Raw genomic sequence first — 57,671 nt, 5'->3', positions numbered from 1 at the left:
TCGACGCCCACGCTCAAAGCCTGCCGGTAGTCCACGAAGCCACGCCGAAGCTCCTGGGGTCCGGTCACGAGCACGGAGACCAGCGCCCAGGCGCTCGCGTAGTGCGCCGCGGTCTGGTCGGGGTCGTCCGCCACCCAGATTCCATCGGGAAGCAGTGCGCGCAGCGCGTCCAGACTCAACAGCCTGCCGCGGGGCACATAGCGCGTGAGAACGTCCCCAACGCGGCCCACTCTCCCGCCGAGGTCGTCGAAGAAGTAGGGCGGGACGCCGAGGCGAAGCTCCTGGTCGGCGACCTCGGCCGTGGAGAGCAGCTCGGCGAGCCCCTCGTGCAACCATGCCGGTGCTTGCGGCATGCAGCGCGCAATCAGACGATGCGTGAGCTCGTGGCGAAAGACCGAGCGCGTGGCGGCGGGGCTGTATTGCCACCGCAAGGCGAGCGTGGGCGGGCGGGGCACCACCCGCTGGGCATGAGCCATGTGCACGCCCCCGACACCCGAAAAGTCGTCCGGGACGAAGCGCTGAAACGAGCGGGGTTCGACCAGCGCGACCACATCGATGGGCCCCTCCTGCTGACGCTCCGCGCACGGGAAGAACGTCTCGACGAGGGCACGCCGGTCCGTCTCCATGGCGCGCAGCATGCGGTAGGCGTCGGGGCCCGCGCTGTCGGTGGTCAAGTGGATGGTGTCCGTGCGCGCGATGCGCAGGCTCACCGGCGCGCAGCCACCGAGGGCCAGCACGAGCACGAGCGCGCCTGGCAGGAGGCGTGGCGTAAGGGGCGTGTCGAAGCGCATGACTCCCAAAAGACTCGCGATTGGTGCCGGATCGCGCGTGTAGCGTCAAACGACATCTCGCCAGCCCATCTCCAATTCACCAGATGGTGACAAGCGTGGTAGCCTCCCCAGGCATGTACCCTAGGACACAGCAAAGGACACCATGTCTGGACCACTGAGCGGCCTCCGCATCCTCGAGCTGGCGGGCATCGGCCCGGGCCCCTTCTGCGGCATGATGCTGGCCGACATGGGCGCGGAGGTCATCCGCATCGACCGCCCCGGCGGCAACCCGTCGGCCTACGTGGGGCACAACGTGCTGTTCCGAAACCGCCGCAGCATCGCGCTGGACCTCAAGACGGAGGCGGGCGCGGCTGCGTTGCTGCAGCTGTGCGAGCACGCCGACGGGCTCATCGAGGGCTTCCGGCCCGGCGTCACGGAGCGCCTGGGCGTGGGCCCCGACGACTGCCTCGCGCGCAACCCGCGCCTGGTCTACGGCCGCATGACTGGCTGGGGGCAAGACGGGCCGCTCGCGCAGGTGGCCGGCCACGACATCAACTACATCGCGCTCTCGGGCGCGCTGCACGCCATGGGGCGCCGCGACGAGCAGCCCATGCCGCCCTTGAACCTGGTGGGCGACTTCGGCGGCGGCGGCATGATGCTGGCGTTCGGCATGGTGTGCGGCCTGCTCGAGGCGCAGCGCAGCGGCCAGGGCCAGGTGGTGGACACGTCCATGGTGGAGGGCTCGGCGGCCCTCATGGCCATGTTCTACGGCCTGCGCGCGCAGGGGATGTTCACGGACCAGCGCGGCACGCACATGCTCGACACGGGCGCGCACTTCTACGACACCTACGAGACGTCGGACGGCAAGCACGTGGCCATCGGCAGCATCGAAACCAAGTTCTACCAGCTGCTCATGGAGAAGGCCGAGCTCGACCCGGCCGTGTTCGGCAAGCAGCTGGACACACGCCGCTGGCCCGACCAGAAGGCGCGCCTCGCCGAGGTGATGCGCGGCAAGACACGCGACGAGTGGTGCGCGCTCATGGAGGGCACCGACGTGTGCTTCGCGCCCGTGCTGTCGATCGCAGAGGCGCCGCAGCACCCGCACAACGTGGCGCGTGAGAGCTTCGTGACCGTGGAGGGCGCGGTGCAACCCCGGCCCACGCCGCGCTTCAGCCGCACCGCGTCGGGCACACCCACGCCGGCGCGCATGCCCGGCACCGACACCCTCGCGGTTCTGCGAGAGTGCGGCTTCGATCAGAACCAGCTCGACGCGCTGCTCGCGAGCGGCGCGATTGCACAACTGTGAGCCGCACGGCGCGGAAGAGGTAGACGCACATGGACCAAGGGAACCCCACCAGCTGGCGTGAGCCCGAGACGGCCGAGGCGCGCTGGGCGCGCATGCCCACCATCACCAACGGCGCGGAGTACATCGAGAGCCTGCGCGGGCGCGGCACCAAGCTCTACCTGTTCGGCAAGCTGGTGGACGAGCCGGTGGACCACCCCATCATCCGGCCTTCCATCAACGCGCTGCGCGCGAGCTATGACCTCGCCGAGGCGGAGCCCGAGCTGGCCACGGCGCACTCGCCCATCGTGGGCAAGAAGGTCAACCGCTTCCTGCACATCGTGGAGTCGCCGGACGACCTGGTGGCCAAGAACAAGATGCAGCGGCGCATGGGGCAGCTCACGGGCACGTGCTTCCAGCGCTGCACGGGGCTCGACACCATCTCGGTGCTGCACTCGATCACGTTCGAGATCGACGCGGCCAAGGGCAGCGCGTACCACCAGCGCTTCCTGGTGTGGCTCGAGCAGCTGCAGCGCAAGAACTTGCTGGTGGCCGCCGGCATGACCGACCCGAAGGGCGACCGCAGCAAGCGACCGCACGAGCAGCTCGACCCGGACATGTTCCTGCACGTGACCAAGCGCACGCCCGAGGGTGTGTACATCACCGGTGCGAAGGCCCACATGACCGGCGGCTGGAACCAGCACTGGATCTGCGTGATGCCCACCATGAACATGACGGCGGCCGACCGCGACTACGCGGTGGTGGCGGCGGTCCCGGGTGACGTGGACGGCATCACCTACGTGTACGGCCGGCAGTCGTGCGACAGCCGCGCCATGGAGGGGGGCAGCATCGACGTGGGCAACGCCGAGTTCGGCGGCCAAGAGGTGCTGGTGCACTTCGACAACGTGTTCGTCCCCAACGAGCACGTGTTCATGGACGGTGAGTACGAGTACGCGCAGGAGATGGTGGCGCGCTTCACCGCCTATCACCGCGCCAGCTACGTGTGCAAGACCGGCCTCGGCGACGTGCTGATCGGCGCCGCGGCCGCGGTCGCGGAGTGCAACGGCGTCGAGAACGTGTCGCACATCAAGGACAAGCTGGTGGAGATGATCCACCTGAACGAGACCATCTACTCGTGCGGCATCGCGTCGTCGCACCAGGCGAAGCAGCTCCCGAGCGGCATCTTCATGAACGACGCCACGCTGTCGAACGTGTGCAAGCACAACGTCACGCGCTTCCCCTACGAGATCGCGCGGCTGGCGCAGGACCTGGCCGGCGGCCTGATGGTGACCATGCCGTCCGAGGCCGACTTCCGCAGCGAAGAGGTGGGCCCGCTCATCGAGAAGTACCTGCGCGGGCGCGGCGACATCCCCACCGAGGAGCGCATGCGCATCATGCGGCTGATCGAGAACATGACCCTGGGCCGCAACGCGGTGGGCTACCTGACCGAGTCCATGCACGGCGCAGGCAGCCCGCAGGCGCAGCGCATCCACATCCTGCGGGGCACCGACATGGCGGCCAAGAAGCAGCTCGCGCGCGATCTGGCGGGTGTTGCTCCGCGCGAGGAGGCAGAGTAGCTCCCGAGCGATGCTCGAGGAGACAGCCCCATGACCCAGAAGACGCGCCCCGAGCTGAGCGCGCTGTACGAGCGCCTGGCCCGCACCGAAGACGAGGCGCGCAGCGAGGCGGCGCGCAAGCGGCACGAGAAGGGCTTCCGCACCGCCCGCGAGAACCTGCACGACCTCGTGGATGACGGGTCCTTCCTGGAATACGGACAGCTGGCTGTCGCGGCGCAGCGCAGCCGGCGGTCCTACGAAGACCTGCAGCTCGAGACGGCGGCCGACGGACTCATCACGGGCATCGGGTCGGTCAACGCTTCGCTCGTGGGCGAGGAAGCCGCGCAGACCGTGGTCATCATCGGCGACTTCTCGGTGCTGGCCGGGACGCAGGGCTTCTACCACCACAAGAAGCTGGACCGCATGTGCGAGCTGGCCGAGCAGCTGGGGCTGCCCGTGGTCATGTACACGGAGGGCGGCGGCGGGCGGCCGGGCGACACCGACATCGCCACCGGCGTCTCGGGCCTCGACGTCGGCTCGTTCCTGAGCTGGGGGCGCCTCAGCGGGCAGGTGCCGCGTATCGCCGTGAACAACGGCTTCTGCTTTGCCGGTAACGCCGCGCTCTTCGGTTGCGCCGACATCACCATCGCCACCAAGACGTCGTACATCGGCATGGCTGGCCCGGCGATGATCGAGTACGGCGGCCTCGGGAAGCACGCCCCCACGGAGATTGGCCCCACCGAGGTGCAGGAGGCCAACGGCGTCATCGACATCGTGGCCGCCGACGAGGCCGCCGCCACCGCCGCCGCGAAGAAGGTGCTGAGCTACTTCCAGGGGCGCGTGGCCACCTGGACGGCGCACGACCAGAGCGCGCTGCGCGACGCCCTGCCGGACGACAGGCGCTTTGGGTACAACGTGCGGCGGGTCATCGAGACGCTGGCCGACGAGGGCAGCTTCATGGAGCTGCGCCGCCCCTATGGCCGCAACGTGATCACGGGCTTCATGCGCCTCGAGGGCATCCCCATGGGGTTGGTGACGAGCGACTGCCAGCACCTCGCGGGCGCCGTGGACGTGGTGGCCTCCGAGAAGACCACGCGCTTCGTGCAGCTGTGCGACGCCTTCGGGCTGCCGTTGGTGGTGCTCACCGACACCCCCGGCTTCATGGTGGGCATCGACAGCGAGCGACTGGGTGCGGTGCGCCGCATGTCCCAACTCATGGTGGCAGGCGCGGGCGTGAAGGTGCCCATCGTGAACATCATCCTGCGCAAGGCCTATGGCCTCGGCGCCATGGCGCTGGCCGGCGGGAGCCTGGGCAAGCCGGTGTACACGGCGGCGTGGCCCACCGGGGAGTTCGGCGCCATGGGGCTCGAAGGCGCCGTGCAGCTGGGCTACCGCAAGGAGCTCGAAGCCGTGGCGGACCCGCGCGAGCGCGAGGCGCTGTTCCAAGAGCTGCTTCGCAAGATGTACGCGCAGGGCAAGGCCACCGAGTCCGCGAGCTTCTTGGAGATCGACGCGGTCATCGACCCGGCGGACACGCGCAAGACCATCCTGCGGGCCCTGCTGGCGGCGCGGCGTGGCCGCGCCCGGGGTCAGCACCACCACGCCTAGGACGCGTCTGCGTCGGACTCACTGGGCGCGAACGCGGCCCACGCCGCTTGCCGAGAGGCTGCCGAAGTAGAGCGCCCCGCCGTGGTCGATGGCCGTGGTAGCAGGGCCGTAGGAGCCATCGTGCGTGGCGTGGCCCACCTGCAGCACTCGCCCGGTTCCGTCGATGCGAATGAACGAGGTGTACTCCTTCGGTGCGGGCTGCACCGCCTCGGGGAGCCGCAGGATCACACGGCGCAGGCTCGGCAGCGAGGCCGTGGCGTCCAGCACGGCGTCCCGTGGGGAAGGCAGCGCCACGAAGAAGCTCTGGCCGTCTTCGCTCCGCCGAATGTTGTCGCAGAAACCGGGCAGGTTCTCGATGACCGGAGCGTGCTCGCCGGCGCGCGGCCCCGTGAGCTCGATGCGCTGCACGCGGTACGCGCCCGTCTCGCACACCAACGCGAACGAACCGTCGGCCGACGCCGCCACACCGTTCGCAAAGAACAGCCCGCTGGTGAGCAGCGTGTTGGTCTGCGTGGCCGGGTCGTACACGAAGACGCGCCCGCGCGGGCGATGCTCGATGAGGTCGAGCTTCCACTCGTCGAGACCGAACCGGTCCGACGCATCCGTGAACACCAGACGCCCGTCCGGCAGGCGGTCCACGTCGTCCACGAACGCCATGTTGCGGCCTTCGTGGCTGCGGACCAGCACCCGGATCTCGTTGGTGGGCGAGACCGAGAGCAACCCACGGAGCGCATCGGCCACGTACAGCGTGCCATCGGGTGCGTAGACCATACCGAGCGGGCGGCCCTCGGTGTTCACGATGGTGGTCACCTGTCCGCCCTCCTCCAGCCGGATGATGCGGCCATCGAGCAGGCCCGTGACCAACCGCCCCTGCGCGTCGAAGGTGAGGGCCTCGGCGCCGGTCAGCTCGGGCACGAGACGGTCCTGCCGCGAGAGGTCCACGCTGGGCGCGAACGGGCCTTCGAAGCCCGGCGCAGGCGGCGCCGACCAGGCGACCGGGTCCGCGGGCACGGGGTAGAACGCGAGATAGGCGACCAGCGCCACCAGCACGAGCAGCGCGAGGTGCTTCAACGAAACGGACTTGCGGGGCTTGTCGCTCACGAGGAGGTTCTCCGAGGCGTAGGATGCGGCACGGAACGCCGGGCGTGGGGTAGGATCGACGCATGTCCCCCTCGACGCTAGTCCCCGATTCCGTCCGCGTTCCATGACCACGTCTGCGCTCGCCTTCGAGTTCGAGCTCCAGTCCGACGTGGAGTCCCTGGGTCCCGGCTCGCCGGTCATGGGCAAGCTCCACGTGCGCGTGTCGCGCGACGTGGTCCCCGAGTCGCTGGCGCTCCGGCTCGTGACGGTCACGGGGTCGCCGCAGGCGTCCAGCACGCACAGCCACGCGGCGACCTCACTTCCGGTGGGGTCGTGGCGCACAGGCGAGACGCGCACCTTCGACTTCTCGTTCGCCATCCCGGCGCAGCCTGCGTACTCACACGAAGGTGAGGTGGTGAGCGTGGCCTGGCACCTCGAGGCCGAGGCGCAGGTGCTCTGGGACGTGAACACGGTGTGGCGTCATGCGCTGCGCGTGGTCCCGCACGAAGGGTGGGGCCTGGACGTCCAGGTGGCCCCCACCAGCCTGCCCAAGCTGCGCATCGAGGAGCTGCTGGCCGGTGCGCTCACCACCTTCGTGGGGCTGGTCGCTGTGTTCTTCCTGGCGCCGCCCGCCGTGGTGGGAGGGTCCTTGTGCTTGATGCCGCTCTTGGGCTTCGCCGCACCGGTGGTGCTCAACCGGGCCCTCTTTCAGCGCGCGGGCCGGCCCCGCGTCACGGTGAAGGTGGAGTCCAGCATCGAGGGATACCGCGTGAGCGAGACGCGCGACCACTTGGCCTGCGCGCTCGTCGTGCCGAGCCGCGTGGGAGTTCGGCGCGCGAAGGCCACGCTCCTAGTGCGCGAGGGCGACGTGTTCGCGACGAGTGACTTCCCGCGGGGCGAGCGCTACCGCGCCGAGGTCAGCCTCGAGCGCGTGGGCGATCAGTGGCAAGGCCGCATGCCGCTCCCGCCGCGCGGCTCGCCCTTCTTCACCTTTCGTGGCGGCGAGTTCGGCCTGTTCTGGGAGCTCACGTGCAACCTCGAGGTGCCTCACGGACCGGATCTGGTCTTCGTGGAAGAACTCTTCGCGCGCCCGGTCTGACGCCAGCGGCGCCGCGGACGCAAAGCGGCGAAGGAGCGGCGCCCCCCGGCACCACGAGCGTGGCGTGCAGGAGCGCGCCGCGGCCCCGCGCGAACGGCCGGGCCCAGCGAGCAGAGGAGAGAGGCCCCGCCCCGAAGCCGAACCAGCCCACAGCATCGCCGCCGGGCGGCCCACGAGCAGAGCAGGCGGCGGCCGCAGCACCACGAGAGCCAGCGGCCCCGCGGCCCGTGCCGAGCGACACCCCCGACACCACGAGCACCCCCGGGCCGCCACGGCCCGCCCGCGGGCCCCGCCGTCTCCGCCCGTGGCCGGACCGTGCCCGACGCCACCGGCCTGCCACCACGGCATCCGGCGCCGGACCGACGCCGGCCAGAACACCCGGAAGCCCCAGCGCCCGCGAGCCCGGCGGGGGAGCTCACGCGAGCGGGCGGTCAGAGGGCGCACCGAGTCCGCAGCGACGCGCAGCGTGGCGAGACGCCCCGGCCCCCCCCGGCGCAAACCCAACGCGAGCCCGCCCCGCCGCCGGCGCCCACGGCCAACCCACGCCGCCCCGGACCCCGGCCAGGATCCGAAGACCCGCCCGGCCCGGCCCGCCCGGCCACCGTGCCCTTGCCTGCGCGCCACGGCCACCGCGGACGCCAGCACCGCCCCAGCCAGCGCCCCACCGAACCGGCGCAGAGCGCCACGCCCCGGGACCGGAGCGAGCCGCAGCCCCGCGCAGAGAGGCCGCCGCCGTGAACAGCGACAGACACCGCGCCCCGGGGCCCAACCACGGCTGCGCGCGGCACGTGAGGCCAGAGCCCGCCCGAGCGGCCCAGCACGGCACCCCGCGAGGCCGACCCGGAGGCCACAGCAGCAGCACCCGGGACCCGGCGGCCCGCCGCTGGACGCCGGGCCGCAGGCCGCGCCCCGGCCCCAGCGCACCGCCACCAGCCCCCCGCCCCCGCCGCCCCCCCCACGTCGCCCCACGGGGACCACGCCCCCACCCTGCGCCGCACCACGCCCTCGGCCCCGCAGCCGCCCGCTCCACCCCCCCCCGCGCAGCCCCCGGCGCGCCCGCGAGGAGCACGCGCCGGAGGCACGCCGCCCCGGCGGCGCGACCGCCGCCCCACCCGCGCGCGCGCCCCCGCCGCCCGACCCCCCGCGGCCACCCACGCCCCTCCGCACGCGCGCGCCCCGGGCCCGCCCCCACGCCACGGCGCGACCCCCCGGCGCCCTACTCGTCGTCGTCTTCAGGGGTTGGCCCAATGGGCTCGGCCTCCTCGGGATTGAGGATCTCGAGGTCGTTGCGCAGGTGCGCGTGGAACTCGAAGAGGTCCAGGCGCCGGTCCAAGCGCGGGCGCACGCTGCCGCTCGAGCGCGAGCGGTAGAGGTCGTGGATGTCCAGGTCGGCCACCAGCATGGTCTCCACGTTGCTGTCCGCCTCGGCGTGGATCCCGTCGCGCGAGAACTCGAAGTCGCTGGGCGTGAAGATGGCCGCCTGACCGTAGTGGATGTCCATGGCCGGCACGCTGGGCAGGTTGCCCACCATGCCCGCCGTCACCACGTAGATCTGGTTCTCGATGGCGCGCGCGTGCGAGCAGTACCGCACCCGCGCGTGGCCTTGCCGGTCGTCGGTGCAGTAGGGCACGAAGAGGATCTCCACGCCGGCGTCCGCCAGGTAGCGCGCCGCCTCGGGGAACTCGGAGTCGTAGCAGATCAGCACCCCGATCTTGGCCTTGGGGGTGGAGATCACGCGCAGCTCACTGCCTCCGTCGATTCCCCAGAAGCGCCTCTCGGCCGGGGTGATGTGCAGCTTCGGCTGGAACACCACGTAGCCGTCGGGGAACACGATGGGCGCCACGTTGTAGATGGTGCCCTCGCGCCGCACGGGGTGCGTGCCCGCGATGATGTGCAGCCCGAAGCGCTTTGCCAGCCCCTTGAACAGCCCCATGACCTCCTCTTCGAGGTCGCACAGGCGCGCGATGCCATCCTGCGCGGGCAGGTTCTTGAGCGAGGCCATCGACAGCAGCTGCATGCTGGTGAACTCGGGGAACACTACGAAGTCGGCGCGGTACTCCGCGGCAGTGGTCACGAAGTAGGTGATCTGCTCCGCGAACTCCTCGAACGACGCAACCTTGCGGACCTGGTACTGGACCGCAGCCACCCGCACCTTGCGAAGCTTGCTCTCGTCCTGCGCCTCGTAGTCCGGGTTGGTCCACTCGATGAACGTCGCGTGGTTCTTGCTGTTGGGGTCGATGATGTAGTTGCGCAGCAGCCCGCGCACGATGAACCCCTCGCGCAGCTGGAAGCTCAGCACCAGGTCTCGGATCTCCCCGGTCTCCACCGCTCGGATGTACTGGGCCGGCGTCATCTCCGCCGCGTGCTCCAGGTAGCCGTGGAGGCGTCCACCCGCGACGATGCGCCGCAGGTTGCGCTGGCGGCAGAGACGCCGACGCGCCTCGTAGAGCTGATGCCCAGCGCCCGTGCCGCGCGCGTCCGGGTCCACGTACACGTCCGCGCCGTACAGCGTGTCGCCCTCCGGGTCGTGGCTGTGGAAGTACCCGCCGTCCGTGATGCCGGAATAGGTGTGCGGACGGTAGTCGTCCGTGCCCATGCGCACGATCAGACTCGCGCACGCCCCGAGGAGCACCCCATCGCGCTCCACCACGATCTGCCCCTCGGGGAAGAGGCGGATGTGATTGGTCAGCTGCCCCTTGTTCCAGACCACGTTGTGTTCGGCCATGGAAGGGAAGCAGCGCTTGTTGAGCGCGATGAGGGTGGGGACGTCCTCCACGCGGGCGAGTCGGAGGGTGGCGGGACCAGCGGGGGTGTCGAACGTCCAGAGATTCATGGAGGCAGTGTGGAGGAACCCCATGCTGCTTCAAGGTCCGGCGTTCGCGCCCGTGACTTCTGCGCCGTGCCGGTCAGCGCGCCTTGGCCGGGAAGCGCGCGCCGAAGCGCTCGGCCAGCGCGGCGATGGTGAGGCTGGGGTTCACGCCCAGGTTCGCCGGGATGGCGGCCGCGTCCATGACGTAGAGCCCGGGGTAGCCGAACACCTCGTGGTTCACGTCGATGACGCCGTGCTCCGGCCCAGCCGCCATCACCGCACCACCCAGGATGTGAGCGGTGACCGAGAGGTTGCCCACGCTCTCCATGAGCGTGTTCAGCGGCGTTCCGTCGCTGGCCTCGGCGAAAGCGCGCGCGGCGGCGTTGGCCTGCGGAAGGAACGAGGGCGAGCGCTGGCCCTTGCTGATGCGCGAGACCAACCCATGGCGGAACCCTCGGAGCGCGGTGCGGCCGTAGGAGAAGCTGATCTCGTTGTCGGCGTGCTGCATGACGGTCAGCACGGAGATGCGCTTGTGCCAGTCGCGCCCACGGAACGAGCGCGTGCTCGTGAGCGGGTGCGTGACCAGCTGACGGAGGGTGCGCAGCGCCCGCGGGAGCGGCCTCTCGCCATCCACCAGCGGGCCCATGTACCAGCGCATGAAGCCGTAGCTCTCGGGGAAGCGGTTCTGTGTGACGTGCGTGTGCGCATCCGGGTAGAAGTGGCTCGAGATGGTGGCCCCCTTCGTGACGTCCACGCGCTCGTCGTTCGCGAGGATGCCCACGATGGCCTCGCTGTTGGTGCGCACGTGCTGCCCGAGCGAGCGCGGGAGCCGGGGCAGCGAGCCGTAGCGCTCTCGCGACGCGAACAGGATCTCCTGCGTGCCGAGGCTCCCCGCCGCGAGCACCACCTTGCGTGCGCGCAACGGTGCATAGCGCCGGCCGCGCTCCCACGGGTGGCGCTGATGGACGAGGTAGCCACCGCCCCGGAGCGGCTCCACGTGGGTCACCTGCCGCTCGGGGAGCACCTCTGCCCCGAGCCTACGCGCGAAGAAGAGATAGTTGCGGTCGAGCGTGTTCTTGGCGCCGTACGCGCAGCCGGTGATGCAGCGACCGCACTGACTGCAGCCGGTGCGCGCGGGACCCTCCCCGTCGAAGAATGGGTCCGGCGTGCTGCGCGTGGGGTCACCGAAGAAGATGCCCTGCGGGACGGTGTCGAACGTGTCTGCCACGCCCATGCGCTCGGCCGCGCCGCGCAGCCAGTCGTCCTGCACCCCGTGATAGGGGTTGGGCACCACGCCCAGCATGCGCCTCGCGGCGGCGTAGTGCGGCCGGAGTTCCTGCTCCCAGTCGGCGGACAGGTCGCGCCAGGCCGGGTCCTCGTAGAACGCGCGCTTGGGCTCGAGCAGCACGGCCGCGTACACCAGCGAGCCACCGCCCACGCCCACCCCGCGCACGATGCCCACGTGCTCGAACACGTCCTGCGCGAAGAAGCCCTTGAGGCCGAGCGCAGGGGCCCAGGCCAGCTTCTTGGGGTCGGCGCCCGCCGCGGCGATGTCCTCGTCGCGGAGCTCCCGCCCCTGCTCGAGCACGGCCACGCTCCAGCCCTTCTCGGCGAGCCGGAGCGCGCTCACGCTGCCACCGAAGCCAGAGCCGATGATGGCGATGTCGACGTCGAAGTGTTCCATGTGGCTAGAGCGCCTTGCGTGGCGGCAGGATGAGGTTGGCGAGCAGCAGCCCCGCCACCAGCGACACCGCCACCAGGCCCACGGCGAACGCGGTGTCCACGGCGGCGATCACGTCGCGGCGCAGGAACGACGCCACGCTGCGGAAGCCCATGCTGCCCGGGACCAACAGCAGGATGCCCGGGACCATGACCAGCGCGGCGGGGCGGTCGGTGATGCGCGCGAACGCGTTGCTGCCGAGGCCCAACACCAACGCGGCGACGGTGGCCGCCAGCGGAGGGCCGAGCGCGCCTCCGAACAGGGGGGCGGCCAGCTGTCCGGCCGAGAACGCCGAGGTGGCGACGAGGAGGGTGGGCAGGGCATCACGCACCTGCGAACGCAGCAGCACCATGACGGCGGGCAGCGCCACCAACAGGCCCACGAAGGGCCAGAAGGCCGCGCGCACGGGCGTGGCCAGCGGCGGAGGGGCCTCGGGGTACAGGCTGGCGATGAGCGCGCCGCCGAGCGCCACGCCCACGGCGATGGACAGGAACGACACCAGCGCGCCGGCAAAGCGCGCGGTGCCGGACACCAGGTGGCCCGTGGCGATCTCGTTCATGGCCGTGGTCAGCGAGAGTCCCGGCACCAGCATGTAGATGCCCGCCACGGTGGCCAGCTGCACGGCGAGCTCGGGCAAGAAGACACCCGCCGCCGCCGCGGTCACGGAGGCCACCACGCTGCCCAACAGCAGGAACAGCCGCGCCACGGGCTCCGCCCGCTCGGCCACGCGCTCGAGCATGCCCACCAGGAAGCCGATGCCCCCCGCCACCACGGCCTCGAGCGGACCGCCACCGAGCAACAGCGCCGCGGGCGCCGCCACCAGTGGGTGCACGGCCAGCCGCAACAGCGGGTGCACGCGCGGCTTGCGACCCACGATGGCGCGCAGCCGCTCGGAGCCCGCGTGGGCGTCCAGCTCGCCCCGCGCCACGGCGTTCACCAGCGCGTCCAGGTCTGCCAGCTTGGACAGGTCCTGCTCGCCGGCCTCGCTGCGCACCAGGAACGTGCGCTGCGCTGGCGGCGTTCCGAAGGCGATGAACACCGCCGTGGGCGTGCAGAAGTACTGCCCCTGCGTGCCAAGGCGCGCGCTCAGCGCCGCCAGCAGCGCCTCCACGCGGTGCGCGGGCTGGCCATAGACGTGCAGCGCCCGCGCGACGTCGATCACGAACGCTTCGTTCTCAGCCAACGTGCTCATCCGGGGGCGAGTGTACTCCGCGCGTGTCAGCACGGCCCGTGCACCGCTCGACAGCGTGCGCCGGCCAGCGCATGCCAGCGCCATGAGCGCCCCGCCGCCGCCCGCGCCCCGCCCCGAGATCGCCATCCTCTTCCAGGACGAAGACGTGGTGGTGGTCAACAAGCCGGCGGGGCTGATCGTGCACCGCGGTTGGGCACAGGACCGCGTGGTCATGATGTCGCTGGTGCGCAACCAGCTGGACCGGGAGGTGTTCCCCGCGCACCGCCTGGACCGCGGCACCAGCGGAGCGCTGCTCTTCGCGCTGCATCCCGAGGCCCTGCGCACGCTCAACAGCGCGTTCGAAGCGGGCAGCGTGGACAAGCGCTACCTGGCGCTGGTGCGCGGCCGGCCGGAGCCCGCCGAGGGGTTGATCGACTACGCCATTCCGCGCGGCGAAGAGGGCGAGCGCGTGCCGGCGCAGACCGAGTACCGCGTGGTGCACCAGCTGGCTCACTACGCACTCGTGGAGGTGCGCCCGCTGACCGGCCGGCTACACCAGATTCGGCGGCACTGGAAGCACCTGCGGCACCCCATCGTGTACGACATGCAGTACGGCCGCGGACGCTTCAACGCGCGCTGCCACGAGGACTGCGGCATCGAACGCATGGCCCTGCACGCGGCCTGGCTGACGTTCCCGCACCCACGCTCCGGGGAGATGACCCGGGTCACCGCGCCGCTGCCCGAAGACCTGGCTGTGCCCTTCGCGAGGTTGGCCATTCCAACGTCACTGCTGCCCCTCGACAAATGACCCCGATGTGGGGGAAGGTGGCGGTTCGTTTTGGCGTACGAGAGCGCTGACGCCCTCCCGCATCCAGGAGCCCGTATGAACACCTATCGCTTTGCCTTTCAGTCCACCACCACCATCCTGATGGCGCTGGCGTTCCTCACCACGGGTGGCTGCTACGTTCGCACCACCGCGCGCACCACCGGCCCCGGGGTCACCGTGCAGACCCAGCAGACCCAGACCCAGACGCCCAGCGGCGTCGTCGTGCTGGAGTCCAGCTGCGTGCAGGGCGCCCAGGAGATCTGCAACGGCCTCGACGACAACTGCAATGGTCAGATCGACGAGGGCTGCGGCTACTCCTCGGGCGACGTGCAGATCACGTTGGCCTGGAACACGGGCGCGGACCTCGACCTCTACGTGTACGACCCACAGGGCTCTCGCATCTTCTACAGCCAGCCGCAGGCCCCGAGCGGCGGCGTGCTGGACCAGGATGCGCGTGGCAACTGCAACACCTCGCAGGCCAACAACCGCATCGAGAACGTGTACTGGGGCGGCGTGCAGCCCCCGAGCGGGCGCTACACGGTGGAGGTCCACTACTGGGCCGGCGACCAGTGCAGCTCCAACGCGGGTCCCACCACTGGCGTGGTCAGCATCTCGGTGGGCGGCAGCATCCTCGGCACCTACCAGCTCATGCTGGCGGCCGATCAGCGCGCCACCTTCGCCACCTTCGACATTCCCTGAGGTCTCCCATGCGCGCTCCTGAAAAGGGTTGTTCCACGAAGCTCTCGACGCGGGGCGGTGGGGCCGCCCTCTTCCTGGCGGCGCTGTCGCTCGGCTGTGGGGGGTCCACGCCGGTGGTGACCACGCCGGTGGAGTTGCCGCCGGCGGCGCGCAACCTGCTGAACACGGACGACCTCGCGCCGCCCATCGTGCGCGAGGGCGGTCCGCTGTCGCCCGTGCGGCCCGTAGCGCGCACGGCCATCCGCCGGCAGCTGGTGAGCGCCGTCTTCTCGCCGGATAGCAAGCGGCTGTTCGCCATCAGCACGCACGGCGAGCTGGTGGCCTACGACGTGGAGAGTGGCGCGCTGCGTGGCTATGCGCGTCCTTGGTACGACGGAACGTATCCGCAGCTCCAAGTGGACCGCAGTGGCTCGCGCGTGATGACCGTGAGCCCCGACCGCGCGCCCGTGCTGTGGGACCTGCACTCCGACACGCTGCGCACGGTGCCGGCCCTCGAGGGCTGGCAGGTCTACACGCTGGTGGCGCTCCACCCGAGTGGAGACCAGGTGGCGCGCGCCATGCCGAGCGCGGACGGTCTCGCGGTGGTGACCACCCGTCTCGATGATGGTCGAGAGCTGCGGGCCACCCTCCCCACCCACCTGGACGAGCCGGACGCCACCGTCACGAGCTACTCGCCCAGCGGCGCACGCCTCGCGCTGATCACGGACCTCGGCACCACGTTCACGTACCTGAACGCTGCCGATCTGAGCGTGGTGCGCCATGAGAGCCTCCTCGAGGAGAGGGCCAGGTTCCCAGCGGCGACGCGGACAACGACGGGTACCGGGTGGCCTTCCGCCCTCACGGCGGTCAGCTCGCGCTGGGTCGTCCCGGCCGCGTGGAGCTGCTGGACTCGCTGACGGCACGCGTGCGCGCCGATGCCCCGCTGAGCGGCGCCCGCGTCCGCCTCGACTACAGCGCCGACGGTCGTTGGCTGGTGGCCAGCAGCAGCGACGAGATCGTGGTGCTGGAGTCGGAGTCCGGGCGGGTCAACGCACGGGTGCTGCTGTCGGACGCTGGCCTCGGCCCAGACGACTACGCCTCCGTCAGCGCCGTGCTGCCCGGGGACGGCGGCTTCTTCGTCCTCACGCAGAACGGCGACGCCCTGTTCTTCGACGCTGCCGGCGCGTCGCAGCCGCTGCCCGACACGGCGCCGCGCGACTATGGCGTGACCGCCCTGCTCCACTCGCCCAACGGCACTTGGCAGTTCCACGTGAGCGACGTGCCCAGCATCACGCGCGTGGGTGAGACGGAACCTCACACCCGGTTCGTGCAAGATGGCTCGCAGGTCAGCATCTGGGGGGCGGACTTCAGCGTGGATGGCCGCACGCTGTTCACGCGGTCGCGCAACGGCGTGTCGCGCTTCGGGGCCGACGGCATGCGCACGCTGGGCTGCGGCAACGAGAACCCACCGCAGCGCGCGGGAGACGGCCAGATCGTTCAGCTCAGCAACTATGGAGGCTGTCTCTTCGACCGCGACGTGACCGTGCGCGAAGGCCACCTGTCCACGCGGGATGGGCGCGTGACCGCCAGCCGCGAGGACGGACACGTGAGCGTGCTGCGCGAGGGCAATGACCGTGCGGTTCGCATCGCCTTCGCCCGTACGTCGCGCGTGAGCTGCGGGGGCGAGGACGGATGCCTGCAGGCCGGGCAACTGGCGTCCGACGGCGCGGCGCTCGGGTTTCTGGACGCCACGCGCGACGGCTCGCAGCGCGAGACCTGGTGGGAAGTCTACGACACTCGCACCGGGCGCCTGCGCGCGCAGGGCACCCGCCCCGACGGCTACTTCGGGCTGCGCATGTTCGCGGCGGGGGCGTTCGGGATCAGCGGCGAGAACACGCTGACGCTCTACGACGCGCGTGGGCGCCAGCGTCTGGTGTTCGAGAGCGTGTCCAGCTCGGCCACCTCGAACGACGACCGGTTGCTGGTGGTGCAGACCACGGACCGCGTGGTGCACGTGGTCGACACGGTGGCGCTGCGCGAGCGCGAGACCTGGACCGCCCCCGGCATGCTGGCGCTCGTGCGCGTGACGCCCGACGGGCTGCGCATCGTGGCGCGCGAGGATGCCACCGCCGTGGTCACGTCGCTGGATGGCGCTGTGCAGCACCGCATGCCGGTGTGGCAGGACGACGTGAGCACCAACTTCGCGGGCACCTACGTGCTCACGTGCGAGGGCGCGCGCGCGGTGCGCGTAGACGCCCGCACCGGAGAGCAGGTGGACTTCGCGCCCTGTGAGGGCCGCCCAGACGCCATCTCCGAAGACGGCACGCTGGCCGTCATGACGGTGGGCTCGTCCACGCGCGTGCATCGCCTCTCGGACGGACGCGTGCTCACCCTCGAGACGCTGGTGGGGCCCGTGCCTGCCGTGCTGGTGGCCTACGACGACACGGGTCGCTGGGACCTCAGCCACCTGGACGCCGAGAGCGTCCGCATCCGCGCCGCTGGCCCGGGTGAGACGGCGCCGCTCGACGCCCCCGACGCGGCCACTCGCACGGACGGTCTCATCGGCCTGTTCCTGAGCGGTCAGTAGCGCTGGCGGTTCCATGCGGCGCCCACCTCGGGGGCCTGCTTGACCGAGAGGCAAGGCAGACCCACCTTGGGCGTCCCTCGGGGCTCGACCGCCCCGCGGTGGACACCATGCACTACGACGACGACATGCCGGACGATCCCGTCGCAGACCAGCTGGATGCAGGCTGGGAGCGAGTGGCGGAGGGTGACCTCGAGGGGGCGCTGGCCGCTGCGCTGGCTTGCCTCGAGGTGGCCGAGGTGCCCGAGGCCCACAACCTGCTGGGCTACGTGCGCGCCGCCCAGGGCGACGTGGAAGCGGCCCTGCGGCACTACAAGAAGGCCATCGCGCTGGACGAGTTCTTCACCGAGGCGCTGCTCAACGCCGCGGAGCTGCTCATGCACCCGCTCCACCAGATCGACGAGGCCTGCCGGTTGATCGACCTGGCCATCGAGCACGCCGAGTCCCCCGACGCGGCGGCCGACGCGGTGCTGCTCAAGGTGGAGGCGCTGCTGCAGGGCGGCGACCACGAGCGCGCCATCAAGGCGCTGAAGAAGCTGCCCGAAGGGCCCTTCGAGAACCCCGAGCTCGAGTTCCTGATCGGCCGCGCGTACTTCGAGGTGGGTGACCTGGACGCCGCTGGAGGGCGCATCCAGGCCGCCGCGCGCGACAACCAGATCAACCCCGAGGTGTTCTACTACCTGGGCCTGTGGCTGGACGCGAAGGAAGACCGCGCGGGCGCCACGGTGGCGTTCCTGCAGTCGCGTGACCTGGACGGGTCCACGCCGCCGCCGCCGTGGAGCACCACGCGGCCCATCTTCGAGCGCCGCCTGCGGGGCGCCATGAAGAAGCTCACCGAGCGGGTGTCGGCCGCTCTGGAGGGCGCCCTCGTGGTGGTGGCCAACCTACCCGGCCGCGAGGTCATCGCCGAGGGCGTGGACCCACGCCTGTGCGCGCTGGCCGACGACGTACACGACGGCAAGGTGGGGCGCCTGTTCGTGTATCAGCGCAACTGCGAGCGCATGGGCAGCTCGGCCGAGTCCATCGAAGACATCTGCGCCGAGGCCATCGAGCGCGAGGTCAACGCGGCGCTCGACGCCACCTGAGGCAGCTCACGGCCGCTCAGGGGAGCGCTGTGCCACCAAGGCCTCGATACGCGCTCAGCCAGTCGGCCGGCGGGTCTAGCGTGAGCTCGATCTCGCCGGTGCCGCTCGCCACGTTGGGCAGGCGCAGCGCGGCGCAGTGCAGCATGGTGCGCCGGGCCGTGACGACACGACCATCGGGCGCCGTGGCGCGCGTGGGGCCGCCGTAGACCTTGTCGCCGAAGAGCGGCGCCCCGGCGGCGAGCGCGTGCACCCGCAGCTGGTGCGTGCGGCCCGTCTCGGGGAACAGGTGCAGGAGCGCGCCGAGGGGCATGCGCTCTGCCACCAGGAAGCGCGAGCGGGCGGCCTTCTCCTGCTCACCTTGCCCAGCCACGCGCTTGCGGCGGTCGCGCGGGTCGATGGAGATGGCGCTGTCCCAGGCGCCCTCGCTGGCCTTGGGTGGCGTGAGCGTGAGCGCGATGTAGCGACGCCCATAGCGCCCGTCGGCACGTGCCTGGCGCAGCGCCTCGGCCGCCGCCGGCGTGCGCGCGAACGTGACCAGCCCGCTGACCTCGGCGTCCAGCCGAGAGGTGGCGTGCAGTCGCTGTGCCTCCGGGTCCAGCAGCTGTGCGCGCTTCACCAGGCAGTCCGCGTCGTCGGGTGTAGTGGTGGGCAGGCCGCTGGGCTTCGCCAGGATGAGCAGCGCGGCGTCGCGATGCACCACGCCCACGCCGTTCACCCACTGCGAGACGGCGCTCATGTCAGCCGCGCGGCACCCGCGAGAGGATGTGCACGCGCCCTGCCCCACCCTCCACGCGCACCTTGTCACCCGTGCGCAGCAGGCGAGTACCGCTCTTGACGTTCACCACCGAGGGCACGCCGTACTCGCGCAGCACGATGGCCGCGTGCGAGAGCGGCCCGCCCAGGTCCGTGACGACCGCCGAGGCCACCAGGAACAACGGCGACCAGCCCACGTCGGCGCACGCGCTCACCAGGATCTCGCCCGCCTGGAAGTGGGCGGCGTCCGCCGGGGACTCGAGCACGCGCACCGTGCCCGTGACGTCGCCCGCGCAGGCTGACAGCCCCACCAGCGTGTCCGTGTCCGGCGCCTCGATGCTGACGGGCGGGGGGTAGCCCACGAACGTGTCGGGTGGGTCGGGCAGCGCGCGGTCACGCTCCACGCGCCTGCGACGGCGCTGCACGCGCACGGCCAGGCTCTCGCTGCCGTCGCGCAGGAAGGCGTCGATCTCGTCGAGGGTGAGATAGAACGCCGCGTCGGTGCCGGCCGCAGGCTCCACACCCTCGATGCGCCGCGAGGTGTCCAGCGCCACACGCCGAAAGAGCCCCAACACCGCCGTGACGTGGCTGCGCAGGCGCTCCCGAAGCCGCATGAAGCGCTGCACCAGGGCCAGCAAGTGCCGCACCGCCGTGCGCGCGGGCAAGGGCAAGCGCTCCGACACGAGCGCGAGCGCCGTCTCACGCGCCACGCGCTGGCGCTCGGCCATCTGCACGGGGCTCTGATGGCGGGGCGCTCCGCTCGCCGCCTGGCGAAGGTGGATCTGCAGCGTGGCGAACAGCAGCGTGGGGTCCTCGGCCCAGCGCGCCACGGCCACCTCGGCCTCGCGCGTGCCACGGTGCCCATAAGCTTCGAGGAAGCGCTGCAGGCTGCGCCGCGTGGGGCCATCGGGCAGCGAGGCCACGCGCAGCTCTCCGGCAGGCTGGCCCAGGATGACGTCGCGCACGGCGGGCTCGCGCGCGATGCTCTCGGCGATGTGATAGAGGGTCACGCCGGGCGCCGCGCTGTCCACGTCGGCCAGGCCCCCCAAGAGGTCACGCTGCACCGTGTCGGCCTGCTCGCTGACCACCAGCGCCAGAACGCCCTGCAGCAGCACCACGCTGGCCAGCAGGTTGCCGTAGACCGTGAGCATGACGGCGCCGGCCTCGTCCAGGAGGTGCTCCACGTCGCGCAGCAGCGCGGCCATGGAGGCGGGCGAGAGCAGCGCCGGGTCCACGCTCTCGATGCGCCGCCGCTCCGACTCGTAGAAGCTCTCGAACGCGCGCACGCGCTCTGTGATGTTGTAGTTCTCGCGGGCATAGCGCGCCGCGGTCACTGGCAGGCGCGCGAAGAAGGCGGCCCGCGAGCGGGGCACGATGTCCGTCTCGAGGCGGTCGCCCATGCCGCCACCGCCCAGCGCCAGCAGCGTCTTGGGACGCAGACCCGGCACCTGCGAGAGGATGCTCATGAACTCGGTGAGGTTCAGATAGATGCGGCCGCGAAACTCGCCCACCAGCTCGGCGTCGCGCGGGACGCTGCAGCCCAGGGACCCGAACGCGCGCCGGAAGCCCAGCTCGCTGAAGCTGCTGAGGATGCTCCAGGTGAGCGGCGTGGCCACGCCCGGCAGGGCCTCGCCCACGTTCACGTTGGACCACACGATGCGGGCGCGGTCGATGCGCGCGACGTCACCGCGCTTGCGCCAGCTCTCGATGTCCACCGGGGTGGTGATGGGCCGGGCCTGCAGCATGAAGAGCTGCGCGCCGGCGAAGGCCCACTCGATGTCCTGCGGCTGCCCGAAGCTCTCCTCCACGCGCAGCGAGAGCGTGGTGAGCGTGTCCACCTGCGCCGCATCGAGGCACAGCTCGGAGCGGAGCGCGACGGGCACCTCTTCTTCGACGGTGCGGGCGGCCAGGTCATCCTCGGTGCCAGGCTCTCCCTGCATTGGTTCGCCCTCGGCCACTGGCCTGAGCACCACTCGCGTGAGCTTGTCGCCGATGACGCGGTCGCGCGGCCCGCGCGTGGCCTTGTCGATGCGGATGGTGTCGGGCGACACGCGCCCGTCCGCCACGGAGGTGCCGAGCCCGTAGGCCGCGGTGATTACGATCTCGCCGCCGTCTCCCGTGAGCGGGTTGGCGGTGAAGGCCACGCCCGCCACGTCGGCGTTCACCATCGCTTGCACCACCACGCCCATGCCCGCTTCGCTGGCGCCGTGACGCCGCAAATAGGTGAGCGCGCGCTCGGTGAAGAGGCTGGCCCAGCAGTCCCGCACCGCCGCGAAGACCTCGGCGTCGGTCTGCCGGTGCAGGTGCGTCTGGTGCAAGCCCGCCGCCGACGCATCGGCGCCGTCTTCGCGGGTGGACGACGAGCGCACCGCGAAGCTCACGTTGCCCTCACGGCGCAGGGCGTCGAGGGCCTCCCGCAGCTCCCGCTCGAGCGCGGCGCCGAGGTCGATGGCCCGCACGCGCGCGCGGATGGACGCAAGCCTCGCCTCCGGGACCACCTCGCGTGCCAGCAGCGCTGCCGGGCGATCTTCCACGCCGAGCCGCTCCGCGAACAGCGCCTCGGCCACGGCGGCAGGGATGGCGAAGGCGGCCGGCACTGGAAAGCCCGCGCGCGCCAGCTTGGCCAGGTGGCAGGCCTTGCCGCCGTAGTCGGCGGCCCGCTTGGGGACCAGGGTCTCGATGCGTCGGATGGCGGGCGGCATGGGACAGTCGGTGAAAGTGGTGCGCGGGAATGCGCGGCGAGTCAACAGCCGGGTGCCCGCTCACCGGGCCCTCGCGACGGTAGGTACGCCTGCGACGACCTGCTACCTTCCCGTCCGTGAGCGTCTCCCAGATTCCACGCTGCCCCACCCACGGCACGGTGCTCAACCCCAAAGGCGAGTGCACTCTCTGCACACGACGCAGCGTGGTCCCCGCGCCGAGCGGCCCGCCCGTCTGGCTCAAGGCGCTGGGCGCCGCCACGGCGGTGGTGGCCCTCATCGGCGTGGTCTCACTGGTCTACAGCTACTTCTTCCGCGAGTCGCCGGACGCCGCCACCGGGGGCATCGGCCCGGAGGTGCCTTCGGATGGGCGCTATCGCTTGTACGCGGCGCTGCCCCAACAGCTGGGCCGCCGCGCCCACATCGAAGCCACCTACACGCGGCGCGTGACGTCGGTGCAGCGGGCTGGCGGGCGCGCCATGGGCGCCACCCCGAGCGCGGCGTACTTCCGCCTGGACGCCATCCAGCAGATCGCCGCGGTGGACCCCACCGACGGCATCACCACCTTCGAGTACCAAGTCAGCTCGCTGCGCATCGGGACCACCTCGGGCGACGCGCGTGACGTGCTGCAGAACGTGCTGGTGCGCGTGCAGCCGCGCCCCTCGGGCGAGGCCATCATCACCGTGGCGGGCGAGCGCATCGAGCCGGCCGTGGGCGGCACCTACGAGGCCTTCCGCACCATGACCCCCGTCTACCTCGCCATGAACGAGGACGAGCGCTACGACGTGACCACGCGCCGCGCCGTCGGAGAGACCTGGTTGCTCACGCTCGACAACGCCGCGCTGCGTCGCTCCCTGGGCCTGCACCTGCACATGGACAGCGCTTCCCGTCGCCGGCCGCGTGCGGCTGCGCGAGCTCGCCATGGGCCTCGGCGAGCTCGAGGTGAACATGGACGTCACCGGCGCCCGGCCGCGCCACATCGGCATGGACGGCGAGGTGGAGACCTACACGCTCTCCACGCGCGAGCAGATCTCGGTCCCCGTGGCCCCGGAGGGGCGGCGCAGCTTCGACAGCACCACCACGTCCAGCCTGCGGGTGCGGGTGCCCGGCGACGACGGGCTGTCGCGCCTGTTCGACTTCGAGATCATCGAGCTGCGCCACCAGACGAACACGCCGCTCGACTGATGCGGTGCGCTCAGGCGCGCGACTCCGAAAAGATGGTCGCCACCATGGCGGTACTGGATCACCCCCTGTCGGCGATCGCAACGGATCTGGGGCGTGGCGCTACGCGACCGCGCGGCCGAGGGCGCGCTCCACGCGGGCGGCACGGCGGCTCAACTCGGAGACGTCTTCGTCGGGAAAGGCGGCCCGGGCAGCCCTCACGACGGCGCAGGCATGCTTGTGCAGCCGCGCCCGTCCGGCGGGGTGCTCGATGCCCTCGGCGACGTCGCCGATCGCGCGCAGGAGCCGCAGGCAGATCGCCATGTCGTTCTTGCCATATTGGCGCATCTGATCGAACGCGAGGTCGACGAGGTCGCTGTACAGCGGACCGGGCACGACGGCCTCGCCGCTGCCCGACGGAAACCGTGACGACGGTGCTGCCCGGTTGCCCGCGCGGATCAGGAGCCGCGAGAGGTGGTCGATACACAGGCACCCGGTGCTCGGGTCGTTCACCGCTGGAGAGATCGCCTTCAGGCCGATGTCGACGATCTGGCGGAGGCCCCACTCGGCGTCCTCTTGCGCGGTGCGGATGGGGCCGAGATCGACGGCGGCCCGCAGCGCCTCCTCGACGGCGGGAGTGCAAGCAGCCGCCGGGGCGACGGCCCACAACGAAGCTCCTTCCGGCACGAACGAGCCCATCGGGCGGAGCAGGTGCACCTGGAGCCCGGCGGCGGCCACGCCCCGCACGGACGGGATCGACACGAGCTGCACGTACCCGGAGACGGTCGCGCGGACGATCCTGGCGTTCTCAGGCGGCTCCGGGCGTTCGGCGTCGCACGGCGCGGCGTCGCCGCGGGGAGGGAAGACGTCGTCGACGACGTGCTCGGACTCCCGCGCGATGCGATCCACGATGTGGTTCGCCTGCAAGTTGCGGATCACCCGGGCGATGAAGAGCACGAGCGCGGCCAGGGACACCACGACGAGGCCGACCGCGATCGTGACCGTCAGCGGCGGAACCCACGGAGGGTCGAGGTGGATCGACCGCAACGCGACGAGCTGCCACGCGAACGTGCCGAGGAAGATGCCGAGCACCCCTTGGCTCACGCGGTCGCGGATCATGCCGGCGAGGATGCGCGTGGAGAACTGGGTCGAGGCCAGCGACAGCGCGACCAGGAGCACCGAGTAGACCACCGAGATCACCGTCATCATCGAGCCGGCGAGCGTGGCGATGGTGGTCTGCGTGGCGCCCGGCTCGAGCGTCAACAGCGGCAGGTCGAGCGCGTGGGGCTGCTCGACGGCTTGCAGGGCGAGCGCCGTGAGGCCGAGAGCGCCGGTGAGAAGCGCCGGAATCACGAGCATGCTGGCGCCGACGTCGTAGGCGAGCTGGAGGAAACGGAAGCGGTATCGTTCCATCCGCAGAGCCTATCGCAGGACATCAAGGAACGAATCGTTCGCAGCGTGATGGATGATGGCTCGAGCGAGGCGGAGACGGCGGGTGTCCTGCGCGTAGGTCGGGCTTCGGAGGTTTCTCGGCCACCTATCGACGGATCAACGGGTCCATCCACGACGTCGGAACCACACCAAGACGCCCGCCTTCCAGCAAGCTGGCCTCGAAGTCGTGGACCTCGAGCTCGGCCTGCTCGAGGGGCTCGTGCAGGGTCTCCACGCCCCCGAGGAGGATCTCGAGCATCAGCACCTGCAGGTATACGAGATCTTCTGCGCGAGCTCGGGCCTTGATCGCGTCCAAGAATGGCAGACGTGGACGATGGATGGTCACGAGGAATCGGTCCCCGAGAAAGACGCTGAGCTTGCGCGCCATCTCGAGGAAGGCGTCAGCATCAGGTCGCGACTCCTCGTCGATCCACAGCGGCGCGCTGGCACCACGGGACGGGAGGATGGTCTCGATCGTGTCGCGGTCCGTAGTCTCGCGCGTCGCCCGCCGCACGGTGCGGGGCGCCTTGCCGACGTCCGCTCGCGTGGAGTAGGTTGCGAGTGTGATCCGGGCCGTTCTCGTTGGCATGCTGGGCTGGGCTGCGCTGGGCGCCTTCGGGTTGCCCAGCGGGGTCGCCTCGCACGCGTTCGCCCCGGACACCCAGCGCGCAGGCCTCGTCTCCGCCCCGGATGCCCCCGACGACACCTACGTGGTGGAAGGCAGGCCGCTCGCGTGGGGCGCCGCGGCCGAGCGCAGCGCGCCCAGCGTGGAGCGCCGGGCGGGCCGCTGTGTGGCGCTGGTGGGCAGCTGGGCACATGTCGCGGGCCGGGTCGCCCCGGTGGGCTGCCCGCACGACACCCGCAGCGCGTCGCGCATGAGCCGCAGCGCGGAGCGGACGGTGGACGTTCGCCGCGAGATCTTCCGCACACTGCCAGGCCGGCGGGCGGGCGGCGTCGAGGCTGCGTCAGCGCCCCAGCCCTGCTGACCCGAGGCTCTCGAGCCCGGCTTGCCGCGAGCCGCTGATCGCGAGCGCGCGCCCGTGGTGGGCTGCGCGCAGCACTGATGTTCCGTCTTCGCGCGCAGCCGTCGCGCTGCGCTGCACGAGGTTGTCATGTCCAAGTCCAATGCCTCCGCGTCCCGTCCGTCCACCGAGGCCGCTCCCAGCCCAGAGCCCGCCCCGAGCGATGCGCTTCCACAGCGGCCGGTCGACCCGTATGCGGCCCCGCTCCCGGACGCCAACTCGGGGAACCAGATGAGCCCGGCCGTGCCGCTGATCGGCATCCTGGTGTTCACCGTCGCGGTCATCGTCTGGGGAGCCCTGAACTAGCTCGGGCGCCCGAACACGTGCGCCTGCTCGGCCGTAGCAGCAGGCGCGCGCCGTTCTCTCCCACGTGGACCCACGTGCAGCGTCAACCGCCGAGCACGCGCTCGACCACCCAGAAGCTGGCCATCGCGGCTATCGCGAGCGACCCACCCCGCACCAGCCAGCGCTCGTAGGCCACCGGCTGCTTGGCCGCGGCCAACAGGGGCCCGATGGCCAGCGCCACGAAGGCCAGCTGAGCCAGCTCGATGCCCACGTTGAACGAGACGAGCGCCAGCACGGTGTCCTCGGCGGGCAGGCCCAGCTCGCGCAGCACGGAGCTGAAGCCGAAGCCGTGGATGAGCCCGAAAACGCCAGCCACATAGGGCAGCACGCGCCGACCGCGCGGCACGAAGCACGTGTGCAGCGCCACGGCCACGATGGACGCGGCGATGGCGATCTCCACCGGTTGCGAGGGCAGCACCACGATCTCGAGCGCGGCCAGCGCCAGGGTCACGCTGTGGCCCAGCGTGAACGCCGTGACCAACCAGGCGAGGTCGCGCAGAACGTTGCGGAACGGCGGCCGCGCGCCCACGCCCAGCCCCACGCCGAGCAGCAGCGACAGCAGGAACAGCACGTGGTCGTAGCCCAGGGCGAAGTGCAGCATGCCCTCCCACACGAACGTGAGCGCCAGGTCGCTGGGCGTGCGTGGCGGCCCTCCGAGCGCCAGCTCGCGCTGCCCGGTGCGCAGCACGGCGGCCCCCTCGGCGCGGCCCTCCAGGTACACCAACGCCTCGTGCTGGCGATCGTCCGGGAAGACCGTGTCGTCGCGCAGCGTGAGCGGCTCTCCCGCGGCGCCCTCGCACTCGAAGCGCAGCTGCACCCGGATGAAGGAGCGGGCGTCGCGCAGCTCCTCTTGCGGGGCCTCGGCGCGGCCCACGCAGGGCGCTGCCCCCCGCACGGTGATGCCGGCCACGAGCCAGGCCTGCAGGTCGCTCGCGCGGGCCAGCACGGCTGCGGCCGGAGCCTCCTCGCCGAGGCCCAGCTGCATGGCGGCGTCCACCGTCTCGAGGGACACACGCACAGCTACGGAGCGCCCATCGGCAGCGGGCTCCACATGTAGGTATTTGGTGCTGCCCAAATGAGCGCGCGCGGGCGAGGCGAAGATCCCCAGCAGAATCAAGGCAGCGGGCGCAAAGGCGAGGGGCCGGCGAGACACGCTTCCGGGCATACCATGGACTTGAGGCCCCAGCGGCGTTATGAAGCGCGCGTGGCGCACGAAGACGACGACGATCATTTCCATGACCAATGTGGCGTTTTCGGCGTTTTCGGCGCGGAAGAGGCGGCGAACCTGACCTACCTGGGTCTGCACTCGCTGCAGCACCGCGGGCAAGAGGCGGCGGGCATCGTCACCAGCAACGGGGCGCAGCTCTTCGCGCACCGCGGCATGGGCCTAGTGCAGGACGTCTTCACCAACCCGGTCATCGAGCGGCTGCCCGGCAACCGCGGCATCGGCCATGTGCGCTACAGCACGGCCGGCGGCAGCCACATCAAGAACGCGCAGCCCATCGCGGTGGACTGCGCGCACGGCTCCATCGCCGTGGCCCACAACGGCAACCTCACCAACGGGCTCGAGCTGCGCGCCGAGCTCGAGGCCGAGGGCAGCATCTTCTCGTCCGACAGCGACACCGAGGTGCTGGTGCACCTCATCGCCCGCTCGCGCGCGGCCGAGACCGAAGACCGCGTGGCCGAGGCCCTGCAGCGCGTGCAGGGCGCCTACTCGCTGGTGTTCCTCTCGCCCGAAGAGCTGGTGGCCGTGCGTGACCCCAACGGCTTCCGCCCGCTGTGCCTCGGCCAGCTGGGTGACGCCGTGGTCGTGGCCTCGGAGCCGCCCGCCTTTCAGCTCATCGGCGCCACCTACGTGCGCGACATCGAGCCCGGCGAGATGATCGTGGTGGACAAGTTCGGCCTGCGCACGCTGCGCCCCTTCAAGGGCAAGCCGCGCGAGCACCGCATGTGCGTGTTCGAGTACGTGTACTTCGCGCGCCCGGACGCCGAGCTCAACGGCGTGAGCGTGTACGCGGCGCGCAAGCGCATGGGTCACGCGCTGGCCAAGGACCAGCCTGCTGACGTGGACGTGGTGGTGCCCGTGCCCGATAGCGGTGTCGCCGCAGCGCTCGGGTACGCAGAGGCCATCGGCAAGCCCTTCGAGCTGGGCCTCATTCGCAGCCACTACGTGGGCCGCACCTTCATCGAGCCGCAGCAGTCCATCCGCCACTTCGGCGTGCGCCTCAAGCTGCACCCAGTCAGCGAGATCCTGAAGGGCAAGCGCGTGGCCGTCATCGACGACAGCATCGTGCGCGGCACCACCTCTCGGAAGATCGTGCGCATGATCCGCGACGCGGGCGCGGCCGAGGTGCACCTGCGCATCAGCTCGCCCCCCACGGCGTGGCCGTGCTTCTACGGCATCGACACGCCCACGCGCGGCGAGCTCATCGCCAGCAAGCACAGCCCACAGGACATCGCGGGCTTCGTGGGCGCGGACTCGGTGGGCTACCTGAGCGTCACCGGCCTGCACCGCGCCGTCAGCGGCGACCCTTCCGGCAAGGGATACTGCGACGCGTGCTTCACGGGCAACTACCCGATCAGCATCCCATCGCCGAGCGCGCGCCGGCAGCTGCCGCTGGTCACCGCCTGAGCCAGCTCGGCTAGCTGAACAGCGCCGTTCGTGCTGGCTTCACGAAGCACACCACGTACGTGACGTTCGTGCCCGGGCTGACCCGCATGTCGGCCGTGACGCGCCCCCGGCCGCCCGCAGGAATCTGGAGCACCACCACGCTGCGCGTGGACTCGCGCCCCATCTTCTTGAACGCATAGGACATGCCCGTGCTGGGCTGGAACGCCCAGTCTGCCGGCTGCTGGGCATGCAGGGTGAGCCCCCGCGCATAGCGCACCGCCATGACGCTGCCCACGTCACCGGGACCTGCGCGCTCGACCTGCAGCAAGGCCGTCAGGCCCTCCTGCTGGCCGCGGGACTTCTCGGTGGTGAAGCGCAACATGAGGTCGAGCGCGCCGCCCTCCGGAAACTCGAACGTGCAGGGGGTGCCCGGGGTCAGCGTGTCGCTGCCGAGCGCGCCCGCCTCGAGGTAGTGCGCCGTGAAGCGCCGCAGCAGGAAGGCCGCCGTACCACCGACCACCACGATGGACAGGCAGAGCACGGAGAGGCCGAGGTCTATGGGGTCCACGCGACAAGGCTATCGCTTCACGAGACAACGTGCAGCAGGCGGCTAACGAACGGCGCCGCGGGGCGTAGGCTGTGGTCATGGACAGACGAAGCTTCCTGCTGACCGGCCTGGTGCTCCCCTTCGGTGTGGCCTGCGGGCGTGACGGCGCGTCGGCCGCGCCCGCTCCCACGGTGGGCGGTGAGTGGCCCGGCCCCAGGTCGCCGGTCTCGCGGATGACGGCCACGGCCCCGCCGGTGGGCGAGCGCCTCGAGCTGTCGGACACCGAGTGGCAGACGCGCCTGACCCGCGAGCAGTTCGAGGTGCTGCGGCGGCAGGGGACGGAGCGCCCGTTCACGCACCCGCTCAACACGGAGCACCGCGTGGGCGTCTTCGGCTGCGCCGGCTGCGGCGCGCCGCTGTTCGCGTCCACCGACAAGTTCGACTCCGGCACCGGCTGGCCCTCGTTCGCGCGCCCCATCGCCGACGGACGCATCGCCGAGCACCGCGACGTGTCCTTCGGCACCGTGCGAACCGAGGTGCACTGCGCGCGCTGCGATGGGCACATGGGCCACGTGTTCCCGGACGGGCCCGCTCCGACCGGCCTGCGCTACTGCATCAATGGGGTGTCCCTGGAGTTCGTGCCCCAGCCGTGAAACCCGACTGATTCAAGGAGATCACGGACAGGCGCTGATGGACTCGATCCACTCGGCCATGAGCGCCGTCGCTTCGCCGTGCACCACGTCCGTGCCGAGCGGCGGCATGCGGAAGATGCCCAGCGTGTTCATGCGCAGATACAAGATGGAGTGGCTGGGCTCGCCGGGAACGATGATCCGCTGCTCGTCCCACACGCCCACGTCCCAGATGCGGCCCTCGTTGGGCTCGGTGTTGCACAGGCGCGTGGCCGCGAAGGGCGTCTCGGCGCGCAGGTCGATGTCACCGCGCCCCGGCCCACCCGGGCGATGACAGCCCGCGCAATTGGCGTGCAGGTAGCTGCGCGCGCGGTCGGCCGGCGCCGCCGTGCCGAAGGGCGCCACCAGAGGCGCGCGCGCCGTGCCACGCAGCTCGGCCACCGTGCCGATGCGCTGGTCGAAGTAGCCGAGGTCCAGCAGCGCGCCGAGCGCGGCGTCACTCAACTGCGCGGCTTCGAGGCCGAGAGTGATGCCAGCCGCGTCCGAGTGGCACTCGAAGCAGTCGCTGCGGCTCGGGTACTGCCACCGCACGCCGCTCGGCAGCTGCTCGGCCACGGCGGTGGGCAGCAGCTCGGCGTCGGTCTGCGCGTCGTTCCAGCGGTAGGAGTAGCCCGTCCAGCCGTCCGCAGTGCGCATCATGAGGCGTGTCTCGTGAAGACGGTCATCGAAGCCGAAGTGCTTCAGCAGCACGCTGCCCACCGGCAGCAGGAAATCTCCGTCGGCGTCCACCGCGATGGCGGTTCCGTCGGGGATGGCGAACGCGCGCAGCTTGTCGGCGCCCTCGGACCAGAGCTCCGCCGTGGGCGTGAAGCGCGCCATGCCCGTCACGGGTTCGCGCGGGTCGGCGGGGTCCACACAGCCCGTCGCCGACAGCAGCATGGGGAAGCTCGACGGCTCGGGCACGTTGGGCACCAAGCGGTAGAGCCCCCCATCGCCGCCGCTCGAGTCGTAGCGCGTGAAGTACGGCCGGTGCTGGTCATCCACGGCGATGGAGGAGATGGGGAAGCGCCCTTCCACCTCGAGGCGCGCCTCGCCGGTGTCGTCCGCAGACCACACGTTGCCGCTCACGTAGTCCGCAAAGACGATGCTGCCCTCGAGGCCGGGGACATCCGTGCGGCGGTAGCGATAGCCCGCCACCACGGCGCGCGCCTCCGCGTGCGTGAGCTCCACCAGCGGGTCGGTGAAGTCGGGGTCCACGCAGGGGTCCGTGCGGAAGCAGAGCGTGCCCTCGCGCGCAGGCCAGCCGTAGTTGCCGCCCGCCACGATGCGGTCGATCTCCTCGCGGCGATCCTGCCCCACGTCACCGAGCAGGATCTCTCCGTCCACGGGGTCGATGGTGAAGCGCCACGGGTTGCGCAGCCCCAGCGCGAAGATCTCGCCCTCGCCTTCCCCCACGAACGGGTTGTCGGAGGGGATGCGGTAGCGCTCACTGAGCTGCGCCGCAGACACGTCGAGGCGCAGCACCTTGCCCGGCAGCGTGTTCGGGTTCTGCGCGTGGGTGTCCGTCCGGCGCTGATCGCCGAGCGACACATAGAGCATGTCGTCGGGACCGAAAGCCACGTGGTTCACGCTGTGAGTCACGTCCGCCTGCGGGACCTCGAGGATGATCAGCTCGCTCGCGTCATCGAACACGCTGCCGGTCCAGTGGAAGCGCGCCACGCGCGCCACATAGCGCCCCGTGCCGGCGGGCGGCGCCGTGTACACGAAGTAGGCGAAGCCGTTGGTGGCGAAGCTGGGGTCGAGCGCCATGCTCACCAGGCCATTCTCGCTGGACGAGAGGTCGAGCTGGCTCGCGATGTCGAGCACCACCGTGCCCGCGGCGTCATCGGCTGCCGTGAACGACATCACGCGCCCCGACTGACGCGTGACGAAACCCGGGTGATCCGCGCCGGGCAGGATGACGTGGGTCAGCTTCTGTGCCGCGTTGCCCGAGAGGGACGTGGCGTACACGCGCTCGAGACGCACCCGCCCCGCATCCGGCGGTGGCGGCAGCGCGAGGCACGTCTCGTTGCGAGGCCGCCCCGCGTCCGGCGGTGGCAGGACGGGGCCGTCCGAGCCGCAGCCCCAGACGACCACGGGGCACAGAGCCAGAGCCAGAGCCACACAGGGCAAGTGCGGAGCGCGCATCGCGTACAAGGTAGCCGACCTCTAGCGAAGTGTCTGATTCAGCAGCCGCGCGAACCACGCGATGAACTCGTTGGTCGCCGCGGGCCCTTCGCCCAGTCCCGCGTTGGGGAGCACGTCGTCGCCGATGATCTCGAGCGCGAAGATGGCCAGAAACGCGAGCACCAACGCGTGGCGGGTCTCCCGCTCGTCACCCGCTGCGGCCTTGCCCACCCGTCGCACACGCGCCGCGTGCGCGGCCTTCACGAAGGGCTCCCAGGGTGGCTTGGGGGTTCCACGGAGCCGCCCCGTGAGCGCCAGCCACGCGGTGGCCCGACTGCGCCCCACGTCGCGAAACGCTTCGAGGCTCTCGCGCACAAAGCCTTCGAGGCCGGCCTCGCTGCCGGCGCGCTGCATGGCCTCGAGCGTGCGGACCGCCGTCCGCTGCATGAGGTGCGCCGTGGCGTCCTGCACCAGCTGCTCGCGCGAGCCCACATGGTGCAGGAGCGTGGGGTGGCTCATCCCCACGTCCGCGGCGACGTCGGCGATGCGCAGTGCGTCGGGACCATCGTCCAAGAGGCGCTTCGCCGCAGCGCTCAGGATCTCGTCGCGCGCCTCTTCCTTCGTCCTGCGGCGTCTCGTCGTCGTCATGGCTTGACCTTTGGCGCGCCTGTCGCTATCTACAGCATTGTAGACAATGGCCGCGGCGTCCATGCCGCGCTCCGCAGGAGGTATCGCATGCACGCCCAGACATCCCAAGCTCGCCCGCCCATGCCTGCTCCCGTGGCCGCACCTCGGCCGCCACGAGCCGAGCCCAACGCGCTGCCCTCGGGCCGCTTCGAGTTCGGGCGCGCGGCGAAGGCCATTCGGGCGCTGCTGGCGGATCCCAACGCCACCGATCAGGTGTTCATCATCCTCGAGGCGCTGGGCGGTCGCATCCTGGAGCGTGCCGCGCGCGACATGCGCAAGGACCCCGTTGGGCGGCGCTTGCTGGCGAGTCCGCCGGACCTCGTGGGGCGGCTGCTGAACCGCGACGCGCTGCGCACGTTCGGAGCCAACACCCTCGCGCACCGCTACCTGCGCTTCGTCGAGGCCGAGGGCATCACCGCCGATGGGCTCATGGCGGCGGACGTCCGCAAGCGGCTCAGCGGCTCCGACGAGGCCTTCGTGCAGGGCTGGCTGCGCGACACGCACGACCTCAAGCACGCGCTCACGGGCTACCACGGCGATCTCATCGGTGAGGCGGCGCTGCTGGCCTTCGATCTCGCGCAGCACCCCTCCCCCGGACTCGCGCTGATCGTGCTGGCAGGCTACGCGCGCTTCGGCACCATCACCGCCACGCTCGAGCCCAACGCGCGTCGCATCGTCCGCGAGGGCTTCCTGCGGGGGCTGCGCGCGCACACCCTGATTCACGTAGACTACACCGAGGCCCTCGGGCGCGACCTGGACGAGCTGCGTGCCGAGCTGCGTTTGGGCCCCGAGCCCCGCTACCGCCCCGTGCGTGCGCACGAGGTACGGCTGGCCCCGCCGCCCTGAGCGGTGGCAGGCCTCCCTGTTCCGAGGCACACTCCGCCCGAGCCGAAGATCCCCCCTTCGTGTTCCTTGCCTCCTGCGGGAAAGCAGAGCGAATCGGCCCGTGACCCTGTACCTCGATAGACACCCGTTGGCGCGCGCCTCGCTGGTGGTGATCGGCTACGTGGCGGGTGGCCTCGGGGGGCTGCAGCTGGCTTCCATCGCAGGGGCCGTGTCGCTCATCTGGCCGCCCACGGGCATCGCGCTCGCCGCCTTGGTGCTGGGTGGGCGTCGCATGGCCGCGCCCGTGTGGGTGGGCGCGCTGATCGTGAATCTGTTGATCGGCGGCAGTCCCCTGACGGCCGCGCTGATCGCCTGCGGCAACACCCTCGAGGCCTTGGTGGCCGCAGAGCTGCTGGCCCGCGCCGGCTTCCGCGGCAGCTTCGAGTCGCGTCGCGAGGTGCGTGACTTCGCCCTCATCGCAGGCCTCTTGGCGCCGCTCTGCGCGGCCCTGGGCGGGGCCACCTCGCTGCTGGTGACGGGCACCATCGAGGCGAAGGGCTGGCTGCCCACCGCCGCGCTGTGGTGGGCGGGCGACGCCACGGGCGCGCTGGTGGTCGGCCCGCTGGTGCTGACCTGGCTGCGCCCCGCGCGCTCCGTTCCGCTGCGCCGCTGGGTGGGCACACTGCTGGTGACCATCGCAGCCTCTTCGTTGGCGTTCGCGGCGCCGCGCATGGGTGTGGAGCTGCGCAGCGCCCTGTTGGTGGTGCCCATCAGCTCCGTGGTGTGGGCCGCCCTCCGGCTCGGGCCACGTGGCGCTGCCACGGCGTGCGCGCTGCTGTGCCTGGTGGCCGTGGTCGGGACCGCGCTGACCGGCGGCCCGCTGGCTGGCCTCGAGGGCTCGCTCGCGCCGGTGCCGCTCTGGCTCTTCATCACGGCCGCCGCCATGCTGTCCCTGCTGCTGACGGCGCTCAACGCCGAGCGGGGCAGCGCCGAGGTGGCCACGCGCGTCAGCAACGAGCGCTTCGCGAACGCGTTCGAGCACGCCCCCATCGGCATGGCGATGGTCACGGACGACGGCCTGGTGCTGGACGCCAATCCGCGGATCGCGCGCATGCTGATCTCGGACCCCGAGCGCCTGCGTGGGCAGCCCATCTCCACCTGGCTGGCCGAGCCGCTCGAGGGCGTGGTGCGGGCCGCGCTGGCCGTGCGCGCGGAGGACCCGCCCAGCCTGGTGCAGGTCACGGACGAAGCGGGCGAGCGCCGCGAGTGGAACGTGCGTGTCAGCCGCATCCCCCTGTCCGAGCGGAAGCGAGCGTTCCTGCTGCAGGCCGAAGACGTCACCGAGTCACGCGTGAACGCCGCAGCGCTCGAGGTGCTCAACGACCAGCTGGTACACGCGCAGCGCATGGACAGCGTGGGCAACCTGGCCGGCGGCATCGCGCACGACTTCAACAACTTGCTGCAGGCCATCGGCGCCAACCTGGAGCTGGCGCAGCACCCCAGCTGCAGCCAAGCGACCCGCGCGAAGGTGCTGGACAACGCCAGTGACGCGGTGCGACGCGCGGCCGCGCTGACCAGTCGCCTGCTGGCGTTCAGCCACCGCTCGCCCGTGCAGCGGGTCCCCGTGGACCTGAACCAGACGCTGCAGCGCGCTCGCGAGATGCTGGTGCGCCTGCTGCCCGAGAACGTCTCGCTCGATGTCTCGGTGGGAACACAGCCCGCGATGGCGCTCGTGGACGAGACCCAGCTGGACCAAGTGCTCATGAACCTCTGCGTGAACGCGCGCGATGCCATGCCGCAAGGTGGCCGCATCGACCTGCGCATCGAGGTGGACGACCAGTGGATCGTCCTCTCCAGCACCGACCAGGGCACCGGCGTGCCGCCCGAGCTGCGCCAGCGCATCTTCGAGCCGTTCTTCACCACCAAGGCGCGCGGCCAGGGGACGGGCTTCGGCCTGTCCGTGGTGTTCGGCATCGTTCGCGCACACGACGGCGAGATCCACGTGGAGGACGGGCCCGAGGGGGGAGCCCGCTTCGTGGTGCGGCTGCCGCGCACGGCCGAGCGCCCGGTCGCGATGGCGCGCGTGGACAGCACGGACTCGGCGGCGCCGCTCACCGTGCTGCTGGCCGAGGACGACCCCGCGGTGCGACAGGTGCTCACCGAGATGCTGCGCGCAGACGGTCACGAGGTGCTCGCCGCCGTGGATGGCGCGCAGGCCCTCGAGCGCTACCAGGCCGACGGCGAGCGTGTGGACTTGCTGCTGTTCGACGTGCGCATGCCCCGCATGACGGGCCCCGCCGCCATGCGGCAGATCTTGGGTCAGCGCCGTGGCCTGCCCGCCATCTTGATGAGCGGATACTCGGGGGATGCGCTCACCGGCAACGACACCGATCTGGCCGACGTGGAGCTCTTGGCAAAGCCCTTCGAGCAGGCCGACCTGACGCAGGCGCTGCATCGGGCCACGCGGGCGAAGGCCAACAGCCTGGTAGGAACGCGCTCCTCGCCCGCGGCGTGAAGTGGTAGTACGCGCCATGGACAAGAGTCCGGAGAGCGATCCGTCGCCCCGCCGCGGCAACCTGACGCTGGTCGCGTGCGTCCTGATCGGGCTCGCGGCGTTCGTGGGGACCGACGCGCTCTGCACGCACTCTTCGGCCTTCTGGGAACTCGCCGAGGAGGGCACGAGCGGCAGCGAGGACGCCGCCCTGGTGCTGGAGGCGCACGCGCACCGGATGGCTGCGAGGCCGAGGCTCGCGGCGCTGGTGATGGGGAGCAGCGTGGCCGACTCGAACTACGCCCTGCGCACCATGGGGGACGTTCTCGGGGAGCCCCGCGAGCGCGTCGACAAGCTGTGGATGCCTGCCATGTCGGGGCTGGAGCTGGCCATGCTGGCGCCCACCATCCGGCAGCTGCGGCCGGAGCGCGTGCACGTTCCGGCGCTGCCCCTGCTGATGCTGGACGAGGTGCGCTGGGACCGCACGCGCACGTACTCCCCACGCATGGCCGCGCGCCTCTTTCCGCTGAGTGACCTGTTCGCCGACCGCAGCGAGCACGGCTCACGCACGCTTTCCGCCAGCCACATCGTGGTGCGGCGCAGGAGCGAGCTGCGCCGCGCGTTGCTGGGCTCGTATCGAGACATCACCGCGCTGCCCACGGAGCCGCCGCCCAGCATTGGGGAACAGCTGGACACCCTGCGCCGCGCGCGCGACGCCGACTTCCGCTGCGACGCCATCCACCTGCGGGCGCTCCGGCTCTTCGCCGAAGAGGTGCGTGACGCGGGAGGCACGCTCGTGCTGGCCATCGCGCCGCTGGCTCCCGGTACGGAGGCGAGCCGTGACATGGTGGCCGACAGGCTGGAGCACTGCTTGCGCGAGCTGGACCTGCCAGCCACCGAGCTCCTCACGCGTGAGACCCGCCCCGAGTTCACGCGGCACGACTTTCGCGACCTCATTCACCTGAACCGACGCGCCGCAGAGCGCTTCACGCGCTGGACCCTGGGCGAGCCCGACCATGCGCTTTGACTCCGTCGAGTTCTGGGCGTTCTTCGCGGTGGTGCTGGTGCTCCACCGGCTGCTGCCCTTCCGACGCGGCCTCTTGGTGTTGGCCAGCTACGCGTTCTATGCGTCGTGGAACCCCCCGTTCCTCTTGCTGCTGCTCTACTCGAGCGTGCTCGACTACGCGGTGGCGCTGCGCCTCGGGGCGCTGCCCGTGCCGGGTGTGACCGGGAGCGACGGGGACACGGTGGAGAGCGCGAAGGCGGTGGCTGCATTGCGGCGCAAACGCCGCGCCCTGCTCGCCGTGAGCCTGGTGGGCAACCTGGGCGTGCTCGTCTACTTCAAGTACGTGGGGTTCTTGCTGGACAACCTGGTCGCGCTGGGCGCGCTCGGTGTCGCCACGGCAGATGGCCTGCGCATCGACGTCACGCTGCCGCTCGGCATCTCGTTCTATACGTTCCAGACGCTGAGCTACACCATCGACGTGTACCGCGGCGACACCAAGCCGGTGCGCAGCTTCGGAGACTTCCTGCTCTTCGTGGCCTTCTTCCCGCAGCTCATCGCGGGGCCCATCCTGCGAGCCGCCGACTTCATCCCGCAGATCGCGCGCGCACGCCTCCCCGACCAGCGCGCCGTGCTCGAGGGCGTCGAGCTGTGCCTGGTGGGGCTGTTCCAGAAGGTGGTCATCGCCGACGGCTTCGCCAACGTCGTGGACCGCGTGTTCGCGGAGCCCGAGCACTTCTCGGGGTCGGCGCTGCTGGTCGCCTCGTTCTGCTTCAACTGCCAGATCTACTGCGACTTCGCGGGCTACTCCACCATGGCGGTCGGCCTCGCGCGCCTGCTGGGCTACGAGGTCCCCAAGAACTTCGACTTCCCGCTGCTGGCCACCAACCCCATCGAGTACCGCCGGGGCTGGCACATCACCATGGGGACGTGGTTCCGCGACTACTTCTACCAGCCGCTGGGCGGCGACCGGCGAGGCGAGTGGCGCACCGCGTTCAACTCCATGCTCACCTGGATGGCGTTCGGCCTGTGGCACGGGGCCAGCTGGACGTTCGTGCTGTGGGGCGCGCTCAACGGCCTCTTGCTGGTGGCCTACCGCTTCCTGAAACACCGTGGCTGGCTGTTCCCGAGGGGGCGCGTCTCCACCGTGTTCGGGCTGGCCAGCATGGCGCTCTTCCTCAGCCTCTCCACCATCGCGTTCCGCGCGCCGAGCGTGGACAGCGCGTTCGCCATGTACCGGCGCATCGCCACGTGGCAGGACGGCCCACTGGCCATCAGCCCGCTCTGGTTCCTCACCCTGGCGGTGCTCTATGCCGTGCACTGGCTCAACCGGCGCTTCCAGACCGAGGGCGCCCTGGCACGCGTGGGCTGGCCCGCCCGCGTGGCCTTCATCACGCTCATGGTGACGGCGCTGTCGCTGGGCGCTGGCTCCGGTGAGCCGTTCTACTACTTCCAGTTCTGAGGCCAGAAAGCGAAGAGGCCCCGAGAGGGGGCCCCTTTTCCAGGTGATGGCGCTCGGTGAGAGCGCCCGTCTACACGGTCGACGTCAGGTCGGCCCGACGCACGTGCTGCCCGAGTCGATGCGCACGCTCCCCTGAGTCCCAGCGGTCTGGGCCGTGGGCCCCGCACCGGCGGTCACCGTGACCGTGCCCGTGACCGTGGAGGTGCCCGCCGAGAGGATGGCGATGTCCTCGGTGTCGCCGCCCGTGGTGGAGCCCATCCCGCCTGCCGCCGTGAAGGCCGCCGAGACCGTGGCAGGAACGCCGAACACGATGGACCCGGGGAAGTAGCCACCGTCCCCCATCGCGCCCACGCCGCCCCGCGCGGAGATGGTGCCCGAGACGGTCGCCGTGCCGCGCGCCGTGATCAAGTACAGCCCGCCCGCGGTGCCGCCGCCGCTCTGGCTCGCGTCCCCGCCGTCCAGGGTGAAGGTGCCGGCAACCTCGATACCGGTGACAGCCGGGTCGGGGCTGCACCCCGAGTTCGCGACGATGGAGCCACCGCTGCCGGCCTGCGCGCCATCGCCACCGCTCAGGTTGATGGTGCCTTCGACGACGAAGTTCTGGAGGGGCGCGCCGCTCACGCCCACCTCATTGAAGATGTCCGGCCCGAACTCGATCCGACCACCGTTGCCGCCGCGGCCCGTGCCGCCCGTGCCGCCCGCTGCCGAGACGTTGGTGTGCACGAAGAACCCGAGGCCACCATCCGTCTCGCTCGCCTCTGGACTGAGCACGATGGAGCCCGCGTCGCCGCCCGCGTCGGTCCCATCGCCGCCGTCCATCAGCGCCGATGCATAGCCGAGGAAGCGCGTCGCGGAGCCAATGGCCCCGTGATTGGCCGTGTACACGTCTCCGCCATGTCCGCCCCCCGTGGCGCCGTCGCCGCCGAACGTGGTGACGGCACCGGTGATCTCGTAGCGCGCCACGCCCCGAGTATCTTCGAACGTGAAGCCCTGACGGAAGTTGAGGACGCCGCCTGCTCCACCCTGACCGTTGGCGGAGTTGCCGCCGCGGGTGTCGTGCGAGCCGCTGCTGGAGATTCCGCCCGAGAGAGCCGCGACGAAGTCGATTCGGCCGCCCTCGCCGCCGCTGCAGGTGGCGTCACAAGTGCCGGCCTCGCTGCCGCCGCGCGTACGCAGGTCGCCGCTGTTGCGGATCTCGAGAGGGATGCCGTAGAGGCAGTCCTCTCCGAAGTGGATGTCGCCCCCGTCGCCAGCGTCGCCATCGGCGGCGCCGCCATCGGCCGTGATGTCGGCCGAGTTGCAGATGATGCGGGTCTCGCCCTCCAGAGAGACGTTCCCGCCGTCGCCACCCGTGCCGCCCGTCGCTGCGCCGCCGCTGGTGTTGATGGTGCCGCCTGCGTACACCGCGCCATCGGCCGCGAGCCGCACGGAGCCGCCTGAGCGGCCCGAAGCGCCGGCGCTGCCGACGGTGGAGATGGCACCGAGGGCGATCAGGTCTTGGCCGGCGCTCACGGAGACGTAGCCGCTGTTCTGGTCTGCCGCCCCGCCGGTCTGCAGCGTGGACGCCGCGCCCAGGCGCACCTGGCGGCCGCCGATCTCGAGGTGCCCACGCGTGCTCGCGCTCGCCGTGGTGGTCAGCGTGCCGGCGATGTCGACATCGCGGTCGAAGAAGAGCCCCACGCCCTCCGGCGTGTACGCATTGTTGATCGGGAGCGTGACGGTCGCCCCAGCCGCGACGCTGAGGCCCGTGGCGCGGTTCGCGACCATGTCGGTGGCGTCCCAGACATAGAGCCCGGTGTCGCCCGTGCGCCCGAACACCGTGCCGTCCGGCAACGCGGCCTCGTCTGCGGCGGCCACGATGGCCACGGTGGTGGTGGCCGCGAACGCAGCCGGGACGTCGCCGAGATCGAGCGTCACGGTGGGCACCGTGCAAGTGGCGTCCACGGTGCCCGTGCTCGCGAGCATGAGGTAGCTGTTCACGAACTCGGTGTCGGCATCGTCACGCAGGCTGCCCGCGGCGCCGCCGGTGCCGCCTGTTGCGGAGCCGCCATGGGTGTCGAACACGAACGTGCCGGCGTTGCCCGTGGGAGGCGTGACCACCACCATCATGGTCCCGTTGCAGTCGAGGAAGCTGGTGTCGACCTCCTCGTCCTCCAGCACGTCATTGCCCTGAATGCCCGTGCCATCGCCGTTGTCGAGGCCGATGTCGAGGCGGCGGCCACCGGCCACGCACTCGATGCCCGGGTCGAGGTTCACGGTGCGTACCAGGACGTCGTCCTCGCCGCCCACCATGTCGGTGCCGTTGCAGACGTAGGACGTCTGCTCGACTTCGTCGTCGTCCAGATCACCGTCCAAGTTGGTGTCCGCGCCTACCTGCACACGCACGCCGCCCGTCGGACAGGTCGGGTCACCCACGCTGACGTTCGAGACGCTGGGGAGGATGGGCGGCTGTTCCACCACGTTGTCGGCGCCGTCCCCGCAGCCAACCGCAGCGAGGCAGAGCCCGAGGAGGGACGCACGGAACGTGCGCGTGGAGAACGGAACGTGATGAAAGAGAGAAAAGTGGGGGTGGCGCATGGTCGACTCCTGACCGGACAGACTAGAGGATTCCAGCGGCGCTGTCTCCCCCTTCGCCACGTTGGCGGTATATAGAGCGCCGTGAGCGTCGCCGAACCCGAGAACACCCCAACAGGGGGGGCCACCCGCGCAGACTGGCTGCTGCTGGCCGTGCTCGGTGTCGTCGTGCTGCTCACCCCCGATGTCGGGTTGGGCCCCTACCAGGCGATCAACCCGCAGAGCATCGCGCGCATCGTGCTGGTGGTGCTCGGCATCGGGGCAGCGGGGTACTACGCCCAGCGCGCGCTCGGACAGCGCCACGGGCTGCTCGTGGCGGGCTTCGTGGCGGGCTTCGTCTCGAGCTCGGCCACGATCGCTTCCATGGGGCTGCGCGCGAAGGCCGACCCCAGCGCACGCAACGCAGCCGTCGCGGGGGGGCTCGCATCCAGTGTCGCCACGGTGGTGTTCTACTCCGTCATCATCGCGGCCGTGGACAAGGCGCTCGTGGTGCGGCTGGCGCTGCCGCTCGGGCTGGCGTCACTGACCGCCCTCGCCACCACGTTCACGTTCGCCCGCGCGCGCGCCGCCGTGCAGCTGGACGTCCCCAAGGGGCGTGCCTTCCAGTGGCTCCCTGCCCTGCTGATCGGCTTGGCCAGCATGGCGCTGGCGGTGGTCGGCGCGGCGCTCAGCGAGAAGCTCGGCGGAGCCAGCATGGTAGTGGTCTCGGCCGTGGCAGGGCTGGTGGACGCGCACGCCACGTCGGCGTCGGTGGCCACGCTGCACCACAACGGGCGACTCGACTCCGAGAGCGCGATGTTGGCCGTGGTGGTCGCCCTCTCGGTCAACACCGTGACCAAGATCGTGATGGCCTCGCTCTCGCGTGATCGCGGCTACGCGCTGCGGCTCTCGGCGGGTGTCATCGCCATCGCGCTCGCGGCCTGGCTGGGCCTCGGCATCGCCATCTGGTGGTGAGCGCGCGCGGCCTAGGCGCCGCGGGAAGAGAGGGGGTAACGCGCAAAGAAGTCGAGCACGCGCGTGGCCACGCGCACGGGCTGCTCCAGCTGCAGGAAGTGGCCCGCCGACGCGATCACGTCGTCCTCGAAGTCGCCCGCGAAGTAGCGCCGCTGCCCCTGCGTGACCGACACGCCGATGCAGCCGTCGTCCTCGCCGTGAAGGTAGAGCGTGGGCACCAACAGCGGGCGCGTGAGCAGCCCCAGCACCGTGGGCAGGTCACGGAGGCGCGCACCCATGGCGCCCGACTGCGGCCGGTACCACGCGAGCGGCGCCGGCATGGACGCGTCGAAGCACGCGCGCAGCTCGGCGAAGTGCGCCTCGGGAAGCGAGTACCCCGGTGACCAGTCGCGCCACAGCTTGCGGATGAAGGCGTAGTCGTCGCGCGGGACCAGCGCGTCGGCCACGGGGACCAGCTGGAAGAACGCCATGTAGCGGCTGCGCCACAGCTGCTTCGGGTTGCCGAGACCGTTGCGCACGAACGCCTGGATGTGCGGCACGGCCATGGTGCCCGCCGCGCGGAAGCGCTCGGGGGCGCGGGCCAAGAGCACGTAGCTGACCGCGGCGCCCCAGTCGTGGCCCACCAGGTACACCGGACGCGTGGGCGAGAGCGCGTCCACCAGCGCGAGGATGCGGTCGCTCACCTCGAGGAAGTCGCCACGCTCCGGTGGCGCCGACGGGTGGTAGCCCGGCATGTAGGGCGCGACCACGCGGTAGCCCTGCTCGGCCAGGCGCAGCGCCACCGGCTCCCAGCTGTGCGGGATGTCCGGGAAGCCGTGCAGCAAGACGGCCAGCGGTGCCTCGGGGCGAGTGGTGCCCCACGTCAGGGCGTGCAGGCGCGCGGCAGGGATCTCGAGGGTGGACATGGGTTGTGCAGTGTAGCGAGAAGCGGCTCAGGGCTCGAAGAAGATGGGGTTGGTCACGCCGAAGGGCATACGCCCGGGGTGCACGGGGGTGAGGTCCGTGTCGCCCGCGGCCACGAACACCACCCACGCGGCCATGTCGCCGGTGGGGACGCTCACGTCGGCGTCGAAGCGGCTCACGGGGTTCAGTGGGTCGGCCGTGGTGGTGTCGAGCGCGATGGTCTCCACCAACACGCCGTTCACGTAGACGCGCAGGCTGTCCACGTCCACCCACTGCGGCGCCTGGACCACCACGCGCACCAGCTCGCCGGTGGCGGCGTTGGTGACCACCTCGCCGGGTCGCGCGCCGCTCGCATGCAGCGCGCTCAAGTGGACGCCTCCGTTGATGACGCTGTGCCCGCCTGCCATGGCGTCCCGCAGCGGCGCGGGCCCCATGCCGCGCAGGGTGGCGGTGTCATCGGTGCCAAGGCGCGCGCAGGTGCGCGGGTAGCCCAGCGGGATGTCGTAGACCTGGTGCGTATCCGAGGACCCCACCGCGAAGATGCGGCGGCCGCGGTTGAGGAACCCGAACCAGTCCGTCACCAGCTGCGAGTTCTCGTCGAAGCTCGAGTCGTTGAAGACCTCGATGAGGTCGAAGTCGTCGCTCCAGAACTGCGGCATGCCGGGCTGTCCGGTGGCGGAGTCGAACGCCGCCGAAGTGAAGAAGCCGAGCAGGCCGGGGACCGCGCGGGGATGGTTGGCCACCACCAACGGCGCCGCCCCCTCCACCACACGCCCGTGGATGTCGTCGAACACCTCCTGCGGCGAGCGCCCCACCCAGTCCACCGCGCCGTCGTTGTGCGCATCCTCGTCGATGGCGAGGGGGAAGACCCCGAAGTGGCCGTAGTCGAAGGTGGTCATCTCGAGCGAGACCACGCCGAAGAGGAAGTCCCCGAGGCCCATGGCCGCGATGATCGGCTCGAAGTCGGCCACCCACTCGTGGTCGGAGCGCAGCGGGATCTCCAGCCCCTCGGCGGCGGCGGCGCGCACCATGCCCTCGGCCTCGTCCTCGGCGTCGAACGACCGGTTGGTGTGGATGTGGAAGTCCCCGCAGAGCTGGCCTGCGGTGTCCACCACGTGCTCGAGGTCCGCTGTGACGACGGCGGTCGCGCCTGCGGTGACCTGCACCTCTTCGGTGTGCAGCTCGTACTCGTAGCCACGCGAGACGGTCACGCGGTAGTCGCCTGGCGGAAGCGTGTAAGTGCCGTCCGTGAGCGTCTGGAACTCCAGCACGGTGAGGCCGTGCGGCGGGAGGGACTCACCCCAGCTGGCGGGTGTCACGGGCGCGAGGGCGTCGATGGGCTCGATGGCCACACGGGCCGGCAACACGTCCGCTTCACCCGCGACGCGGGCCGCGACCGTGAGCGCGCCCATGGCCGGGAAAGTCAGCGTCACGCTGGTGGCGTCGGCGGGGAGAGCCACCGCGCCCGAGCGCCCGGGCCCGCTCACGAAAGCCTCCACCGCGTGCGCACCGGCGGGCAGGTGCACCACGGTGTTCCCGCTCGCGTCGGTGATGCCGCGCGTCACGTACTCGTCGGCGTCGTTGCTCACGTGCACGCGGGCACCCTCGAGTGGCGCGTCCGACGCGGAGCGCACCGACACGGTCACCGCGCGCAGGGTCTCGCCGCTGGTGCGAGCCATGGACTCGCGCAGCCCGTCCCAGCCGCGCTCGCCCACGTGCACGCGCGCGATCACCTCGGAGTGCACCGCGCACGCCGGCAGCTCGTAGCCGGGGGCGCGGTAGAACTGCAGGTTGCTCACCGACAGCAGCGTGTCGATGGGCCCAGCCGGCGACTCCCACGCGTAGCTGGTACCCTGGTCGTCCACGAAGCCCAGGAAGGGGAACGTGCCCGACGGAGTGTTGGCGCCCACGCCCGGCGCGTAGAGCGGCATGCGGTTGGCCTGCACGGCGAAGAGCGCGTTGCTCAACACGCTCTCGGCCTCGGTGCTCGCGTTGGCGGCGTGCACGGTGATCTCGGCCACCTCGGCGCCCGGCGCGAGCGAGTAGTCCATGGCCACCTGCCAGTCGGTGTGGTCGCCGCGCAGGAACAGCTCGAACAGTTCGGGCAGCGCCCCGAACGCGCGCATGGTGCCCACCACGCGCACCACGGCGGTCTGCCCGCGGCCGCCGCGGCGCAGCACGGTCACGCTCTCTGGGTCGAGCACGAACATGCCCATGCTGGGCACCAGCTCACCAAAGTCGGCCACGTCCACCAGCGCGCCATCGCGCATGCGCCCGAGCCCCACCAGCATGCCGCCCGTCTCGACGAAGTGGTCCGACGGCCGCGCGTCCTCGATGATGAGCCCCACGTGCTCGTTGGCCAGCACGAAGTCACCCGCCTGATAGGTGTTCAGCCCACGCGGGTCGGGCGGAACGGCGTCGGCGGGCAGGCGCCCTGCGCGGGCCTCGTTGGGGCGGGAGCCCAGCGGCTCGGTGTGACCCTCGTCGCCCACCGCGAAGGTGACCGGCCCCTCGCACGGGTTGCCTTCGGCGATGGGCAGCGGGCCCGGGCCGTCACCGCCGCAACCTGCAAATGATGTGGCTGCCAACGTGGCGAGCGAGAGCAAGACGAGGCCGCGCGTCCCGCGAGCCCAGGCGGAGAAGAGGTGCACCATGCGCGGGATGCTATCAGCTTCTCGTGCCCCGACAGGGGCCTCGCGCCCTAGCGCTCAGTTCGGGAGCAACCACGGCTCGATGAGCACGCCCTCGGGCGGCGCGACCATCGCCGCGGCCGGGCTGCCCGGGCCCTCGCCCGCCGCGATGAAGCCGGCTGGGATGTTGCCGAACACGCGGCGTGGTGGCTGGTGCGGCTGGCGGCGGCGGTCGTTCTCGAGGGTGACGGTGCCCCGGAACGCGAGCGCGCCCAGCCCCATGGGGCCGATGCCCGCGTCGCTGTGACAGCTCAGGCAGAACGCGTTGGCCGACGAGTCGGGGCGCGGGACGCCAGCGCGCAGCGGCCCCTCGGGGAAGAGGATGGTCTGCCGCACCGAGGTGGTCCCCGCCGGGATGTTGGCCAGCGTGGCGGTGTTGTCCGCGCGGTAGTCGTGGAAGCAGGCGTAGCGCGTACCCGCTGCACCACCCGCCACGGCGGCCACCTCGGCGTGCGCCCACTCGGGGTAGAGCGCGGCCTGGCTCCCCAGCGCATCACCGTTCAGCGCCACCAGCGAGCCGCCCGCGTGGTTGCACGCCACCTCCGGATCCACGGCGTGAGCGAGGACCTTCAGGTCGTCGACCCAGCCGCGCACACCCGCGTCGCGAAGCCCGCGCCGACGGTCGGGACCGCGCCCCACGATGAGCTCGCCCGCCACCACGTCGAAGAAGCGCTGCGTGGCCTCGTAGCGGTCGAGCGGGAAGCCATTCACCAGGAGCGTCAGCTCGCGATGCTCACGCCGCACGTGCCAGCCGAGGTGCACCCAGCCCGACTCGCTCGGCGGCAGCGCCACCTCGTGCAACACGCGCTCGTTGAGCACGTACTGGACCATCTGCCGGTCCACCAGGCGCACCGCGGTGCCATCGGGGAAGGTGATGAGCGCGCGCGTCGCGCCCTCGGTGGTGCGCGGGTCGATGAAGAGGCCCACGTACCAGTCGCCCTCGATGGGCGTCTCTTGGGCCGGCGCGGTGTAGACGATGCGGTTGTCGCCATCGAGCCAGAAGCCACGCCCGTAGAACCCACCCAGGGCCACCGGCTCGGTTCGTCCGGTGCCCGCCTCGACCAGGCCGAAGCTCGGCACGGCGAACCCCAGGCTGGTGGCCGCATTCTGGATGTGCACGTCCTCGTCCACCGTGTGGTCCAACCGGTACTGCCGCTGGTTGCTCACGCCCAGGTTGATGCCGATGGTGCGGTGCTGGCCGTTCCAGTGCACGGGCACGCCCGTGGAGCGCCCCTGGTAGTCCAGCAGCTGCGTGACCGACGCCTGCATACTGGACACGATGTAGGCGCGCGGGTCGAGGAAGTCGTCGAACACCACCTCGTCCGTGGCCACGCCCGTGTTCATGATCCACACCACGTCGCGCGGCGTGATGGGGCGCAGCGCCGGCACGTGGTTCAGTAGGTGCTGCAGCGAGTCGAGGATGTTCTCGTTGGCCGGGTGCCCAGGCGCGCCGGAGCCATAGCCACGCCCGGAGCCGAAGCGCACGGAGACGGGGTCGCCCGAGGGATCACGGTAGAGGTCCACCAGGTAGTGGGTGTCGGGGCGCATCCCCACGGACCAGTCCACGTTGTTGATGCGCGAGTCGAGGTGCACGAGCTTGCCGTGCGTCCACAAGCCCGCCACCAAGAAGCCGCGGTCGAAGTCCATCGCGTAGTCGTACTGCTCGCAACCGTCCACCACACAGCGGCGCGGATAGTCTTCGTGCGACTGCTCTGTGATGAAGCCGGGCACGCCCGTCATGAACACGTTCGAGCCCTCGCGGTCCACCCACGGGTAGCTGCCGCCCATGTCCTCGCCGTCGCCCACCAGCCGCCCCTCGCTGTCACGGAACGGGTAGGCCGCGAGCCCGTAGACCCTCATGTTCGGGTCGAAGGGCGCGTGGCTGATAGGGTGGAAGTTCGTCCACGCCGTGATGTCACACGGCTCCGCCTCATCTGGGAGCACCGAGTACATCAGATCGTAGGAGCGCACGATCTCCTCGCCCGTGTTCGGGTTGGTCCAGTAGCGCGCAGCGCCGCCCAGGCGGCCGGTCAGCAGGCGGCCATCGATGGTGACGGCCACCTCGGCCAGCTCGGGCGAGAGCGGGATTTCGGCCCCGGGCACCGACGTGCCCAGCTCCACGCGCACGATGTTGGCGTCCACGGTCTTGGGCGAGGCCACCTCCACCGTGACGGGCGTTCCCCACATCTGCACCGCGCGGAACGACTCGGAGATGGAGCTGATGACCGTGATGTCGTAGCAGTCGTTGGCCAGGTTGGTGCCGCACGCGTACGGGTTGGGGCGCTCACCCTCGACGGCGAACTCCTGCGTGGGGTCGCAGATGGTGTGGTGGCCCACGCGCAGCAGGTTGGGCTCGGCCGCGGGCGGCAGCACCACCTGGAAAGGTGTGACGTCCGCCAAGAGCTGGGCGCCCGCTGGGCCGGTGAGGATGGGCTCCGCCACGCCCTCGGGCACGAACAACGAGAACGACAGCGTGGACGGCCCGCCTTGCACGCGCAGCGCCACGCGCCCGTCCATGGTGGTGCGCAGCCCCGGGACGAACGGAGCGTTCCACTCGTTGTCGTCGTTGACCATGGCCACGTCGCGCAGGATGGCGGGCGGCTCCGGCGCGCGGTCGTAGGCCCGTGGTGCGGGGCCGCCGAGCGGCTGGCCCGGTGAGGAGGAGCAGCTCGACACCGCCATGAGTGACGACAGCGAGAGCACGAGAGGGAGCTTGCGGAACGGGGTCATGAGCGCTGTCGAGGAGACAGGGGGACCTTCAGGATACACCCTGAACGGGCCCATGACCGCTTGCGCGGGGCTCGAGCGGCCTCGTCAGCCACCGCGCTGCGTGCACACCAGGCGCGCGTCTTCGAGAGCCGCCGTGCGGTGCACGGACTGCGCCTGGTAGTCCGGCGCCATCACCATCTGCAGGAACGCACCCACGCTCGGGTACGCCACGAGGAGGATCTCGTCCCACTGCTCGTCGGGAGGCGCGATGGGGTGCGCAAGCGCGCTTCCGTGGAAGACCACCTCAGCCCCGGCTGCGGCCACCGCTCCGAGGGCGTGGGCCGTGTAGCGCGCATAGGCTTCGCGACCGGTGCACGGCGCGTGGGGGCTGCCCGGCGGGTACGCTGCCTCCGGGCGGAAGCGCAGCAGGTTGAGCATGACGATGGGCACGCCGGCTGGCACGGTGCGGCTGAGCGCCCGGAAGCTCTCGGGGGTGGGGTCGATGACGCGGGTCATGGCCCAACGATACACCGCTCACAACGCGTAGGTGCGGTCCAGGTACTCGAGGATGGCACGCGACTCGTAGAGCGCGGCGCCGGTGTTGGGGTCGAGCAGGTACGGCACCTGGATCTGCCCGCCGCGCGCCATGAGCTGCTCACGCTTGCCACCGGGCACGGGCGCGTAGGGCTTGCCGAACGTGAGCGTCTTGCCCGCGGGCCCGATGTCGGCGCGCTGCTCCTTGCCCAGGTTCCGCAGGGAGTAGGCGAGCTCGAGCTCGGTGAGGCGCTCGCGCACCAGCCGGCTGAAGGGGCTGGACTCGAAGCTGTAGAGCTCGAGGTCTTGCTCTGCCGCACGCGACGGCGTGGCCCGCAAGCCGCGCCCCCTCCGGATGCGCGTGGCCAGCTTGGACGTGGTGGACCCGAGCCGGTAGCGCAGCGGGACGCCCGGCTCCACAGGCCGGTAGGTGGCGAAGAGGTGCCGCAGGATGCCGTCCTTGCCGGCCACCACCACGGAGGCGGCCCGGTCTTCCAGCAGCGGCACGCGCGCGCCGTTGCCACCCAGCGCGGTGAGCGCCGCGCGATGGCGCGCCCCGCCCTCGGGCACGGGCACGATGCGCAGATCCACGTCCAGTTCGGTGAGCGCTTCACGCACCAACCGGCACTCGGGGTCACCCTCGGCGTCGAACAGCGTGAGCGCGCCGGGCGGCACACGCAGGCGCCCCAGCACCATGGACCCGTACCACTGCCTCACGCTGGAGGCGGCGATGGAGAGCTTCACGGCGTCGGCATGTCGTCCCATGCGCGCTGGGATACCACGAGCCGGAGCGCGCCACGCTGCTATTCTCCCGGCCGTGAGCACCCCGCCGCCACCCACGCCTGCGCCTCCCGCACCCCCCACGAGCCCCTCGCCCAAGGGCGTCGTGTGGCTCGCCGCCGGTGCCATCCTGCTGGTGCTCCTGGTGCTGGCCTGGCGCATCCGCACCGAAGAGGGCGAAGCCGTGGCGCAGGGCCACGTGGTCCATGTTTCGCCGCCGGAAGAGGTCACCACCCCGCCCACGCCGCGCGACAGCACCATCCCGGCCCCGGAGCAGCTGCGCGTGCGCGTGTTGCGAAGGCTCCCCCATGACCCCGAGGCGTTCACCCAGGGCCTCGAGGTGCACCCTGACGGCCGCGTGTTCGAGAGCACCGGGCTCAACGGCCGCTCGTCGCTGCGCGAGGTGGTGCTGGACAGTGGCGTGGTCACGCGCCGGCGCGAGGTGGACGCGCAGTACTTCGCCGAGGGCCTCACCATCGTGGACGACCGGCTCATCCAGCTCACCTGGCAGGACGGCGTGGCCTTCGAGTACGACCTCGCCACGTTCGAGCCGCGCCGCCAGCTGGCGTACACGGGCGAGGGCTGGGGCCTGTGCCTCGACACCCAGGACAACCGCCTGATCATGAGCGACGGCTCGGCCACGCTGACCTTCCGCGACCCCGAGAGCTTCGCGCCCACCGGCAGCGTGCGCGTCACGCGTGAGGGCCGGGCCCAACGCATGCTCAACGAGCTCGAGTGCGTGGATGGCGTGGTCTACGCCAACGTCTGGCAGACCGACGAGCTGGTGCGCATCGACCCGGAGACGGGCCACGTCACCGCGGTGGTCAACGCGCGCGGCCTGCTGACGCGGGAGGACTCGCTCGGCGCCGACGTGCTGAACGGCATCGCGTACTTGCCCGAGACGCAGCACTTCCTCATCACGGGCAAGCAGTGGCCGGCCATGTTCGAGGTGGTCTTCGAGCCGGCCTCCGGGAACTGAGGGAATACGCGCGGCGCGGTTTCCGTACTCCGATCCGTGCGTGGGCACCTCATCTTGCTGTGCGTCTGTGCGGCGCTCACCTGGCTCGGCAGCCCGGAGGGCCGGGGGGCGGCGTCCCTCGAGCAGGACTTCGCCCCGTTCGAGCGCTGGCGCACGGGGCGTCCCGAGCTGCGTGTCGCCCCCTTCGCCGAGTGGTTCGGGCGGCCGTCGGCGCCGCTGACCCTCCACACGGGCTGCGCCGAGAGCGTGGCCCAGCGCGCGGACTTCGTGCGCCACATCCGGCACGCCCCCACGCCTGCACCGCAGCTGGTGGAGCTCCGGCCGCTCTACGGCCGCGTGCGCTTCGACAAGACCAGCGAGGACGCGCCGTTCATCGTGGCCTGCGCGCTGGCGGAGCGGCTGCCTGCCATCGCCGCCGTGTTCGAGCGCCACGGGGTGACCGAGGTGGTGGTGAACAGCGCCTACCGGAAGGACCCGGACGTGAGCTATCACGCCATGGGGCTGGCGCTCGACATCCAGCGCCTGCACTTCGCGGACGGGCGCGTGCTGCCCATCCTCGGCAACTTCCCGGTGCAAGCGGGACGCGAGACGTGCGGGGCGCTCCCGCCGCTGGCGCAGGACTCGGCACGGCGCCGCGATCAGGTCGCGCTCCTGTCCATCGCCTGCGATCTCGCGCGGGACGTGGACGCCGGCCTCTCCACCCTGCTCACCCCCAACTACCCCGGGCACGCGGACCACTTCCACGTGGACGTGCGTCCCGGCGAGCGCCGGGTGTACCTGCGCTAGCGCCCGACGAAATGGGGCTGCAACGCCGCGCGAATTCGTGCGACGAAGGACTCCCGATGCCCGAATCGTCCGAAGCGCTCGAGGATGGACCCCTGCCGCCGAGGCGCACGCTCACGGTCGTGCGCACCAGCCTCGTCCTGCTCGCCGCCGTGGGCATCGCCGTAGCCTACCGCGCAGGCGTGTTCGCCGAGCTCTCGAACCCCGCCGAGCTGGCGCGCGACATCGCCACCATGGGGGTGGCCGGCTACGTGGTGTTCGTGGTCGCCTTCGCGCTGCTGCAGCCCTTCGGCGCGCCCGGGACGGTGTTCGTCATCGCGGCACCGCTGATCTGGCCTTGGAAGACCGCCTTCGCGCTGTCCATGACCGGCACCATGGCGGCCAGCGTGATCGGCTTCTCCTTCGCGCGCTTCGTCGCGCGAGACTGGGTCTCGGCCCGCATCCCCGCGAACCTGCGCAAGTACGACGAGGCGCTCGCCCGAAACGCGTTCCGCACGGTGTTCTTCCTGCGCATGGTGCTGTGGATGCCACAGGCGCTGCACGCGTTCCTGGGCATCTCCAAGGTGCGCTTCAGCACGCACTTCTGGGGCTCGCTGCTGGGCTACGCGCCGCCGCTGTTCCTCATGAGCTACATGGGCTCCGAGATGTTCGACCTGAACGGCGGCATCCGCCCGGGCGCGTGGCCGGTGCTGGGCGCCATGCTGGCGGTGTCGGTGGTGCTGGTGCTCGGGCTGCGCTGGCACCAGCGGCGAACGGGCGCGAAAGCGAGCGCGGGTTGAGCGCACGTTCAGTGACTTCGCCGGAAGTGGCCGCGGCCTGCCCGCGCCTGATAGCCTGATTGGCTCTCTATGCGCCCGCTCCGCACCACGTCGTCGCCCTCCTCGGCCCGCGCCTCGCTGGCCTGCCTGACCTTCGCCCTGCTCGCCACGGCCCAAACAGGCTGCGGTGGGCGCACGGGGCTCTCGCCCGACCCCGACGAGTCGCGCTCGGACGGGGGCCTGCAGGACCAGTCCATCTCGCTGGACGGCGACGTGCCGCCGGACGGCGGGCCGGAGGACCTGGGCACGCCGGACATGGACGTGGTCTTGCCCGGGACCATCCGCTGCCGCGCGGACATGCTGGTGGTGGCACCGCGCCGCCCGGTGCAGCTCGAAGCGCAGCACGGCGAGGGGCTCGAAGACGTGATCGGCGGCTGGAGCGTGGTGGAGAGCACCAGCATCGTGCCGCCGGAGCTGACGCCCCCAGAAGGGCTGCTGGCCACGCTGCTGCCCGCGGAGACCGGGCGCTATAGCGTGCGCTACGAGGTCACGAGCCCCACCGGCGAGCTGCTCAGCTGCACGCTGGTGATCAACGCGCAGCCCGTCCCGCCCGTGGCGCAGTGCCCCATGAGCCCGCTGACGGTGCGGGTGAACACGCCGCTCATGGTGACCGGCACGGCCACCGACGACGACGGGCTCTCGACGCTCGCGTGGAGCCTGACCAGCGCGCCGATGGGGGCACAGGTGCAGCTGGTGAACGGCGACGCCGGGGTGGCGGAGTTCACGTCCAACGCGTCGGGCGTCCACCGTCTGACGTTCACGGCCACCGACACGGACGGCGCGCGCGGGACCTGCACGCTGGACGTGCGCGTGATGACGCCGCCCACCGTGACCTGCCCGGACAGCCCGGTGCAGGGCATCTCGCAGCAGCCGGTGACGCTCACGGCGGCCGCCATCGACGAGCGCAGCGTGGTGACGCGCGGCTGGTCCGTGGTGTCGCAGCCGCCGATGGCGAACGTGAGCCCCATGCCGGCGAACGGGAACGGCACCACCATCCTGCCGCCACGCCAGGGCGAGTACGTCCTGCGCTACAGCGCCACCGACGACGACGGGCTCACCAGCAGCTGCGACGTGCTCGTGGACGTGGCGAACGCGCCCCCGATGGTCGTGTGCCCGGAGGCCACGCGAGGCATCATCGACCGTCCGCTGATGCTCACCGGCAGCGCCACGGACGACGAGGGCATCGCGAGCGTGATGTGGAGCGTGACGCAGCGGCCGGCCGGCGCCGTGACCAGCCTCTCGCCGGCCAACGCGCTGGCCACCAGCCTGCTCTCCGACACGGTAGGGCCCCACACGCTCACCCTCACGGTGGCCGACGCCGACGGGGCGAGCGCCTCGTGCACCGTGGACGTGCTGATGACGGCCGGACCGCGCGTGACCTGCCCCGCGAGCCCGGTGGCGGCGGAGACCCGCAGCCCCGTGACGCTGAACGCCACGGCCACGGATGACGGGCGCGTGGTCCGCACCGCATGGCAGGTGCTGAGCACACCCATGAGCAGCACCGTGGCCCCAGGCCCCTACCCTGGGCTGTCGGTCACGTTCACGCCGGATCGCGTGGGCCCCTACGTGCTCGAGTTCGAAGCCATCGACGACGACGGGCTCTCTGGCACGTGCCAGGTGACCGTGGAGGCCGCCCCGTCGGCGCCCGTGCTGACGTGCCCGGCGGTGGTGACCGTGCGACCGCTGCGGCCGGCCGTGGTGACGGCCACCCTGGTGGCCTCGGACGCGCCGCTGACCACCATCTCGTGGACGCAGGGCGCGTACCCGGATGGCTCCACCGCCGGCGGGCCGAGCCCTAGCAACCAGCTCGGCACACAGATCACCCCCGACATCGTGGGCGAGTATCCGCTGCGGCTCGACGTGGAAGACGGCAACGGCTTCACCGCCGGCTGTGACGTGCTGGTGCGCGCGGTGTCCGACGAGGGCCTGCGCGTGGAGGTCTTCTGGGACACGGCCGGCACCGACATGGACGTGCACGTGATGGACCCGGCGGGCACGCGCTGGTTCACGCCGCTCGACTGCCACTACGCCAACTGCCGCAGCTCCCTGCCGTGGGGCGGCCCCGGCACCGAGGACAACCCGCGCCTCGACCTCGACGACGTGAACGGCTTCGGGCCCGAGAACATCAACATCCAGGAGCCCGTGCCGGGCACCTACCGCGTGGCCATCGACGCCTTCCGCGGTCGCGGCAACGTGAGCGTCCGCATCTACTGCGGCGGGACCGTCACGGTCCCGGTGGCCGAGTTCGGGCCCTCGCTGCTGGCCGCCACGGGCTTCATGTGGCGCGTCGCGGACGTGACCGTTCGCGGTCCGGGCGACTGCACCATCACGCCGGTGGGCATGCCCGTGATGGAAGACATGACCACGGCCCCGCGCTAGCCTCGGCGCATGGAGTCCACGCCACCGAAGTCCCATCTGGGCCCCATCGCCGGCGTGCTGGCCATGCTGGCGCTCGGTGGTGTGCGGGTGATGGACGACTGTGGGCGTGCTGGCGTGCGCCTGGGACGCAGCGCGGACGAAGTCGCCGGGGCGGGCGGGCAGTTCGGGCGCTCGGCCGACGAGCTCCCTGGCGGCACGGGCTTCGCTGGGCGTTCGGCGGACGAGCTCCCTGGCGGCGCAGGCTTTGCGCCGGGCATGGACCCGCTGGCTGCGGGGCGCTGGGCCGACGACCTGCCACACGCGTCCACCACGGAGCCCAACGACGTGCTCGAGGCCGTGGTGGAAGGGAGCGTCGAAGTGGGCCTCGAGGTCATGGACGTGCCCCTCGACGGCGTGGACGAAGGCGACGACGCGGAGGCTGAGGCGGACGAGTACGCCCCAGGCGGCGCGCGGCCCGTGGCGCTCACGGTGGCCTGTCCGGCCCGCATCGACCTCGGCGCCGAGCCCGAGCGCTGGCAGCGCTTCGTGGACACCGGCTTCGGCGCGGCGTGCGCCCCCAACCTCGTGTTCGGCCGCGCGGTGCCGGGCTCCCCCGACACGCTCGTGTGGGGCGCCGCGCAGCGCAGCGTGCAGCAGCTCGCGACCGACTGCTGGAGCGCCGGCAGCACCTGCATCATCGTGGCCTGCGACGACGACTGTGCGGAGCCCGTCGCCGCCATCCGGCACAGCGTGCGCGACATGGAAGCGGGGCTCGAGCACTACACCACCGTGCTGACCAGCGCCGTCCTCGCGCTCGACCCGAAGCCCCGCGTCGTGGCCGTGGTGCGCGGCGATCGCGCCCCGCAGATGCAGATGGTCGTTCGCTAGCGCGAGCTAGCGCGCGGGCCCCAAGCGCTGCTCCATGACGGCCACGGCCTCGGGGTTCTGGTCGATGAGCACATAGCCCCGCCCGTTCCGCGCCGCCGCCTCGCCGGTGGTGCCGCTGCCGGCGAAGAAGTCGAGCACCACATCGCCCGGCGCGCTGTGCACCTTGATGAAGCGCTCGAGCACGCCGAGCGGCTTCTGCGTGGGGTAGCCCGTGCGCTCCTTGCCTCCCGGCGGGACGATGGTGTGCCACCACACGTCGGTCGGGGTCTTGCCGCGCGCGGCCTTCTCGGGCCCCACCAGCCCAGGTGCCATGTAGGGGATGCGGTCCATGGCCTCGAAGTCGAAGACGTAGTTTGCCGGGTCGAGCGCGTACCAGAGGATGGTGTCGTGCTTGGCGCTCCAGCGAGACTTGCTGCGCCCGCCGTAGTCGTAGGCCCAGATGATCTCGTTCATGAAGGCGTCGCGCCCCAGCAGCTGGTCGAGCGCCACCTTCACGTAGTGGGCCTCGCGGTAGTCGAGGTGCACGAACAGCGACGCGTCCGGCGTGAGGCAAGGGAGCGCGGCCTCGATGCGCGGCATCAGGAACCCGAGGTAGTCGTCGAAGGCGTCCTCGTAGACGCGCTTCTCACGCGTGGCGGCGAGGCGGTAGCGGCGCCCCGCGAAGCCCGCGTTGCCCTCGTCGTCCTGCACGGCCTTCACGGTGGTGTGCGCCTGCCGCTTGCCCGTGTTGAAGGGCGGGTCGATGTACGCGAGGCGCGCCACCCCACGAGGCAGCGTGGGGAGCACGGCGAGGTTGTCGCCCAGCAGGATCTGCCGCGTGAGCGACGGGTCGAGGGGGAGCGGGGGCGGGGGGACGGGACGGCGGGGCATGACGTTCTCTCACTGCGTGCGCGCTGCGGGCGCACGGTCTACCATGAGCGCCCCATGACGATGATGATGAAGGTCACCGTGAACGGCGAGGCGCGCGAGCTGGCCCCCGGCAGCACCGTGCGCGCCCTGCTGGAGGCGCTGGGTCTCGGCGACACCCTGGTGGCCGTGGAGCGCAACCGAGAGATCATCCCGCGCGCACAGCACGCGATCGCCACCCTGAACGAAGGCGACACGCTCGAGGTGGTGCACTTCGTGGGCGGCGGCTGAAGGAACTCCCCATGAGCAACACGCAAGAAGACGATCTCCTCCGCCTCGGCAGCTTCACCTTCCGCTCGCGCCTCCTGACCGGCACGGGCAAGTATCCCGACCACGAGACGGCGCGCGCCGCCATGGCCGCTTCGCAGTGCGAAGTGGTCACCGTGGCCGTGCGGCGCGTGGACCTCAGGGTGCGCGGCGAGGGCAGCGTGTTCCAGCTTCTGAAAGAGGGCGGCTACACCATCTTGCCCAACACGGCGGGCTGCTACACGGCCGAAGACGCCGTCCGCACGGCGCGCCTCGCCCGCGAGATGCTGGACACCCCGCTGGTGAAGCTCGAGGTCATCGGTGACGAGCGCACGCTCTTCCCCGACGTGCCGGCCACGCTCGAGGCGGCTGCCATCCTGGTGAAGGAGGGCTTCACGGTGCTGCCCTACTTCAACGACGACCCCGTCTCGGCGCGGCGCCTCGAAGACATGGGCTGCGCAGCGGTCATGCCGCTCGCGGCGCCCATCGGCAGCGGCCTCGGCATCCGCAACCCGTACAACATCGAGATCATCGTGAAGCACGCAGGCGTGCCGGTGATCGTGGACGCTGGGGTGGGCACGGCATCGGACGCGGCCCTGGCCATGGAGCTGGGCATCGACGGCGTGCTCATGAATTCGGCCATCGCGGGGGCCAAGAACCCGGTGCTCATGGCGTCGGCCATGCGCAAAGCCGTGGAGGCCGGCAGAGAGGCCTTCCTTTCTGGCCGGATTCCGAGGAAACTCTACGCCACCGCCTCGAGCCCCCTCGAGGGCGTCATTGGCTCGGACCATTGAGCGCGTAGCCACGCGCCCGCTCGAAACCTGGATCTACCGTGAAACTGCTGATCGCCTCTCTGTTTGCGCTCGTCATGGGGAGCGCGCCCTTCCAGTGTGCCGCGGACCCCGATCCGGAGCGGCGCATGCAGGACAGCCCGTCCGAGGCGCTCTTCGAGCTGAGCGAGCGGTTCCAGGCCGAGGGCAACGAGGCGGCGCGCCGCACCACGCTCGAGACCATCGTGGACCGCTACCCGAGCTCACGGGAAGCCGCCATCGCCACGGACATCCTGGCGGGGCGCGAGCCTGCGCCCGAGGCTGAGACGGCTGGCGAGGCCGGCGGCGAAGGCAGCAGCCAGGCACCCGCTTCGGGCGAGACCCGCTCGGCGGAGGCCAACGGCGCGCCCACGAGTGGCTGAAGCGGGAGCGCGCGGTCCGCTCTCCATGCGGGCCCTGCCGCGGGTCATGCTCATCACCGACGCGGATCTCGCGGACCCGGTCACGCCCCTGCTCTGGGCGCTGGCAGGTGTGGACCCGGCGGAGGTTCTGGTGCAGGTGCGCCTCAAGAGCTGGGCGCCCGCCGCGCGCCGGGAGGCCGCCGAGCGCTTGGCTCGCACCGGTGCGCCGCTGGTGATCAACAGCGACCTCCCGCTGGCCCGCGCGCTAGGAGCCGGGG

At 71.2% G+C, this 57,671-nt stretch carries 49 protein-coding genes (1 of these 49 running past the window's edge); 28 read left to right on the top strand and 21 right to left on the bottom strand.

Going from position 1 to position 57,671, the window contains the following annotated elements; translation table 11 throughout:
- Positions 1-791: the 5' end (the start) of an AgmX/PglI C-terminal domain-containing protein gene (locus tag IPI43_26570; protein MBK7777643.1), read on the bottom strand. 1,159 nt of this gene lie to the left of the window's left edge; the window shows 791 of its 1,950 coding nt (coding positions 1-791); the start codon lies at positions 789-791; its stop codon lies beyond the left edge, outside the window.
- Positions 792-933: 142 nt separating this feature from the next.
- On the opposite strand from IPI43_26570, the gene IPI43_26565 reads away from it, so the two are divergent.
- From IPI43_26565 to IPI43_26555, 3 genes are read left to right on the top strand one after another with little or no spacing between them, the layout of a single operon-like run.
- The gene (locus IPI43_26565; protein ID MBK7777642.1) at positions 934-2,076 is read left to right on the top strand and encodes a CoA transferase; all 1,143 of its coding nucleotides are present in this window, start codon (positions 934-936) and stop codon (positions 2,074-2,076) included.
- A gap of 29 nt (positions 2,077-2,105) precedes the next feature.
- A complete protein-coding gene (locus IPI43_26560) occupies positions 2,106-3,629 on the top strand; it encodes a 4-hydroxybutyryl-CoA dehydratase (GenBank protein MBK7777641.1) in 1,524 nt (507 codons plus the stop codon).
- Positions 3,630-3,659: 30 nt separating this feature from the next.
- Positions 3,660-5,216 (top strand): biotin carboxylase, encoded by a 1,557-nt coding sequence (locus IPI43_26555; protein MBK7777640.1) that lies wholly within the window; start codon positions 3,660-3,662, stop codon positions 5,214-5,216.
- Positions 5,217-5,234: 18 nt separating this feature from the next.
- Here IPI43_26555 and IPI43_26550 read toward each other — a convergent pair whose 3' ends face one another.
- Positions 5,235-6,317, bottom strand: a complete 1,083-nt coding sequence (locus IPI43_26550; protein MBK7777639.1) for an SMP-30/gluconolactonase/LRE family protein — start codon at positions 6,315-6,317, stop codon at positions 5,235-5,237.
- A gap of 103 nt (positions 6,318-6,420) precedes the next feature.
- On the opposite strand from IPI43_26550, the gene IPI43_26545 reads away from it, so the two are divergent.
- Entirely contained in the window at positions 6,421-7,395 is a 975-nt protein-coding gene (locus IPI43_26545; GenBank protein ID MBK7777638.1) for a hypothetical protein, read from the top strand.
- A gap of 1,216 nt (positions 7,396-8,611) precedes the next feature.
- Here IPI43_26545 and IPI43_26540 read toward each other — a convergent pair.
- The 3 genes from IPI43_26540 to IPI43_26530 all read right to left on the bottom strand — a co-directional run bounded on the left by IPI43_26540 (position 8,612) and on the right by IPI43_26530 (position 13,116).
- Positions 8,612-10,228, bottom strand: coding sequence for a GNAT family N-acetyltransferase (locus tag IPI43_26540; protein ID MBK7777637.1), 1,617 nt, complete (start codon positions 10,226-10,228; stop codon positions 8,612-8,614).
- 73 nt (positions 10,229-10,301) lie between these two features.
- Positions 10,302-11,888 (bottom strand): GMC family oxidoreductase, encoded by a 1,587-nt coding sequence (locus tag IPI43_26535; protein MBK7777636.1) that lies wholly within the window; start codon positions 11,886-11,888, stop codon positions 10,302-10,304.
- 4 nt (positions 11,889-11,892) lie between these two features.
- Entirely contained in the window at positions 11,893-13,116 is a 1,224-nt protein-coding gene (locus tag IPI43_26530; protein MBK7777635.1) for a threonine/serine exporter family protein, read from the bottom strand.
- An 82-nt stretch (positions 13,117-13,198) separates the two neighbouring features.
- Between IPI43_26530 and IPI43_26525 the strand changes: the two genes are divergently transcribed.
- The 5 genes from IPI43_26525 (at position 13,199) to IPI43_26505 (ending at position 18,268) form a co-directional block, all read left to right on the top strand.
- The gene (locus IPI43_26525) at positions 13,199-13,903 is read left to right on the top strand and encodes a pseudouridylate synthase (GenBank protein MBK7777634.1); all 705 of its coding nucleotides are present in this window, start codon (positions 13,199-13,201) and stop codon (positions 13,901-13,903) included.
- Between the two features lie 75 nt (positions 13,904-13,978).
- Positions 13,979-14,620 (top strand): DUF2135 domain-containing protein, encoded by a 642-nt coding sequence (locus tag IPI43_26520; GenBank protein ID MBK7777633.1) that lies wholly within the window; start codon positions 13,979-13,981, stop codon positions 14,618-14,620.
- An 8-nt stretch (positions 14,621-14,628) separates the two neighbouring features.
- Complete coding sequence (locus IPI43_26515) at positions 14,629-15,516, top strand: WD40 repeat domain-containing protein (GenBank protein ID MBK7777632.1); 888 nt, start codon at positions 14,629-14,631, stop codon at positions 15,514-15,516.
- The gene (locus tag IPI43_26510; GenBank protein MBK7777631.1) at positions 15,444-17,186 is read left to right on the top strand and encodes a hypothetical protein; all 1,743 of its coding nucleotides are present in this window, start codon (positions 15,444-15,446) and stop codon (positions 17,184-17,186) included. Before IPI43_26515 ends, IPI43_26510 begins: the two co-directional genes overlap by 73 nt.
- A 107-nt stretch (positions 17,187-17,293) precedes the next feature.
- The gene (locus tag IPI43_26505) at positions 17,294-18,268 is read left to right on the top strand and encodes a tetratricopeptide repeat protein (GenBank protein MBK7777630.1); all 975 of its coding nucleotides are present in this window, start codon (positions 17,294-17,296) and stop codon (positions 18,266-18,268) included.
- Between the two features lie 16 nt (positions 18,269-18,284).
- On the opposite strand, the gene IPI43_26500 is transcribed toward IPI43_26505, so the two are convergent.
- The 3 genes from IPI43_26500 to IPI43_26490 form a co-directional block, all read right to left on the bottom strand.
- Positions 18,285-19,004, bottom strand: a complete 720-nt coding sequence (locus tag IPI43_26500; protein ID MBK7777629.1) for an RNA pseudouridine synthase — start codon at positions 19,002-19,004, stop codon at positions 18,285-18,287.
- A 1-nt stretch (position 19,005) separates the two neighbouring features.
- Positions 19,006-21,723 (bottom strand): hypothetical protein, encoded by a 2,718-nt coding sequence (locus IPI43_26495; GenBank protein MBK7777628.1) that lies wholly within the window; start codon positions 21,721-21,723, stop codon positions 19,006-19,008.
- A gap of 430 nt (positions 21,724-22,153) precedes the next feature.
- Positions 22,154-22,420 (bottom strand): hypothetical protein, encoded by a 267-nt coding sequence (locus IPI43_26490; protein MBK7777627.1) that lies wholly within the window; start codon positions 22,418-22,420, stop codon positions 22,154-22,156.
- A gap of 200 nt (positions 22,421-22,620) precedes the next feature.
- On the opposite strand from IPI43_26490, the gene IPI43_26485 reads away from it, so the two are divergent.
- Positions 22,621-22,905 carry a hypothetical protein gene (locus IPI43_26485; protein MBK7777626.1) on the top strand — a complete coding sequence of 95 codons (285 nt, stop codon included), beginning with the start codon at positions 22,621-22,623 and terminating at the stop codon, positions 22,903-22,905.
- A gap of 99 nt (positions 22,906-23,004) precedes the next feature.
- Here the strand turns inward: IPI43_26485 and IPI43_26480 are convergent, their stop codons facing one another.
- Together IPI43_26480 and IPI43_26475 are read right to left on the bottom strand one after the other, a co-directional pair.
- Complete coding sequence (locus tag IPI43_26480) at positions 23,005-24,294, bottom strand: DUF2254 domain-containing protein (GenBank protein ID MBK7777625.1); 1,290 nt, start codon at positions 24,292-24,294, stop codon at positions 23,005-23,007.
- Between the two features lie 124 nt (positions 24,295-24,418).
- A complete protein-coding gene (locus IPI43_26475; GenBank protein ID MBK7777624.1) occupies positions 24,419-24,826 on the bottom strand; it encodes a hypothetical protein in 408 nt (135 codons plus the stop codon).
- A 49-nt stretch (positions 24,827-24,875) separates the two neighbouring features.
- On the opposite strand from IPI43_26475, the gene IPI43_26470 reads away from it, so the two are divergent.
- Positions 24,876-25,298 carry a hypothetical protein gene (locus tag IPI43_26470; GenBank protein MBK7777623.1) on the top strand — a complete coding sequence of 141 codons (423 nt, stop codon included), beginning with the start codon at positions 24,876-24,878 and terminating at the stop codon, positions 25,296-25,298.
- 126 nt (positions 25,299-25,424) lie between these two features.
- Positions 25,425-25,640 (top strand): hypothetical protein, encoded by a 216-nt coding sequence (locus tag IPI43_26465; protein ID MBK7777622.1) that lies wholly within the window; start codon positions 25,425-25,427, stop codon positions 25,638-25,640.
- A gap of 82 nt (positions 25,641-25,722) precedes the next feature.
- On the opposite strand, the gene IPI43_26460 is transcribed toward IPI43_26465, so the two are convergent.
- A complete protein-coding gene (locus IPI43_26460; protein MBK7777621.1) occupies positions 25,723-26,832 on the bottom strand; it encodes a HupE/UreJ family protein in 1,110 nt (369 codons plus the stop codon).
- Positions 26,833-26,847: 15 nt separating this feature from the next.
- Here IPI43_26460 and IPI43_26455 point away from each other — a divergent pair, with 15 nt between their 5' ends.
- A complete protein-coding gene (locus IPI43_26455; protein MBK7777620.1) occupies positions 26,848-28,311 on the top strand; it encodes an amidophosphoribosyltransferase in 1,464 nt (487 codons plus the stop codon).
- Between the two features lie 10 nt (positions 28,312-28,321).
- On the opposite strand, the gene IPI43_26450 is transcribed toward IPI43_26455, so the two are convergent.
- Positions 28,322-28,858, bottom strand: coding sequence for a hypothetical protein (locus IPI43_26450; GenBank protein ID MBK7777619.1), 537 nt, complete (start codon positions 28,856-28,858; stop codon positions 28,322-28,324).
- 212 nt (positions 28,859-29,070) lie between these two features.
- Here IPI43_26450 and msrB point away from each other — a divergent pair, with 212 nt between their 5' ends.
- Positions 29,071-29,490: a peptide-methionine (R)-S-oxide reductase MsrB gene (msrB, locus tag IPI43_26445; protein MBK7777618.1), complete on the top strand. Its 420-nt coding sequence runs from the start codon at positions 29,071-29,073 to the stop codon at positions 29,488-29,490.
- A 21-nt stretch (positions 29,491-29,511) separates the two neighbouring features.
- On the opposite strand, the gene IPI43_26440 is transcribed toward msrB, so the two are convergent.
- Both IPI43_26440 and IPI43_26435 read right to left on the bottom strand, forming a co-directional pair.
- Positions 29,512-31,653, bottom strand: a complete 2,142-nt coding sequence (locus IPI43_26440; GenBank protein ID MBK7777617.1) for a PQQ-dependent sugar dehydrogenase — start codon at positions 31,651-31,653, stop codon at positions 29,512-29,514.
- A 21-nt stretch (positions 31,654-31,674) separates the two neighbouring features.
- Positions 31,675-32,280, bottom strand: coding sequence for a TetR/AcrR family transcriptional regulator (locus IPI43_26435; GenBank protein MBK7777616.1), 606 nt, complete (start codon positions 32,278-32,280; stop codon positions 31,675-31,677).
- 120 nt (positions 32,281-32,400) lie between these two features.
- Here IPI43_26435 and IPI43_26430 point away from each other — a divergent pair, with 120 nt between their 5' ends.
- The 4 genes from IPI43_26430 (at position 32,401) to IPI43_26415 (ending at position 38,100) form a co-directional block, all read left to right on the top strand.
- Complete coding sequence (locus tag IPI43_26430; protein ID MBK7777615.1) at positions 32,401-33,165, top strand: hypothetical protein; 765 nt, start codon at positions 32,401-32,403, stop codon at positions 33,163-33,165.
- A gap of 100 nt (positions 33,166-33,265) precedes the next feature.
- Positions 33,266-35,659, top strand: a complete 2,394-nt coding sequence (locus IPI43_26425; GenBank protein ID MBK7777614.1) for an MASE1 domain-containing protein — start codon at positions 33,266-33,268, stop codon at positions 35,657-35,659.
- 16 nt (positions 35,660-35,675) lie between these two features.
- A complete protein-coding gene (locus tag IPI43_26420; protein ID MBK7777613.1) occupies positions 35,676-36,662 on the top strand; it encodes a hypothetical protein in 987 nt (328 codons plus the stop codon).
- On the top strand, positions 36,652-38,100 hold the full coding sequence (locus IPI43_26415) for an MBOAT family protein (GenBank protein MBK7777612.1): 1,449 nt from the start codon (positions 36,652-36,654) through the stop codon (positions 38,098-38,100). The genes IPI43_26420 and IPI43_26415 overlap by 11 nt, the downstream gene beginning before the upstream one ends.
- A gap of 84 nt (positions 38,101-38,184) precedes the next feature.
- Here the strand turns inward: IPI43_26415 and IPI43_26410 are convergent, their stop codons facing one another.
- On the bottom strand, positions 38,185-40,677 hold the full coding sequence (locus tag IPI43_26410) for a hypothetical protein (GenBank protein ID MBK7777611.1): 2,493 nt from the start codon (positions 40,675-40,677) through the stop codon (positions 38,185-38,187).
- Between the two features lie 81 nt (positions 40,678-40,758).
- On the opposite strand from IPI43_26410, the gene IPI43_26405 reads away from it, so the two are divergent.
- Positions 40,759-41,628: a DUF4010 domain-containing protein gene (locus IPI43_26405; protein ID MBK7777610.1), complete on the top strand. Its 870-nt coding sequence runs from the start codon at positions 40,759-40,761 to the stop codon at positions 41,626-41,628.
- Positions 41,629-41,639: 11 nt separating this feature from the next.
- Here the strand turns inward: IPI43_26405 and IPI43_26400 are convergent, their stop codons facing one another.
- The 5 genes from IPI43_26400 to IPI43_26380 form a co-directional block, all read right to left on the bottom strand.
- Positions 41,640-42,533, bottom strand: coding sequence for an alpha/beta hydrolase (locus IPI43_26400; protein ID MBK7777609.1), 894 nt, complete (start codon positions 42,531-42,533; stop codon positions 41,640-41,642).
- Positions 42,534-42,560: 27 nt separating this feature from the next.
- A complete protein-coding gene (locus IPI43_26395; GenBank protein MBK7777608.1) occupies positions 42,561-45,185 on the bottom strand; it encodes a CehA/McbA family metallohydrolase in 2,625 nt (874 codons plus the stop codon).
- A 54-nt stretch (positions 45,186-45,239) separates the two neighbouring features.
- Positions 45,240-47,951: a hypothetical protein gene (locus tag IPI43_26390; protein MBK7777607.1), complete on the bottom strand. Its 2,712-nt coding sequence runs from the start codon at positions 47,949-47,951 to the stop codon at positions 45,240-45,242.
- Positions 47,952-48,035: 84 nt separating this feature from the next.
- Positions 48,036-48,446 (bottom strand): DUF1330 domain-containing protein, encoded by a 411-nt coding sequence (locus IPI43_26385; protein MBK7777606.1) that lies wholly within the window; start codon positions 48,444-48,446, stop codon positions 48,036-48,038.
- Between the two features lie 18 nt (positions 48,447-48,464).
- A complete protein-coding gene (locus IPI43_26380; GenBank protein ID MBK7777605.1) occupies positions 48,465-49,229 on the bottom strand; it encodes a glutathione S-transferase N-terminal domain-containing protein in 765 nt (254 codons plus the stop codon).
- Between the two features lie 274 nt (positions 49,230-49,503).
- Between IPI43_26380 and IPI43_26375 the strand changes: the two genes are divergently transcribed.
- The 5 genes from IPI43_26375 to IPI43_26355 all read left to right on the top strand — a co-directional run bounded on the left by IPI43_26375 (position 49,504) and on the right by IPI43_26355 (position 55,070).
- On the top strand, positions 49,504-50,223 hold the full coding sequence (locus IPI43_26375) for a glutaminyl-peptide cyclotransferase (protein MBK7777604.1): 720 nt from the start codon (positions 49,504-49,506) through the stop codon (positions 50,221-50,223).
- 36 nt (positions 50,224-50,259) lie between these two features.
- Positions 50,260-51,009: a hypothetical protein gene (locus tag IPI43_26370; GenBank protein ID MBK7777603.1), complete on the top strand. Its 750-nt coding sequence runs from the start codon at positions 50,260-50,262 to the stop codon at positions 51,007-51,009.
- A gap of 56 nt (positions 51,010-51,065) precedes the next feature.
- Entirely contained in the window at positions 51,066-51,785 is a 720-nt protein-coding gene (locus IPI43_26365; protein MBK7777602.1) for a TVP38/TMEM64 family protein, read from the top strand.
- A 69-nt stretch (positions 51,786-51,854) separates the two neighbouring features.
- Entirely contained in the window at positions 51,855-54,203 is a 2,349-nt protein-coding gene (locus IPI43_26360) for a hypothetical protein (GenBank protein ID MBK7777601.1), read from the top strand.
- Positions 54,204-54,212: 9 nt separating this feature from the next.
- Positions 54,213-55,070: a hypothetical protein gene (locus IPI43_26355; GenBank protein ID MBK7777600.1), complete on the top strand. Its 858-nt coding sequence runs from the start codon at positions 54,213-54,215 to the stop codon at positions 55,068-55,070.
- A 6-nt stretch (positions 55,071-55,076) separates the two neighbouring features.
- On the opposite strand, the gene IPI43_26350 is transcribed toward IPI43_26355, so the two are convergent.
- Positions 55,077-55,940 carry a site-specific DNA-methyltransferase gene (locus tag IPI43_26350; protein ID MBK7777599.1) on the bottom strand — a complete coding sequence of 288 codons (864 nt, stop codon included), beginning with the start codon at positions 55,938-55,940 and terminating at the stop codon, positions 55,077-55,079.
- A 66-nt stretch (positions 55,941-56,006) separates the two neighbouring features.
- Here IPI43_26350 and thiS point away from each other — a divergent pair, with 66 nt between their 5' ends.
- From thiS to IPI43_26330, 4 genes are all read left to right on the top strand, one after another.
- Complete coding sequence (gene thiS, locus IPI43_26345) at positions 56,007-56,207, top strand: sulfur carrier protein ThiS (GenBank protein MBK7777598.1); 201 nt, start codon at positions 56,007-56,009, stop codon at positions 56,205-56,207.
- Between the two features lie 11 nt (positions 56,208-56,218).
- Positions 56,219-57,016, top strand: coding sequence for a thiazole synthase (locus IPI43_26340; GenBank protein MBK7777597.1), 798 nt, complete (start codon positions 56,219-56,221; stop codon positions 57,014-57,016).
- A gap of 38 nt (positions 57,017-57,054) precedes the next feature.
- Complete coding sequence (locus tag IPI43_26335; GenBank protein MBK7777596.1) at positions 57,055-57,414, top strand: hypothetical protein; 360 nt, start codon at positions 57,055-57,057, stop codon at positions 57,412-57,414.
- A 25-nt stretch (positions 57,415-57,439) separates the two neighbouring features.
- On the top strand, positions 57,440-57,671 hold a 232-nt coding region (locus IPI43_26330), incomplete at its 3' end, for a hypothetical protein (protein MBK7777595.1).

The sequence above is a fragment of the Sandaracinaceae bacterium genome, from assembly GCA_016706685.1.
Classification (GTDB): domain Bacteria; phylum Myxococcota_A; class Polyangia; order Polyangiales; family Houyiibacteriaceae; genus JADJJE01.
Note: the sequence above shows the minus strand (reverse complement) of the source record. Positions and strands in the feature narration are given on the sequence as shown.

What these genes read in the sequence shown, in the direction of transcription:
- IPI43_26565 (MBK7777642.1), top strand. Translation starts at nt 934, where the DNA reads ATGTCTGGACCACTGAGCGGCCTCCGCATCCTCGAGCTGGCGGGCATC.
- IPI43_26560 (MBK7777641.1), top strand. Translation starts at nt 2,106, where the DNA reads ATGGACCAAGGGAACCCCACCAGCTGGCGTGAGCCCGAGACGGCCGAG.
- IPI43_26555 (MBK7777640.1), top strand. Translation starts at nt 3,660, where the DNA reads ATGACCCAGAAGACGCGCCCCGAGCTGAGCGCGCTGTACGAGCGCCTG.
- IPI43_26545 (MBK7777638.1), top strand. Translation starts at nt 6,421, where the DNA reads ATGACCACGTCTGCGCTCGCCTTCGAGTTCGAGCTCCAGTCCGACGTG.
- IPI43_26540 (MBK7777637.1), bottom strand. Translation starts at nt 10,228, where the DNA reads ATGAATCTCTGGACGTTCGACACCCCCGCTGGTCCCGCCACCCTCCGA.
- IPI43_26535 (MBK7777636.1), bottom strand. Translation starts at nt 11,888, where the DNA reads ATGGAACACTTCGACGTCGACATCGCCATCATCGGCTCTGGCTTCGGT.
- IPI43_26530 (MBK7777635.1), bottom strand. Translation starts at nt 13,116, where the DNA reads ATGAGCACGTTGGCTGAGAACGAAGCGTTCGTGATCGACGTCGCGCGG.
- IPI43_26525 (MBK7777634.1), top strand. Translation starts at nt 13,199, where the DNA reads ATGAGCGCCCCGCCGCCGCCCGCGCCCCGCCCCGAGATCGCCATCCTC.
- IPI43_26520 (MBK7777633.1), top strand. Translation starts at nt 13,979, where the DNA reads ATGAACACCTATCGCTTTGCCTTTCAGTCCACCACCACCATCCTGATG.
- IPI43_26515 (MBK7777632.1), top strand. Translation starts at nt 14,629, where the DNA reads ATGCGCGCTCCTGAAAAGGGTTGTTCCACGAAGCTCTCGACGCGGGGC.
- IPI43_26505 (MBK7777630.1), top strand. Translation starts at nt 17,294, where the DNA reads ATGCACTACGACGACGACATGCCGGACGATCCCGTCGCAGACCAGCTG.
- IPI43_26500 (MBK7777629.1), bottom strand. Translation starts at nt 19,004, where the DNA reads ATGAGCGCCGTCTCGCAGTGGGTGAACGGCGTGGGCGTGGTGCATCGC.
- IPI43_26495 (MBK7777628.1), bottom strand. Translation starts at nt 21,723, where the DNA reads ATGCCGCCCGCCATCCGACGCATCGAGACCCTGGTCCCCAAGCGGGCC.
- IPI43_26490 (MBK7777627.1), bottom strand. Translation starts at nt 22,420, where the DNA reads ATGCGCTCGCCCGCCACGGTGATGATGGCCTCGCCCGAGGGGCGCGGC.
- IPI43_26480 (MBK7777625.1), bottom strand. Translation starts at nt 24,294, where the DNA reads ATGGAACGATACCGCTTCCGTTTCCTCCAGCTCGCCTACGACGTCGGC.
- IPI43_26465 (MBK7777622.1), top strand. Translation starts at nt 25,425, where the DNA reads ATGTCCAAGTCCAATGCCTCCGCGTCCCGTCCGTCCACCGAGGCCGCT.
- IPI43_26455 (MBK7777620.1), top strand. Translation starts at nt 26,848, where the DNA reads ATGGACTTGAGGCCCCAGCGGCGTTATGAAGCGCGCGTGGCGCACGAA.
- msrB (MBK7777618.1), top strand. Translation starts at nt 29,071, where the DNA reads ATGACGGCCACGGCCCCGCCGGTGGGCGAGCGCCTCGAGCTGTCGGAC.
- IPI43_26440 (MBK7777617.1), bottom strand. Translation starts at nt 31,653, where the DNA reads ATGCGCGCTCCGCACTTGCCCTGTGTGGCTCTGGCTCTGGCTCTGTGC.
- IPI43_26435 (MBK7777616.1), bottom strand. Translation starts at nt 32,280, where the DNA reads ATGACGACGACGAGACGCCGCAGGACGAAGGAAGAGGCGCGCGACGAG.
- IPI43_26430 (MBK7777615.1), top strand. Translation starts at nt 32,401, where the DNA reads ATGCCTGCTCCCGTGGCCGCACCTCGGCCGCCACGAGCCGAGCCCAAC.
- IPI43_26420 (MBK7777613.1), top strand. Translation starts at nt 35,676, where the DNA reads ATGGACAAGAGTCCGGAGAGCGATCCGTCGCCCCGCCGCGGCAACCTG.
- IPI43_26415 (MBK7777612.1), top strand. Translation starts at nt 36,652, where the DNA reads ATGCGCTTTGACTCCGTCGAGTTCTGGGCGTTCTTCGCGGTGGTGCTG.
- IPI43_26410 (MBK7777611.1), bottom strand. Translation starts at nt 40,677, where the DNA reads ATGCGCCACCCCCACTTTTCTCTCTTTCATCACGTTCCGTTCTCCACG.
- IPI43_26400 (MBK7777609.1), bottom strand. Translation starts at nt 42,533, where the DNA reads ATGTCCACCCTCGAGATCCCTGCCGCGCGCCTGCACGCCCTGACGTGG.
- IPI43_26395 (MBK7777608.1), bottom strand. Translation starts at nt 45,185, where the DNA reads ATGGTGCACCTCTTCTCCGCCTGGGCTCGCGGGACGCGCGGCCTCGTC.
- IPI43_26390 (MBK7777607.1), bottom strand. Translation starts at nt 47,951, where the DNA reads ATGACCCCGTTCCGCAAGCTCCCTCTCGTGCTCTCGCTGTCGTCACTC.
- IPI43_26385 (MBK7777606.1), bottom strand. Translation starts at nt 48,446, where the DNA reads ATGACCCGCGTCATCGACCCCACCCCCGAGAGCTTCCGGGCGCTCAGC.
- IPI43_26380 (MBK7777605.1), bottom strand. Translation starts at nt 49,229, where the DNA reads ATGGGACGACATGCCGACGCCGTGAAGCTCTCCATCGCCGCCTCCAGC.
- IPI43_26365 (MBK7777602.1), top strand. Translation starts at nt 51,066, where the DNA reads ATGCCCGAATCGTCCGAAGCGCTCGAGGATGGACCCCTGCCGCCGAGG.
- IPI43_26360 (MBK7777601.1), top strand. Translation starts at nt 51,855, where the DNA reads ATGCGCCCGCTCCGCACCACGTCGTCGCCCTCCTCGGCCCGCGCCTCG.
- IPI43_26355 (MBK7777600.1), top strand. Translation starts at nt 54,213, where the DNA reads ATGGAGTCCACGCCACCGAAGTCCCATCTGGGCCCCATCGCCGGCGTG.
- IPI43_26350 (MBK7777599.1), bottom strand. Translation starts at nt 55,940, where the DNA reads ATGCCCCGCCGTCCCGTCCCCCCGCCCCCGCTCCCCCTCGACCCGTCG.
- thiS (MBK7777598.1), top strand. Translation starts at nt 56,007, where the DNA reads ATGAAGGTCACCGTGAACGGCGAGGCGCGCGAGCTGGCCCCCGGCAGC.
- IPI43_26340 (MBK7777597.1), top strand. Translation starts at nt 56,219, where the DNA reads ATGAGCAACACGCAAGAAGACGATCTCCTCCGCCTCGGCAGCTTCACC.